We start from the raw sequence: 55666 nt of genomic DNA on the forward strand, positions 1-55666 counted from the left end.
GGCCGTATGCATTGCAGGGCGCCATCGCGGCCTGCCACGCACGCGCCCGGCAGGCGCAAGACACGGACTGGCCCCACATCGTGGCGCTGTACGACGCACTGCTGCAGGTGGCGCCCTCGCCCGTGGTGGCACTGAACCGCGCCGTGGCCGTGGGCATGGCCGAGGGGCCGGAGGCCGCGCTGGCGCTGGTCGATGCACTGGCCAGCGACCCCCTGCTGCGCCATTACCACTGGCTGCCCAGCGTGCGCGGCGACCTGTTGGCCAAGCTGGGCCGGGGAGATGAAGCGCGAGCCGAGTTCGAGCGCGCAGCCAGCCTCACCCGCAACGCGCAGGAAAAGGCGCTGCTGCTGGCCCGCGCCTGCGGCTGACGGCCGGTGTTGTGCCCACCCTCACCCCGCTGCAAGGACACCACCCTCATGCCCCACCCTGCCCCTGAATACCCGCTGGAAGGCGGCTGCACTTGCCGCCATGTGCGCTACCGCCTGTTGGCTCCCCCACTGTTTGTGCACTGCTGCCACTGCCGCTGGTGCCAGCGCGAAAGTGGCGCTGCTTTTGCGCTGAACGCGATGATCGAGGCCGACCGTGTGGAACTGCTCGCAGGCACCCCGGCGATGGTGCACACCCCGTCAGAAAGTGGCCTGGGCCAGCAGATCGCGCGTTGCCCGCATTGCCAGGTGGCGGTCTGGAGTCACTACGCAGGCGCGGGTCCCGTGATGGCGTTTGTGCGCGTGGGCACGCTGGATGCGCCTGACCACCTGCCGCCCGACATCCATATCTTCACGGCCTCCAAACAGCCCTGGGTGGTGTTGCCGCCGGGGATACCCGCCGTGGCGGAATATTACGAACGCGAGGGGTTGTGGCCTGCGCAAAGCATCGCCCGTCGCCAGGCGGTGCTGCCGCGCATCCAGGCCTACCGTGCGGCTGCAGGGCTCGACCCGGCCTGATGGCCTGTGCCCGGCGGGGGGCTCAGCGCCGGCGGCGCTTTTTGATGGTCTGGCCTTGCGGCGTGGCGGCATTGGGTGCCAGCCCCAGGGCAGCGCGGGCCAGCGTATCGGCCGCGCCATTGCGGTGGCGGGGAATCCACTGGACCTGGGCTTGTGGGAACTGCCGCAGTGCCTGGCGTGCTTCTTCAAACAGCGTTGCCAGCCGCGCGATCGGCGCCGTGGGATGGCCGCCCAGCTGCTCCACCAGCACGCTGTTATCGCTGAACACGTGCACTTGGGTTGATGTGGCAATGCCCTGCTGCGCGAGCCACTGCAGCGCCAACATCAGCGCGCGCAACTCGGCCTCGTTGTTGCAGCCGGTGAAGGTGGTGGCTTCGGAGATCTGGTGCCGCACGGTCCCGTCGGGGCCCGTCAGCACGGCCCCCAGGCCCATGCGCCCCGGGTTGGGCCAGGCACTGCCGTCGCAGTGGATCACCCAGGCACCAGGGGCGAGCGGCGCGGCCGCCCGTGCAGCGGTCACTTGTAAAAAGCTTCGACCGTGCCCTTGATCTTGATGAGCAGCGGCTGGCCCTTGCGGTCCACCGTCTTGCCGGCGGGAACCTTCACCCAGCCTTCGCTGATGCAGTATTCCTCCACATCAAAACGCTCCTTGCCGTTCAGGCGGATGCCGATGTCGTGCTCGAACACGGCGGCCACATGGTGCGGGCTGCGGGGGTTGACCGACAGGTGGTCGGGCAGGGGCGGCAGGGCGGGGGTGTTGGGGGTGGTGGCTTCGGTCATAGAGGTCTCAGCGAGAAAGGAGAAAACGCAAAGCGCGGATTCTCCGGCATTTGGGGTGCTGGCCTTCCCAGCGTTCGATCATCGCCCCAGCGGCGCCACGCCGATCAGCCACGCATGGCCCCAGAACGCAAAGCCCGCCCAGGCCACTGCACCCACCACCACAGCCGCCGCCGTGCCTGCAGCGCTGCCTGCCGCGTACACGGTGCCCTGCGCCCGGTCGCGCAGGCGCGCGGCGCGAAAGCTCAGCACCGCCCACAGCAAGAAGCTGCCAAACAGCAGCACGTCGGCCAGGTTGCCGTTGGACAGCAAATGCGCCAGCGCCCACACCTTCACGCCCAGCACCATGGGGTGGTGCAGCCGGGCCTTGAGGGCATTGCGCGGCACATAGGTGGCGGCCAGCAGCACAAAGGCGATCAGCGTCAGCAGGGCTGCGGCGTGCCGCATGCCGATGGGCGGCACCCACAGCACCACCGGCTGCTGCCGCGCCAGGCCGTAGCCCCAGACGATGAATGCCAGGCCCACGGCCGACACCAGCGAATACAGCCCTTTCCACGGCATCTCGCCCAGGCGCGCCCGCGTCTGCGTGCGCCAGCCATCGGCCACGATGCGCACCGAGTGCACGCCCAGAAACAACACCAGTCCCAGTACCAGATACCCCATGGCCAAGCCTTTCATGTCGTCGTGAATCAACAGGGGCTGGCGCGTCGCCATCTGGCGGCGTGGCCCCTCGGTCTTGCTTGGGCGGATTATCGGCAGTGCGTGCCTGTGCCCTCGTCGTGTGGGGGCTTGCCGTGCTGGCTGCGCGCCGCCATCATGCCGCCCATGTCTGTCCGCCCGCTGCCCGACGCCTCTGAGCTACGCGCCCTGCCCAACCTGGGTCCGGCGTCCGAACGCATGCTGCACGCGACGGGCATCCACACACCCGCAGCGTTGCGTGCACTGGGCTCCGTGCCCGCTTTTGTGGCTGTGCGTCAGGCGGGGCAGCAACCCAGCCTCAACCTGCTGTGGGCGCTGGAGGGCGCGCTGAGCGGCCGGGACTGGAAAAGTGTGGCCCAGCAGGAGCGCACCGCGCTGCTGATGCAGCTGGACGATCTGGAGAGCGGTCGCCGGCCCTGATTTTGAGCGAAAACTGCCCCAAGCGCTAGTGAATCAAGCGCTGGTAGCTATCAATTTGGTAGTCGTTTTGCTGCCGCATTGCCTGCACGCAGGTGGGGTCAGATCCCCGCATGCTGCGCCAGCAGCGCCCCCACCTTGGGCTTGGCGCAGCGCTGCAGCGTTTGCAGCAAGGCGTAGCTGGGCTCGGCCACCCGCCAGCGGGTGCGCAGGTCGTGCTGCATGCGGGCCAGCAGCGCAGCGGCCATCTCGGCATCGGCCAGCGCCCGGTGGGCCTGGCCTGTGCGCGGCAGGCCGTGGTAGTCCACCAGCGTGCCCAGCTTGTGGCTGGGCGCCTCGGGGTACAGGCGCCGCGACAGCAGCACCGTGCACGCAAACGGCTGCGGCGCGGGCATCCCGGCCAGTGCCAGTTCGGCCTGCCAGAACTTGCTGTCGAACGATGCGTTGTGCGCCACCATGGGCGCATCGCCCACAAAGCGCGCGGCATCCTGCATCACCTGCGCCGCGTCGGGCGCGGCGTTCACCATCGCGTTGGTGATGCCGGTGAGCTGGGTGATGAAGGACGGAATCCACACCCCGGTTTTCATCAGGCTCTGGAACCGGTCCACCACCTGGCCGCCTTCCAGCAGCACGATGGCCACCTCGGTCGCGCGCGCGCCCTGGCCGGGCGAGACGCCGGTGGTTTCAAAGTCGATGACGGCGATGGGGGGCATGGGCTTGCGTGCGAAAAGGAAGGATTGTGCCGCCGCACCTGCCCGCCATCCTGTGCGTCCTGCGGGCCTGTGTGTCCAACTGCCTATCCAGGAGTGTGGCCTACACTGCCCCACCCCCTTTCTGGATGCATGGAGCCGAGCAACCCATGAAGAACCACACCACCCAACCCGCCTGGCTCCATGCCGCCCTGGACTACCTGCCGCCGTGGCTGGGCCTGCAACTGGAGCGCTACCGCCAGCCCGGGTGTTCCGTGGCCATTGCACGCGGCGGCGAGACCGTGGCCGAGCTGGCCCTGGGCGTGGCCGACATGCGCACCCACCAACCCCTCACGCCCCGGCACCGCCTGCGCATCGCGTCGCACTCCAAGAGCTTTACGGCAGCGGGCGTCATGCTGCTGCGCGAGCAGGGAAAGGTCGGGCTGGACGACCCCATTGGCCGCTATGTCGATGGCCTGCACAAGGACCTGGCCCGGGCGCGCATTGGCGAGCTGCTCTCGCACAGCGCGGGCGTGACGCGCGACGGGCCCGATGCCGGCCAGTTCCTCGACCGGCGGCCGTATCTCTCCCGCGCCGAGCTGCTGGCGGATCTGCGCCACAAGCCGCCGCTGGAGACGGGGGTGCAGCTGAAGTACTCGAACCACGGTTACGGCTTGCTGGGGCTGATGATGGAGCAGGTCACCGGCACGGAGTACGCCAGCTGGATGGTGCGCCACGTGATCGATGCTGCGGGCCTGCAGGAAACCGCGCCCGACATGCCGCGCCTGGCCCGGGGCGCCCCGATGGCCGTGGGCCACAGCAGCGAGTTTCCGTTCGGCCAGCGCCTCATCGTGCCGGGCGACAACCGGTGCGACGCCATGGCCCCGGCGGCCGGGTTTGTGTCCACCGCGTCGGATGTGGCCCGCTTCTTTTCGCAGCTGGCGCCAGACAGCCAGCGCAGCATCCTGTCGCCCGCCAGCCGCCGCGAGATGGCGCAGCGCCGCTGGCGCGACCCCTGCAACCTGTTCGAGTCCCACTACGGCCTGGGCACCATGCTCAGCGCGCCGGGCCCGCGTGAATGGATGGGCCACACCGGCAGCCTGCAAGGGTTCCTGTCACGCACCGCGCGCTACCCCGCGCTGGATCTGACGGTGACGGTGCTCACCAACGCGCAGGACGGCCTGTCCACCGAGTGGGTGGAAGGCATTGCCAGCATCCTGTTTGCGTTCCAGCAGCATGGTGCGCCGGGCAAAAAGGAAGCCGCCTGGGCGGGGCGCTGGTGGAGCCTGTGGGGCGCCAGCGACCTAGTGCCCATGGGCAAGGTGGTGTGCCAGGTGGTGCCCGCCATGTTCGTGCCGTTCAACGCCGCCACCACGGAGCTGGCCATCACCGGGCGCGACACCGGCGTGGTCCAGAAAGCCTCGGCCTATGCCAGCCCCGGCCAGCCGGTGCGCCGCGTGCGCGATGCCAGCGGCACCGCCACCGAGCTGTGGGTGGGCGGCACCCAGCTGTTGCCCAAGGACGCCATGGTGGCCGAGGCCACCCGTCGCTATCGCAAGGCGCGCCGCACTCCGCGCTGATCCCGGCAGCCCGGGCCTCAGCCCTTGGGGTGCGCTAAAAAGAACCGCAGCATCTCCGCCGTGGCATCGACCCCGGCAGGGTCGGTGTGGCTGCCGCCCGCGTGCCCACCAGCCCACGCGTGCCCTGCGCCGTGCAGCACCCAGTGTTCTGCCACCACCGTGCCAGTCAGTGCGCTGGCCGACGGGGCGCCACCCGCCACGGTGTACACCTTGCGGGTGTAGCTCTGGCCACCACGGGACTGGCCCTGGTGCACGGTCTCCACCGTCGTCTGGCCGTCACCTGGGGTCGTGGCCAGTGCTGACAGCGTTGCCTCGATGAGCTGCTCACCGTTGTGTGCATGTACGGTGGTGTCGGCGTCGCCGTGGAACACGATCACCGGTGGGAGTGGCAGTGCTGGGGCGTCAGCGGCATGGTGGGTCGCCGCACCGGGTTTGGCCCCGTTCTTCATCGCCGACAGTGCGCCCATCACGTTGTGCGCGGCACCCGCCTGTAGGCCGGAGTGCACGCCCACGGCCGCAAACAGGTCGGGGTATTCGCGGCCCAGCAGTGCTGCCATGGCGCCGCCGGCGGACAGGCCCGCCACGTAGACGCGTTGCGCATCCACCGGGTGGCGCGCCATCACATCCCGCAGCATGGCCACGATCAGCGCGGGCTCGCCGCTGCCCCGATGCTGGTCGCCGGGGCGAAACCAGTTCCAGCAGCCGTTGGGGTTGGCGCTGTGGGGTTGCTCGGGGTACAGCACCAGGGCGTTGGCGGGCGCTGCTGCGTCGTTCATGCCCGTGCCAGTCGCAAAGTCCACCGGGTTCTGCGTGCAGCCGTGCAGCATCAGCACCAGGGGCATGGGGGTGCCTGCCGTGGCGCCCGGGGGCACGTACAGGTGGTAGTGGTGCGGGTTGTGCCGAGCGCCCGGGTGGGTGAAGGCCACGCGGGTGAAGCCCCCAGGGGGCTCCGCCAGCGGGTGGTGGCTGGCGGCGGGGCGTGGTGTGGTCGAGGGCTGTGCCTCTGCAGGCGGAGCGTGGGTGCTGCGGTCGATGACCACGGCGTCTTCCACCTCTTGCGCGGTGTGGGCACTGCGCCAGCGGGGGGCGTTCCCTGCCGTGGGTTCGGGCTCGGGCGCGTGCAGCGGGGGGGCGTTTGTGCTGGCGGGTGCGGGAGGGGGGCCATGGCGTGCCACGGCCTCGCCCAGGGTTTGCTGGATGGCCCGCGTGGCGTCGGCCAGTTGGCCGCTGCGCACCAGCTGGGTGGCTTCGCCCATCAGGCGCTTGAGGTTCAGGTTCCAGTCCATGGGGACTCCTTGGTGGTGGGTGCGGGCACGGGCGGGCACTGGCGACGCGCTGCGGTCTGTGTACGGGGATTCAATGCATGCGCCCGGCCAGCGCGGCCTTGACGGCTGCACTGGCGTGGAACGCGCCCAAGACCGTCACCGAGGCGATCGTGGCCTGCGCCAGTGCGGGCGGCACGTCGTCGTCGATGCTGGCCAGGCCCAGCACACGGATCTCCAGCGCCTGGCCTGCCGCCAACACGGCCTCCAGCTCGGCCCGGCCAAAACGCTGCAGTCCCAGCACAAGCATCTTGCGGGCCACCACCTGGCGCACCGCGTCGTTCTGGGCGGTCAGCTGGTTGCGGATGGCGGTGCGGATGAAGTCGGTGCGGTTGGCGTAAAAGCCTTCGGACACCAGCAGGTCAATGTGGCCCAGGTCCACAAAACCGAGGTTGATGGTGACCTTCTCGGACTCGGGCACCTTGCTGCGTGCGGGGGCGGTGGGAACCAGGTTGCTCATCAAGCACACTCCAAAGAACATCCAGACAGATGGTGTATGGATGGAATATGGATGGTGTTTGGCTGCTTTGCAAGAGCTGCCCAAAAAGAATGGGGCCTACGGGCCCCAGGAGGTACTGCATGCGCTCACTACCAAAATGGTAGCAAACAAGCCATGTTTCTGTAGCGCTAGCGCCCGGTTTTGCCTGAAATTTGCCCCGGAGACCCGCAGGATGGCGGTGCAGATGCTGCACCGCCCTGGGGAAAGGGGCTCCACTCACACCCTGCAGGCCGATCCCGAGGGATCGTCCACAGGCGCTCAGAACAGCGTGAGTTCCTTGTGTTCACCCAGGCTGCGCGGCGGCTCGCCAGTGAAGGCCGCCTTGGCCATCTGGAACAGTTGCACCATCTTGCTCTCGTCCACGTTCCAGTATTCGGCGTGGCGAACGCGCACCACCAGCAGTGCCAGGTCCGGGTCGGTCGCTCCGCCAGGGAACCACGCCTTGGCCATGGGCGACCACAGGGCTTCCTTGAGCGCGCGGTCGTCCACAAAACGCGCCTGGCCTGACACGGACACATAGCGGTCCTCGCCCGGGTCGGCGTACGACACATTCACCTCACCATCGGTCAAAAGGCGTTCGTACAGCTCGCCCGACTGGGAGATGAAGAAGTAGAGCTCGGCCTGTTCATCGAGCTGCCGGTTTTGCGTGGTGAGCGGGTGCGCGTGCAGCATGCCTGTGGACGTGCGGTGCGTGAGCATGCCAAAACGGATGTCCTTGATGAGCTTCCACAAGGTGTCGTGGGCGGGGGAGTTGGGGTGCATGGGGCCTCCAGCAGGCGGTAGGGAATCAATCGAAGAGTGCGGGCACTGCAATCGATTGACTCTAGGCACCATGGGGCGGCCAGGGCGTCGGCGGGGAACGCCGATGCCTGTGGGCGGTTGTCTGACACAGGGGCGCCGCCCTCCTCCATCAGGCCTTCTTCAAGAACTCCGACTTCAGCAGCATGCTGCCCAGGTCCGTCTTGCAGTCCACGTTGTGGCCATCGGCACCATCCACCAGGCGGATGCTCTTGATCTTGGTGCCCTTCTTGAGCGTGGACGACGAACCCTTGACCTTGAGGTCTTTCACCAGGATCACCGCGTCGCCGTCGGCCAGCGGGTTGCCGTTGGCATCCCGGACGATGCCGTCGCCTGCATCGGCGTCGGCGTCCGCTGCATCGGCCACCTGCGGCCATTCAAAGGCGCAGTCGGGGCACACATAGTTGCTGCCATCCGGGTAGGTGTTCTCCTGGCCGCACTGGGGGCAGGCGGGAACGGTGTGGGGCATGGTGGGGTCCTCTCTGTCGTTGTTGTAGTGGTTGTGAAATGGGTGCGCAAAGTGTCGCCGCTTCACAGCGGCGCGCGTTGCTCCAGCGCAAACGGCGGCAGCCCTTTGAGCAGCCGCTGGCCGTAGCTCGTGCGCGTCAGGCGCTTGTCGTAGCAGTACACATGCGCCATGTCTTCTTCGGTGCGGATCGCGCGGCCCACCCATTGCGCCAGGCGGATGGCGGTGGCGGGCACCACCAGCTCGCTGAAGGGGTCGCGCCCCACGGCGCGCAGCCATTCGGCGCGGGCCTCGCCCACGGGGTCGTCGGGCGGGGCAAAGGGCAGCTTGGTGATGAAGACCGATTCGCACAGCCGCCCGGGCAAATCCAGCCCCTCGCCAAACGACTGCATGCCGAAGATGACCGAGGGCTCGCCGTTCTCCACCCGCTCGCGGTGGCGGCGCAGCAGCTGTGTGCGCGGCAGCGCGTTCTGCACCAGCACCACGCTGCGCATGGCGGTGGGCAATGCATCCACGGCCTGGCGCATCTGCTCGCGCGAGGTGAACAACACCAGTGCGCCGTATTCCACGCGGGCAATGTCGTGCAGCAGCGCATCGACCATCTCGGTGGTGAACTGCGCGGCGTTCTTGGGGTCGGCGCGGGTCTCGGCGGCAATCAGCGTGCCCTGCGCGGCGTAGTTGAAGGGGCTGGGCACCTCCAGCGTGGTGGTGGCTTCATCGCCATGCAGGCCCGCCTCGCGCAAGAAGAAGTCAAAGTGCCCGCAGCTGGTGAGCGTGGCCGAGGTCAGCACCGCACCGCGCACCGCGCTCCACAGGTGGTTGCGCAGCGTGGTGCCGGGCAGGATGGGGCTGGCATGCGCCTTGACCACGATGAAGTCGCCATCCACCTCCAGCGTGAACCATTTGGCGGCGGGCACCGCGCCTTCGGGCGCATCCTGCAGCAGCAGTTGCGCGGTGGCATGCAGCTCTTCCAGGCGCGGGGCCAGCATGCCAATCTGCGCATACAGCGTGGACAGCCGCTTGGCCTCGTCGGGCTTGTCGCGCATCTCGGCGCGCAGGGCTTTGCTGATGGCGCGCAGGGCGTCGAGGAAGCCCTCAGCGCTGGCGGCCAGCAGGCCCAGCGGCGCAATGAGCTGTTCGGGCAATTCGCCGCGTGGCACGCGCACGCGCGCCGGACCCCAGGCGCTGGGCTGGCTCTTGAGCTGGGCGCCGTACACATCCATCACGATGCGCGCCAGGTCCTGCAGCGTCTGCCGCAGCAGGGCCGAATGTTTGGGGATGTCGGCAATCTCTTCGACCTCCAACAGTGCCCCAATGCGCAGGCCCCGGCTGGCAAGCCGCTCGATCCAGGTGATGCGCGACAGGTCCATGCTGCACGCAAACTGGTCGAGCGCCGTGGCGGGCAGGTGGTGGGCTTCGTCCAGCACCAGGAGGCAGTTGTCCAGCTCGGGCAACACGCGCGCGCCCAGCGATGACAGCAGCAGGTCGTGGTTGGCCACGATCACCTGCGCGCCCACCAGCTCCTTGCGCTTGTCGTAGTAGGTGCACTGGCTGAAAGCCGGGCAGTGTTTGCCGGTGCACGATGCGCCCTCGGCCGCCACGGGGCTCCACACCTCGGGCTCGGGCGGCATGTCCAGGCTGTCGCGGTCACCATCCCAGGCGCCTTTCGACAGCGTCTGCGCCATCGTCGAATAGAACTGGATGCGCGCCTCGGTTTCGTGCCGGGGGCGCTTGGCGCGGGCGGCCGCTTCCTCCTCGGCAAACAGGTCGTCTTCGCCCTCTTCCTCCGCCTCGCCCGTGCCCGCCAGGCGGTCGAGCTTGAGCTTGCACACATAGCGCCCGCGCCCCTTGGCCAGCGCAAACTTGAAGGGCTGGGGCAGCAGTGCGGCCAGCGCGGGCAGGTCCTTGTTGACCAGCTGCTCTTGCAACGCCACCGTGGCGGTAGAGATCAACACCCGCGTGCCGCGCGATAGCGCCAGCGCAATGGCGGGTGCGCAGTACGCCAGCGACTTGCCCACACCCGTGCCCGCCTGGATGACGGCAATTGAGCGCGTGGGCGCGGCCTCGCCACTTTCTTCATCCACCTTGCCCAGCGTGGCGCTGCTGAACGTGCGTGCTACCTGCTGCGCCATCAGCCGCTGGCCAGCGCGGCTGCGAAAACCCTCGGTGGCCGACACCACCGCATCGAAAGATTCAAGGGCCTGTGCGGCCCACACCTGTTGAGACATACAGTAGTGTCGCATGGCTTGGGGGGCCCGCCGCGCCAAGGGTGTGTGTGCGCCGTCTCCATCGCCCGTCGGGTAGATGGCCTCTGGGCCTACACGGCGACGAGGGGGGCGTTTTTATGATCCACAGGACGGGACCCGCTGCGGTCCCCACCCAGGAGACCCCATGCCCCGCAACACCCACCCCGACGAAACCACCCCCGCCCCCACCGGCCCAGAACCGTCCATCGACACCACCAAACGCCAAGCCCCCGGCCCCGACACGGAGGGACCGCTGAAGGCGGGGCAGTCTGCTGCGAAGGAAGAAAAGCCCAAGCTGCCCCACGAGCGTGACGAGTCGGTGGACATGACCCATGGCAAGCCCGACGCGCAAATCGAGCAGGCCTACCGTGATGTGCAGCGTGGGTTGCAAGACACCGATCGGGGGCCACCGGCCGACAAGGCTTACCAGAAGCAAAAGCGTTGATAGCCTTGTGAATGCTTCGCTATTGATAGCTATCAGCGCTTATACAGAAAGCGCTAGCGGCCATTTTCTTTGAAGGTGGTAGCTGTATCGCCTGTTGCATTCACCCCCGCTCGCGCAGCGCGCGCTCGATCCGGTCACGTCGCACCGTCGTCTTGGGCACCTTGAACGGGAACCACGTGCGTACGTCTTCTTCCAGACCGATGCCGTGCATGTAGTTGTAGATGGCCTTCTTGAGCGCGCCGCCCAGCGCGTCGTGGTCGACGCCCGTGGGGTCGATGAAGGCCACGTCGTTCTTGGCGAAGTCGCCCGGGGGCAGGGGCGCCAGGGTCACACCGTACTCCTCGGGGTTCTTGCCGACGGGCGAGTGCACGGTGCAGGCAAAGCGGTGGAAGAACCCGCTCTGAATGCAGCCGTTGGCGAACAGCTGGCGCACGTACTCCAGCGCGTCCACCGTATCCTGCACGGTCTGGGTGGGAAAGCCGTACATCAGGTACGCATGCACCAGGATGCCCGCGTCGGTGAAGGCCCGGGTCACGCGCGCCACTTGGTCGACCGATACGCCTTTTTTCATCAGCGTGAGCAGCCTGTCCGATGCAACCTCCAGCCCGCCCGAGATCGCAATGCAGCCGCTGTCGGCCAGCAGCTCGGCCAGGTCGGGGGTGAAGGTTTTTTCAAACCGCACATTGCCCCACCAGCTGATGCCTGCGTTGCGCGCGATCAGCTCGGTAGCCAGCGCCTTGAGCGCCTTGGGCGGCGCGGCTTCGTCCACAAAATGAAAGCCGGTCTGCCCCGTCTCGTGCACGATCTGCTCGATGCGGTCGGCCAGCACGGCGGCGCTGGCGCCTTCGTAGCGGCTGATGTAGTCCAAGCTCACGTCGCAGAAGCTGCACTTCTTCCAGTAGCAGCCGTGCGCCACGGTGAGCTTGTTCCAGCGCCCGTCGCTCCACAGGCGGTGCATGGGGTTGAGCATGTCCAGGAGCGATAGATAGCGGTCCAGCGGCAGGCCGTCCCAGGTGGGCGTTCCCACCTCGGCAAAGGCGATGTCGGCTTCCATCATGTTGATGTACTGCACCGCGCCATCCTCACCGCGCACGAAGGTGCGCACCAAGCGCTGGCGGCCGCGCTCGCCGCGCAGGTGTTCCAGCAGCGCCAGCAATGGGCGTTCGCCCGCGTCCAGCGTCACATAGTCAAAAAAGTCGAACACACGTGGGTCGGCCAGTTCGCGCAGCTCGGTGTTCACAAATCCGCCGCCCAGCACGGTGGCGATGTGCGGGTGCCGCGCCTTGATGGCCTGGGCAATGCGGAACGCCGCATACACGGACCCCGGGAACGGCACGGACAGCAGCACCACGCTGGGCTGGTGCTTGGCAATCGCTTCGTGCGTGAGCTGCTCCAGCAACTCGTCCACCAGCGTGGGCGGCGCAGCGAGTGCTTGGGCCAGCGGGTCAAACGTGGGCTGGCTGCCCGCCAGCGATTCGGCATAGCGCACAAACTCAAAACGCTCGTCCACCGCGTCGCGCAGCACATCGGCCACGTCGTTCAGGTACAGCGTGGCCAGGTGCTTGGCCTTGTCCGTCAGGCCGAGCGCGCCAAAGGCCCAGCCCAGCGGGTCGCCGCCTTCGTCATCCACATACACATCCAGTGTGGCAAAGCGCGGGCCCTCGGGCAGGTAGTTCCTTCCCACGATGCGGTGCGCCAGCGTGCTGTCGCGGCCTTGCAAGAAGGCAATGGCGGGGCCGATGGTGGCGAGGTAGCGGTCCTTTTGCGCCGCAAAACTTTGCACGGCGGGGCTCTGCTTTTTGGCGGGCAGCGCATCCACCTGGGCCGCCACCGCACGCAGCCCTTCGGGCGAGAGCAGGCGCAGCACCAGCGCCAATGCCAGGTCTTCCTGGAACGCCGTCACCCCCCGCGAACGCAGAAAGCCCGTGAGGTAGGCGGTGGAGGGGTATGGCGTGTTCAGCTGCGTCATCGGGGGGATGACGGAGAGGACGCGTTGAGTCATAAGGGAGCCTTCTGCTGCATGGCGCGCAATACGAATTTGCTCAATTCGCGTTCAAACCAAACACGCGCGTGCCCAGCTTTTGCTTAAAGAAGGATTCGATGCGAATGGCCTCGTCACGCACCAAACTTCGCGAGAACGTTTCCAGTATGGAGAAGTTGAAATGTTGCGTTCGCTCTCCTGGTTCGAGACAGATTTTTTCGAGACGCTGATTGCCCCCGTGCCCCGTTTTTGCATAGTCACACCAGCGTTGCCAGATGCCGCCTGCCCCTGTCGCGGAACCTACATACTGCGCACCGGTCAACCCATCGACAATCAGGTAAATCCCACCGACAGCCGAGAGAGCTGCCATCCAGTCCGCATGGGCGCCAGGGTTCTGTGTGAGCAGCTTCAGTTCCGCAAACGATATATGAACTCGCAGAAAGTCCTTGAACGGCGGCAGTACCCTCCCTTGTCGCCGTATCTCAAGCACTGGGCGATCTGTGAACCATTGGTGCCAAGCGAGTGCGCCTTTCCCCCAATCAATCACAACACGGTCCTCCAGATCTTCAAATCCAGAGCATTTGGAAAGTGTGTAGTGCACCCGCTCTTGTGCTGCCCATTCTGGGTAAGGGCACTCAGGCGCAAGCAGCGCTGCAGCTGCAGTAGCGCGGCTTCCAACGCTATACACGCCAACGAAGCGGCTAGCGCTGCCTTCTTCTCCAATCGTCGCGACTATGTGAGAACAGCCATCAAAAACTGGGCGACCTTGAAATTGTTGGTAGGTTTCAAACCAACCTGAGCGTCGCAGCGCATCCATATCCAAATCGTCGCCCTTATGGCGCACAAGCTTTACTTTCCCGGGGTCTGCCTGAAAGCCCTTGGTACGCAGCAACTCAAAAAAGCTAATCACGATTTGTCGCTCCCCAGATAGTTGTTCTTGACCCGCACATAGTGCTCGGCCGAATACTTGAGGTACGCAATCTCTGCATCGGTGAGCGCGCGCTGGCGCACCGCAGGGCGGCCGATGTAGAGGTACCCGCTCTCCAGCACCTTGCCGGGCGAGACCAGGCTGCCTGCGCCCAGCATCACGCGGTCTTCGATGATGGCGTCATCCATCACGATGGAGCCCATGCCGATGAGGCATTCGTTGCCGATGCGGCAGCCGTGCAGGATCACCGAGTGGCCCACCGTGACGTAGTCGCCGATGACCAGCGGCGAGCCTTCGGGCTTGCTGGCGTTGCGGTGCGACACATGGCCCATGGTCAGGTCCTGCACGTTGCTGCACACACCCACGGTGATACGGTTCACATCGCCGCGCAGCACGGCGTTGCACCACACCGAGCTGTCGCGGCCTAGCGTGACGTCGCCGATGACTTGGGCAGAGTCGTGGATGAAAACGCCGGTGTCCAGGACCGGGGCGGTGTCGAGGTAGGGAGCGAGGGGCATCTTGGTGTCAGGCTGCGTGGAAAGAACGGGCGAGCGTAGTGCAAATCGCACCTCACGCTGGTTTGCTGGCCAGGGTGGTGGCGTGGGTCAGCGCGCTGGGGCGCGGCGAGGGGCAGGTTTCGCAGAGGTGGCAACAGGGGCTGCCGCTGCCTTGCCCGTGCTTCCAGCCGGGGCCTTTTTTACGGGGAACTTGGCCTCCTGGGTGGGCGCGGCGTAGAACCCCAGAAACATGTCCACCGCATCCCCTACCACTTGCGCTTGCTGTGCGGCGCTCAAGGGCGGCTGGCCCATGGCCAGCTGGGGCCAGAACGCGAAGGCCTTGACCATGCCCTGCAGTTGCTGCGCGGCGTAGGGAACATCCATGGTGGCGCGCAGGCGGCCATCCTGCTGGGCCGCGCGCAGCCAGCGCGGCAGGCCCTCTTCCTTGGCCGAGAGCTTGGCGGTGATGCCGCGCGCGCGCTCGGGGGTGTGCATCATGTCGGCCATGGCCACGCGGCTCAGGTCGATGAAGCTCGCGTCGTTGAGCAGGCGCATCTTTTGCGCCAGCTGCTCCAGCAGCTGGTCGCGCAGCGGGCGCGTGGGGGTGTAGGCCAGTTCGTCGGGTGACTGGCTGCGCTCCCACATCAGCAGCAGGATGGCTTCGAACAGTTCTTCCTTGCTTGGGAAGTGGTTGTACACCGTGCGTTTGGACACATCCGCCGCTGCGGCCACGCGGTCCATGCTGGTGCCGTTGAAGCCGTGTTCGCGGAACTCGCCGATGGCGGCCTGCACGATGGCATCGCGCTTGCGGTCGGTCAGGCGAGGGGTGGGCTGGGAGGCGTTCATGCGCAAATTTTACACCGGGTAGTTTACTTTTCTAAAAAGTGAACTACACTGTGCAGTGTAATTTCTATGTCGCAGATCCGGTGTCACTCTCCATCGCCCGCCGCCGCCGTCTGCTCCCGGCACTTTGTGTCGTCTTCGTTGTACTGATCGCCATGGCCTACAGCCTCTTTTCCCGCGCCGCCCAGCCGGTGGCCGCTTATGAACAGTCGCCGCAGTTCGCGGGTGGCAAGTTTCGCAACGCGGCACCGCGCCATGCGCTGGGCGCCCTCAAGACGTTACAGGTGATGTGGCGCTTTGCTACGGGCAAGCCCGACGACTCGGTGCCGCGAGAGCCCGTGCCGGTGTATGCCGTGATGCGGTCGGATTTGCTCGCCGCGCCCGACCTGAGCCTTTGGCGCCTGGGGCACTCCACCCTGCTCTTCAAGATCAACGGCCAGTTCTGGCTGACCGACCCGGTGTTTTCCGAGCGCGCCTCGCCGTTCCAGTTCCTGGGCCCCAAGCGCTTTCACGCGCCGCCCATCACGATTGACGAGCTGCCGCCCATCACTGGCGTGATCCTGTCGCACGACCATTACGACCATCTGGACTACGCAGCCATCCAGAAACTCGCGCCCAAGGTGGAGCACTTCATCACACCGCTGGGCGTGGGCGACCGGCTCATCGCCTGGGGCGTGCCGGCGGCCAAGGTGCAGCAGTTTGACTGGTGGCAGGGCACCACCATCGGCGGGCTGCAGCTGGTGGTCACGCCTGCGCAGCATTTCTCGGGCCGGGGCCTGTCGGACGGCAACAGCACGCTGTGGGCCTCGTGGGTGCTGATCGCGGGTCAAGGCGCTGACCAAGTCCGCGTCTTCTTCAGTGGCGACACGGGCTACTTCGACGGCTTCAAGGCCGTTGGCGAGCGGTTCGGCCCGTTCGATCTGACGCTGATCGAAACGGGCGCCTACAACGCCGACTGGCCCGACATCCACATGCACCCCGAGGAGAGCCTGCAGGCCCATCTGGACGTGAAGGGGCGCCATCTGTTCCCCATCCACAACGGCACGTTCGACCTGTCGCTGCACCCGTGGGTGGAGCCGTTCGAGCGCATCACCGCGCTCGCGGCAGCAGCGCAGGTGTCGCTGGTGGCGCCCATCATGGGCGAGCGGCTGGACATCCGCGCGCCCGCACTGTCCACGCACTGGTGGCGCAAGGTGGAGCCGCAGGCTGTGGTTCAGCCGGAGCGCCTTGGCACGGCCCTGGCCCCTCAGCCCGGCGCGTGGTGAAGCACCAGCGCCCGCATCACCGCTGACGCACGAGGCCGCCCACCACGCGAGCGGCCGCGCGGATCTCTGCATCATCAAACCCCGCATAGCCCAGCAGCCAGCCCCGGCGCGCCGACCGCATCGCATAGCGCGACAGCGGCGCCAGCATCACGCCCGCCGCCAGCGCCTGGCGGCTCAGGGTTTCGTCGTCGGTGCCGGGTGCCACCTCGTGCAGCAGGTGCATGCCGCGATCGCTGGTGGCCAGTTGCCAGGCGCCGTTGCTGGCCTCGGCCAGTGCGGCGCGCAGCGTGTGTTGCCGCTGCAGGTACAGCTCGCGCATCTGCCGCAGGTGGCGCAGCAGGTGGCCTTCGGCAATGAAACGTGCCAGCACCGCCTGGGTGTCGCCCGGTGCATGCCGGTCGGTGATGGCGCGGGCCATGGCAAAGGCCTCCACCAGCGCGGGCGGCACCACCACAAAGCCCAGGCGCATGCCGGGGTGCAGCGTCTTGCTGAAGGTGCCCACGTACAACACGCGCTCCGAGCCCGGCAGGCTGCACAGCGCGGGCACGCGCTGGGCCTTGCCATCGTTCTTGCCGTACTGGAACTCGCCGTCGTAGTCGTCCTCGACCACCCAGGCGTCGTACGTGCGCGCCCACTGCAGCAGCGCCTGCCGTCGCGCCAGGCCCATGCACACGCCGGTGGGGAACTGGTGCGTGGGTGTGACGACGGCCATGCGCGCGTTCGGCCATTGCGCCGCAGCGGTGTCGATGCGCAGGCCGTCTCCATCCATGTCCACTGGCCGCGCCAGCGCGCCGTGGCCCAGCAGGCTGGCGCGGATGCCGGGGTAGCCGGGGTCTTCCACGAGCACCTCGTCGCCCACGTCCAGCAGCAGCCGCGCAATCAGGTCAATGCCCTGCTGCGAGCCCGAGCACACCACCACCTGCGCCGCATCGCAGCGGATGCCGCGCGAAGCCCACAGCCATTGCGCCACGGCCTGGCGCAGGTCGGGGTCGCCAGCCGGGTCCAGGTATTGCGCGCGGTTACTGCGCTGGCCTGAACTGGCCTGGCGTGTCAGGCGGTCCCACAGCGCAAACGGAAAGGTGGCGACTTCGGGCGCGCCAATGCGAAACGCCTTGGCCGCCGCCAGGGGCGGGCGCCAGCGCGCCGCCGTGTCGGCTATCAACTGCCCCCGGCGCGACAGGCCCCGGGGCGGCGCCACCAGGCCTTGCGGGGCAGGCAATGTGGCGGCCACGGCCTGCGACACATAGGTGCCGTCGCCCACGCGGGCTTCCACATAACCCTCGGCCTGCAGGCGCTGCACGGCCCACAGCACGGTGTTGCGCGACACGCCCAGGCTGGCCGCATGCTCGCGCGAGGGTGGCAGGCGGGTGCCTGCGCGCAGGCTGCCCTGCTCGATGGCGCGGCGCAGTTGCGCATACACCTGCTGGCGCAGGGTGGCAGTGGTTCGATTGGTTCCGGGGCTGGGCACAAATTGGCCCTTTCAATGGGGTGACGTACTCATAAACTGAAGAACCATTGTAGAAACCCGGGTCCCCTAACGGGTCCGATCCTCTTGAAAGCACCCCATGGCCGAGCACACCGCCACCATCACCTGGTCCCGTGGCACCGACGACTTTCTGGACAAGCGCTACCACCGTGCCCACACCTGGCAGTTTGACGGCGGCGCCACCGTGGCCGCGTCGTCGTCGCCCCATGTGGTGCCGCTGCCGTACTCCGACGCGGCGGCGGTGGACCCGGAAGAAGCCTATGTCGCCGCGCTGTCGAGCTGCCACATGCTGTGGTTCATGGACTTCGCCAGCCGCGCGGGCTATCGGCTCAACCGCTACACCGACGCGGCCGTGGGCACCATGGCCAAGAACGCAGAGGGCCAGCTGGTCGTCACCCACGTGCACTTGCGCCCCGTCACATGTTTTGACGCGGCGCACGCGCCCAGCGCTGCCCAGCTGGACGACCTGCACCACCGCGCCCACACATCGTGTTTTCTGGCCAACTCGGTCAAGACGCAGATCGACTGCGCCCCGGTGCTTGAAGTGGAAAGGGGCTGACATGGCCAACCCCAACCGGCAGTTTCAGGTGGCCGATGCCGCTGCCCAGCAAGCCCTGGTACGTGCCCAGCCTTTGGCCACGCTGGTCATTGCGCACGAAGGCGCGCAACACGTCAATCACATCCCGCTGTACCTGGACCCTGCGCGCGGCCCGCAGGGCACGCTCATCGGCCATGTGGCGCGCGCCAACGCGCTGTGGCCGCTGTTGCCCCAGCAGGCGGTGGCGGTGTTCCACGGCCCGCAGGCCTATGTGTCGCCCTCGTGGTATCCGTCCAAGGCCCTGGATGGCAAGCAGGTGCCCACCTGGAACTACGCCACCGTGCACGCCCACGGCGCACTGAGCGCGTTTGACGACCCCGCACGCCTGCGCGGCATCCTGCACACCCTGAGCGAGCAGCACGAGGCCCACCGCGCCGACCCCTGGCGCATCGACGACGCGCCGCCCGACTACATCGACAAGCTGCTGCGCGCCATCGTGGGCATCGAGCTGGCGGTGGAGCGCTGGGAGGGCATCTGGAAGGTGAGCCAGAACCGCACCGACACCGATCGCGCCGGTGTGGTGCAGGGCCTGATGGCGGAGGGCACCAGCGCGGCCGAGGACATGGCGGCGCTCGTGCTGGGCCGGTTGATGGCGTGATGGCTGCGACCGGAAGGGACTATCAAAATTGATAGCATCTCAGGCATGATGCACTAGCGCCACAGCCCGTTTTGGCGCCAAAACCTCGTGCTAAAGCGTTTTCAGGCGCCCTTCACCCTTCCAGCGTCTCCACCCGCAGCGTGACCACCGGCCCCGCCACCGCAGGGTGCGCCGCCAGTGCAAACACGGCCAGGTCCACCGTGGACTGCGCCACGGCATCGGTCAGCACCAGCACCTGGGGGCCGCTGCCGGAGGGCAAGGCCTTGTCATGCGCCAGTGCCACCTGCAGCACGGGCACGTGCTGCGCAGCCAGCCAGGCGCCCACGGCCTCGATCTGCTGCGCGCTGTGCACCGGCACGCGGAGGTAGTGGCGGGTGTGCACGGCCGCGCGGGGCAGTACTGCCAGTTGCTCGTCCACGGCCTGGGGGTGGAAGCCCAGGTGCGGCACGCGCTGCGCCGCATGGGTGCCATCGAGCCGCGCCACATCCACCAGGTCCGCAATCACGGCCGACGCGGTCTGCTCCGACCCCGCACCCGCGCCGTAGTACATCGTCACGCCCGACGCATCGCCCTTGACCATCACGGCGTTCATCGACCCGTTCACATGCGCCAGCAAATGTGTGGCGGGCACCAGTGCGGGCTGCACGCGCAGCTCCACGCCGTCCACCTCGCCATCATTGCGCCGCTTGGCCACGCCCAGCAGCTTGATGCGAAAGCCCAGTTGCTCGGCGCAGGCCACGTCCAGGCCCTGCAACGCGGTGATGCCTTCCACCTGCGCATCGGCAAAACGCACCGGCATGCCAAACGCATTGGCCGCCAGCAGCGAGATCTTGTGCGCCGCGTCGATGCCCTCGATGTCAAACGTCGGGTCGGCCTCGGCGTAGCCCAGCGCCTGGGCCTGGGCCAGCGCTTCGGCAAAGCCCACGCCTTCATCGCGCATCTTGCTCAGGATGAAGTTGGTGGTGCCGTTGATGATGCCCGCCACCCACTCGATGCGGTTGGCCGTGAGGCCCTCGCGCAGCGCCTTCACGATGGGGATGCTGACCGCCACCGCGCCTTCGTAGGCTACGGCCACGCCGTGCTGGCGTGCTGCGGCAAAGATCTCGTTGCCATGCTCGGCCAGCAGCGCCTTGTTGGCCGTGACCACATGCTTGCCCGCACGGATGGCGGCCAGCACCCAGTCGCGTGCGGGGCCGGTGCCGCCCGCGGCCTCCACCAGCACATCCACGTCGGGGTGGGTGGCGACCTGCATGGGGTCGTTGGTCAGCGCCACGTCCTTGCCCACCACGCTCATGGCGCGGGCCAGGCTGCGGGCGCAGACCACCACCAGCTTGATGCCGCGGCCCGCCCGGCCCGCAATCAGCGCCTGGTTGCGCGCCAGCACGCGGAAGGTGCCTGCGCCCACAGTGCCAATGCCAATCATGCCCACGCGCAGGGGGCGCATGGCCGTGGCGGACGACGGCAACAACGGGGCTTCGAGGGACTGGACGGGATCGCGGTACATGGACTTCTCCGGCTAACGAACAAACAAAAAAACCCAGCTGCCAGAGCTGGGTTTCGTGCATTCGTCTTGGGGGAGAAGAGAGCGATCACCAGGTGGCTGCCGAAACGGCCACCTGCGCGTGCTCAGGTGGCCGCGGTGGTAATGGTGGTAATCATTCGTGCACCCAGTGCCCGCTGTTCACCATTGGCCCGCGTGAGTGCGGGCGGCATCATGCCCATGCCTTGGAAGGCAGCGGCGCGTGCGGTGGTGATGGGGAGAGAGGTGAACAACATGAAGAGCGCAGTGTAACGCAGCCGATTGCAGACCTGTCAAGTACGCGGGAGGGTGCACGAATGTTCCAGGTCCCAGCCCGCGCATTAACAACCTCTGATTGCCACTGATTTGATCGCTTTCTGCTCTTCACCACGCGTGTAGCTTTGCCGAGGCGTGCAATGCACGCCAAAGCCCACAAGCGTTACTGCACGGTGAATTGGAGGCCTGCCAGCACGTAGCTGATCGGCATGAAAAGTCCTGCGCCGACTTACTGCAGTTGCAACGCATCTTCTTGCCCACCAGAGAGGGATCCTGTTACACCTAGCGTCGTGAAGGATCTGCGAGAACCTGTGTATAGAGCGCTGCCAGAGTTGCCCGCCAGCAGCGTCAAACCGTCGCTGCTACTCGCAATGGGGTTCCAGCTTCCAGTGCTGGCAGTGGATCTCCAGGTTGCACCAAAGTCCGACGATTCATACAGGGTTCCCCCGGAGGTGGCCGCCACAACAAAACGGCCGTCCGAAGAGGTGGCAATCCCACGCCAGTCTCGGTTGGCTCCCACCGATTCCCAAGTAGTACCGGAGTCACTGGAGGTCCAGATGGCACCCGTGTCAACGCTTGCATATAGACGCTGACCGTCGGCTGACGAGGCCACGCTCCACCAAAACTGAGCCGTGGCTCTGGCCACCCATGTCACGCCATAGTCGGTAGACACATACAGCTGCGCGCCATTGGTGGCGGCTACCAAAACGCGCCCATCGGAAGATGAGCTCACTGCGCGCCACGCGCGATTGCTCTCGCGCGATGTCCAGCTGGTGCCTCCATCGGAGGAGGTCCATATGGTCCCCAGGTACGCCGTTGCGACAAGGCGCGAACCATCGGCCGAACTGGCAACCGCACTCCATGCACGTGAGCTGCCGTCATTCGACCATGTAGCCCCCCCATCTGTTGAACGGTAGATGGAGCCTCCATTGGTGACTGCCGTGATTTTGGTTCCATCGGACGACGTGGCTGCGCCGCTCCATGTCTGGCCCGTAAGACGCAGTATCCAGTTGGTACCTGAATTGGTGCTTGTATAGAGCTCGCCGGACGAGGAGGCAGCGACTTGCCGGGTGCCATCGGCAGATACAGCGACTGCAGTCCAACTCCCCGTCAAAGCCTGTGGCGTCCACGTAATGTTCATGCCGCCCGCCAAGCTGCGGGTGGCAATGCGTTGGCCTGCATTCTGCGCAATGGTCCAACCACCGGAACCCACTCCAGTGACCTTGATCCAGTCTCCGATGGCGGGAGCGGTGGGCAGTGTGATGACGACCCGGGCGCTGGGGTTGTTGGCCAGGTAGCCGGTGTTGGAGACAGCTTGCACCGCAGTGCCCGTCACGTTGACCCACTGGGTGTCTGCGGGCGCGGCGCTGCACAGGTAGGACGTTGAGGTCACTTCCCCGACGCTGAGCACCCCATTGTTGTCCCTGTCCAGGCCAGACTGCACTCGTTGACCGCCATAAGCGCAGTTGGCGCCGGGCGACTCGGGAGTCAGCGAGAGCAGGCTGTCGTGACCCGCGCTGCCGGCAGGTCCCGAGCCTCCGGGCGCACCCGCCGCTCCGTTACAGACGTAGCTTGTGCTCGTGACTTCAGCGTCTTCCAGTACTCCGTTGCGATTTGCGTCCAGTCCCGCGAGGACCGCTGACCCGCCTTGGGCACACTGCGCACCCGCAGGTTCCGGACGCAAGCGCACCAGTGTGGACAGTCCATTCGTACCGCCAGTGCCTGGCCCGGCATTGGAGCCCCCCGTGCCATTGCATACGTACTGCGTTGATGAAACCTCTGAATCGGCCAGAACACCGTTGGCATCGATATCCATGCCCGACTGAATACGGACACCTCCAGCCGCACAGTTGCTACCCGGAGCTTCAGCCGCAATGCGCAGCAATGTTCCGGAGCCGGTGGCTGGCGAGGACGGATTCGTCCCCGTGTCCGAAGAACCCCCGCCACAGCCGCTCAGCAAGACGGCAGAAAAAAGCGCCGTAGCGCAGAGCCGACGCTTGGTCTGGCGGGCCATGGGGAGGGGAGTGCGCGAGGTTTTATCAGAGGGACTGCATAGATGCATGGCAGAGCGGTATGAAAGAATGTAAGAACGTATATGTCATGACCCGTGGAGCGTTGCCTGACGGCCACAACAGCGGTCGTCCTATGCAAGACACGACATCTTCAAGCCAAAGCCGCAACGTCGTAGCAATCCAACGGACGTAACAATTTGCCTGGCTTATGGCAAACCAGATCTTCCGAATCTTCTGGCGGCTTACATAGACCCGGCTACGAGCACACGGCGCGTCAACTATATCGACTGGACCTCCTTTGTCCATTCAAAATTTTTGCCTCGCCCGGGCGGTGTTGCTGTGTTTAGTCGGGCGCGAGTATGCGTAGCATCGTGATCGCATCAAACGGGCAGCGCACCGCACACAGAGCGCACCCGGTGCAGCCGGGCGCATCGTGCAGGGTGGAGCACTTGGGGCCCCAGGGCCCCGTGCCCAACACCTGCAGCGACAGCACATGCGGCGGGCACACCGCAATGCACCAGCCGCAGCCGGTGCAGCGCTGGGGGTCGATGGTGGGCAGGGCCTTGGGGGTGGTGGTCATGGGGTGCGGTGGTGCTGTCAGTGTGCCCCTGGAGCGGGCTCCCCACAAGGAGCGCGCTACAGTGCCCCCCATGAACGCAGAACCCCACTCCACCATCACCCGCCATCTGTTGATCACCGGCCAGGTGCAGGGCGTGGGCTACCGCTGGTCCATGGCGCAGGCCGCCAATCGACTGGGCGTGACGGGCTGGGTGCGCAACCGCCAGGATGGCCGCGTGGAGGCCTGCGCCTGGGGCCCGGAACCCGCCGTGCTGGCGCTGATCGACTGGGCGCACCAGGGGCCAGCACATGCGCGGGTGGACCGCGTGGTGGTAGGCAATGTGCCCGATGGCGGCGAGGCGCCGCAGGGCTTCACGCAGCGCGAGACGGTGTAGCGCCCAGCTGCCTGAGCAACTCCATCGCCCCTGCCGGCGCCCGCTCTTTGGCGCCATTGATGAAGTACACAAACACATCGCGTGGCCGCTCGCCGCTGGTCCAGGTGCGTACGCCCTGTGCCCATTGCGCAATCGCATCGGCGGTGTAGCCCGTGGGCACATCGGCCTGGCCACGCATCAGCCGCAGGTAGGCAAAGTTGGCCTCTGCATCCGCGATGGCCGGAAATTGGTCGGAGTCGGTGTACACAGGCACGCAGCCATACCGGCGCGCCAGCGCCACAAACGCTGTCGTCGCGAAACTCGGGTGGCGCACATCCAGCGCGTGGCGCAGCTGCAGGCCCTCCACCTGCTGTGGCAGCAGCGCCAGAAAAGCCTCGAAGTCGCCCGGCTCAAAGACCTTGGTAGGCATGAACTGCCACACGATGGGCCCGAGCTTGCCCTTCAGTTCCGAGATGCCACTGTCGACAAACCGCGCGATCGAATCGCCCGCGTCCGCCAGCACGCGCCGGTGCGTGGCAAAGCGGTTGGCCTTGAGTGAGAACACAAAGCCTTCGGGCGTTTCATCGCGCCATTTGGCAAAGGTGGGTGGTTTGAAGGTGCTGTAGTAGGTGCCGTTGACCTCAATCGCGGTGAGCTGTCGGCTGGCGTATTGCAGCTCCTTGCTGTGCGCCAGTCCTGCGGGGTAGAAGTTGCCGCGCCAGGGCTCGAAGGTCCAGCCGCCGATGCCGACGCGGATGCGCGGGTTGCTGGCGTTGATCTCGCTCTGCGGGGTGCTGACAGGTGTGTCCACGGCGTTGCCCTTTTTGAGAGTCCACGGAGCGGCCACTGTAGCAGCGGCGCTGGTGCGCATGCCTATGCCGGGAGCGCTTCTGGCAGCTCTACCCGCGCCTCCAGCCCCTGCGCGCCGTCCGCGCGTGGCCCCAGCACCAGGCGGCCGCCCAGGGCCTTGGCCAGCTCGCTGGCAATGGCCAGGCCCAGACCGGTGCCACCGGTGCCCCGGTTGCGCGAATCTTCCAGCCGCACATAGGGCTGCAGCACGGCGGCGAGGTCCGCCGGGGGGATGCCGGGCCCATGATCGATGACACGCACCAGGCACTGGCCTGGCCTTTCTGCCTCCAGCGTCAGCTCGGCGGCGCCTGCAAACTTGAGCGCGTTGTCCACCAGGTTGCACAGCAGGCGGCGCAGGGCCTGGGGGCGGGTGTCGCAGGTCACATCTACTGCCTGCAGCACTTGTACCGGCAGGCCGGCATCGGCGTAGTCGCGCGCAATGCTCTCCACCAGCGCGCGCAGGTCCACGCGCTGCGGGGGCTCGCGCACGGCCTGCGATGAGCGCGCGTAGGCAATGCCCTCTTCTACCAGCGACTGCATTTCGGCCAGGTCGGCGTGCAGTTTGTCGCGCAGCGTGGTGTCGTCCAGCAGATCCGCGCGCAGGCGCAGCCGGGTGATGGGTGTTTGCAGGTCGTGCGAGACGGCGGCCAGGATCTGCATGCGTTCCTGAAGATGCGCCTGGATGCGCTGCTGCATATGGTTGAAGGCAACGGCGGCGCGCACCACTTCGCGCGGGCCGTCTTCAGCCAGCGGCACGGTGGGGCGGTCGGCGCCCAGCGCATCGGCCGCATCGGCCAGCGTGCTCAGGGGTCGCGTGGCTGCACGCACGGCCCACGCGCACAGGCCCACCAGCAGCGCCAGCTGCAGTGCCAGCGCGCCCAGCACCCAGGGCGATATCTGCAGCCGGGGCTCGTCCATGTCCACGGCCAGGGGCGTACCGTCGGCCAGGCGCAGTTGCAGCCGCAGCTCGATGCCCGGCACATGGGGGTCGATCACCTGCACCGGGCGGTCAGTGGGCAGTGTGGCCGCCACAGCGCTGGCAACGAGGCGGGCCAGCTGGGACGGGTCGGCAGGTGCGTCCAGGGGTTCGGCCAGTGCAAAGCGGTAGTTGCGGCGCGCCAGCCGGTCCACCCACTGTGCGCGCTCGGTGGCAGGCAGGCGTTCCAGCATGGCGACCGAGCTGGCCACGTCGCTGGCGAAATACGACACCATGGCCCGCCGCATGGTCATGCTGCGCTCGGTGAACGCCAGCACAAACGTCAGCGCATGCGCCAGCGCCAGGCCCAGTGCCATCACCAGCAGGATGCGCCCGAACAGTGAGCGCGGCCACCAGCGCAGCGTCATGGCGCAGCTCCTGCGGCGGCTGCCGCAGTTTGCACATCGGCGCAGAACACATAGCCCTCGTTGCGCACCGTCTTGATGTAGCGCGAGCCGCGCGCGCCATCGCCCAGCCGCTGGCGCACACGGCTCACCAGCAGGTCGATGGAGCGGTCGAACACATCGGCATCGCGCCCCTGTGTGAGCTGCAGCAGCTGGTCGCGTGTGAGGATGCGCTGCGGGTGGTCCAGCAGCACACGCAGCAGACGGTATTCGGCGCCCGACAGCGCCACCACTGCGCCCGTGGCATCGAGCAGGTGGCGTGCGGTGGTGTCCAGCCGCCAGTCCCCAAACGTGAGGTGGCGCGCGGGCTCGGCCTTGGCCAGATTGGGCGGCAGCATGCGCGTGCGCCGCAGCACCGCGTGGATGCGTGCCAGCAGCTCGCGCGCGGCGAAGGGTTTGGTCAGGTAGTCGTCCGCACCCAGCTCCAGGCCCAGGATGCGGTCCGCCTCGTCGCTGCGTGCGGTGAGCATGATGATGGGCAGCGGCGGCGCGCCCGGGCTGCGCAGCTCGCGGCACAGTGCGATGCCGTCGGTGCCCGGCAGCATCAGGTCCAGCACCAGCAGGTCGATGCGCTGCGTGGCCAGTACCTCGCGCATTTGCCGCCCGTCGGCGGCCACACTCACCTGCAAGCCCTGGCGCTGCAGGTACTCGGCAGCCAGTTCGCGGATGCCGGCGTCGTCATCGACGATCAGGATGTGGTCGGGAGCGGGCGTCGTCGTCATGGCGGCCATTGTCCGGGCTTTGGTGGTGCAGCGGTACGGGCTGGGTGGGCAGATATGTATCTCAACTTGTCTGCCCGGTGCATCGACAAGCGCGCATACCAAAAGCCCCTGGCCAGACAAATCGCCGATACCTGCGCTGGCTTCAATGAGGTCTTCCTGAACTTCACGAGGACCTTGCCATGAAACCATCCATCGCCGTGGCCGCCCTGCTGACCCTGGGCCTGGCGCAGGCAGTCAGCGCGCAAGAGGCTGCGGCAGCGCCGCCAGCCGCTGTGGCACCAGCGCCGGGCACCGCTCACCCCAAAGCCCCCCTGGGCCGCTGGATCACCGAGAGCGGCAATCTGGAAGTGAACATCGCTCCTTGCAACCCCGCTGGCGGCAACGCCCTGTGTGGCAAGGTAGTGCGCGTGCTGGCCAACCGCTCCATGAGCGCGCCGGGCGCCGACATGGCGGCGGCCGACGCGCGGCCTGCGCTGGGCATGACCCTGCTGTCGGGCCTGCGCCCGGCGGAGGGCGGCAGCAGCGAGTACCAGGGAGAAATCTACAACCGCGAGAACGCCAAGACGTACCGCGTCAACCTGACGCCGGCCGAGCCGGAACAACTGCTGGTGCACGCGTACGTGGGCATTCCGCTGTTCGGCAAAACCCAGGTGTGGCGCCGTCCGGCGGCCGAGCAGGGGAGCGGGCAATGACCATGGCCACCACCTCGCCATGGTTGGCCGTGGCCGCCGGCATGCTCACTGTGGGGGCGCCCTGCGTGTTGCCCATGCTGCCCGTGGTGCTGGGCGCCTCGGTGAGCGGTGCCGACTCAGCCCGGCGCACACGCCCACTGTTCATTGCCCTGGGCTTTGCGCTGTCGTTCGCGGCCGTGGCGCTGTTGTTCAGCAGCTTCACGCAGGTGCTGGGTGTGTCTCAGGAAGGCCTGCGCCGGTTTGCCGCTGTGATGCTGCTGGTGTTTGGCGTGCTCACGGTGTGGCCCCGGCCGTTCCAGTGGCTCAGCCAACATGCAGGCGGCGTGCTCAACCGCATGGCCAGCCTGGGCATGGGCAGCGGGGGCGGCAACTGGGGCGGACTGCTGCTGGGCCTGAGCCTGGGCGCGGTCTGGACACCCTGCGCCGGGCCGGTGCTCGCCTCCATCCTCACCCTCATCGCTACCGAGCCACCGGGGGTGGGCACCGCCGTACTGCTGCTCGCGTATTCCACCGGCGCCGCGCTGCCCATGCTGGCCATTGCCTACGGCGGCCAGGCTGCTGCCACCCACGTGCGCCGCATTGCGCGCCACGCACACCGCGTGCAGCAGGTGTTTGGCGTGGTGGTCATTGCCATCGCGCTGGCCATGCTGTGGGAGGTGGATGGGCAGATCACCGTCTGGCTTACGCAGTTTTACCCCTCGGGCTGGGGCGGCCTGTAAGGGGCGACACCCCACCGATTGCAAGGAGCTTTCACCATGACATTGCACCCCTCTTCCCCGCGCTTTTCCGAGCGCCGCGCTTTCCTGGCGTCGATGGCCGCTGCACTGGCGACCCCTGGCTTGGCGTACGCGGCGGGCCCCGCCAGCCCCGCCGCAGTGTTGCCCGACTTGGGCGCTGCGCCCGAGTTCACCGGCATCGAGCGCTGGCTCAACTCCGAACCGCTGAGCCTGGCGCAGTTGCGGGGCCGCGTGGTGCTGGTGGATTTCTGGACGTACGCCTGCATCAACTGCATCCGCACCCTGCCCCATGTGAACCGCTGGGCCGAGCAGTACACGCCCCAGGGGCTCACCGTGGTGGGCGTGCACACGCCAGAGTTTCCGTTTGAGCGCCCGACCGCCAACGTGGAAGCCGCCATGCGCCGCCATGGCGTGAAGCACCCCGTGGCACAGGACAACCGCTACGGCACCTGGAAGGCCTACAGCAACCAGTACTGGCCCGCCACCTACCTCATCGATGCGCAAGGCCGCATTCGCTACAAGCACTTTGGCGAAGGCGAGTACGAGCGCACCGAGGGCGTGATCCGCACCTTGCTGGCCGCGAGGGGCTGATCGGCCCGACCGATTCCGTTTTCTTTTTTGTTCTTCCCCATCCCACGTTTCTTGACCGAGGCCTTCTCACCATGCGTTCTTTTCATCGCCACCTCACCCCTTCCGTCACCGCCGTCGCCTTGGCCTGCACCCTGCTGGGGGCCGCTCCTGACACCCAGGCCCAGGCGCCGCAGCTGCCACCGCCGGACGCCACCAACCCTGTGACCCTGCAGCTGATGCAGGGCTTCCCTCCGGCGCCTGACAAGGTGGTGCGCCTGGCCAACATCCTCAAGTACCCCAACGTGCGCTGGGCCGCGCAGCACCTGCGCGAACTGGGGCCCACGGCCACCGTCTGGCGCGGTGTAGCAGCGCCCGGCGCACTGCCCGCCGCGCCGCGTGCCTTGCCCGACACGCTGGCGTTTGCCGACGACAAGGGCGCGCCCACCACGCTGGCCGACTGGCAGAAGGCCACCTACACCGACGCCCTGCTGGTGCTGCACCGGGGCCGTGTGGTGTATGAGTGTTATCACATCGGCATGCAGCCGCAGCAGCCGCATGTGCTGTGGTCCATGAGCAAATCGCTGGTGGGGCTGCTGGTGACGGAGCTCATCCAGGAAGGCGCCATCGACCCCAGTGCGCGCATCGTGCGTTACCTGCCCGAGCTGGCCAACAGCGCCTGGGCCGATGCCACCGTGCAGCAGACCCTGGACATGACCACCGGGGTCAAATACGCCGAAGACTTTGCGGACCCCACCTCCGGTGTCTTTCAGTACCTGGCCGCTGCGGGCCTGCAGCCTGCGCGCCCCGGCAGCAATGGGGCCAAAAGCATGGCCGAGCACCTGCCCACCGTGCAGAAGGACGGCGAGCACGGCACCGCGTTTGCCTACAAGTCGGTGGACACGGAAGTGCTGGGCTGGCTGCTGCAGCGCGTCACTGGCAAGAGCTACGCCACGCTGTTGTCCGAGCGCATCTGGTCCAAGCTGGGCACGCAGGAGGACGCGTATGTGTTTGCCGACGCCAACGGCGGCCAGGCCACCAGCGTGGGCGTGAACGCCACCTTGCGTGACCTGGGCCGTCTGGGCGAGATGCTGCGATCCAACGGCCGCTTCAACGGCCAGCAGATCGTCTCGCCCGCCACCATTGCCGAGCTGCGCAAAGGGGCCGACCCCGCCCAGTTCAGCAAGGCCCCCGGCACGGCCATGCGCGCGGGCTACTCGTACCACAACCAGTGGTGGATACCCCACGATGCCGATGGCACCTTTGAAGCCAAGGGCCTGATGGGCCAGCACATCCACATCAACCCGGCGGCCGAGCTGGTGGTGGTGAAGTTCTCCACGCACCCCGTGCCCAACACCGCCTTCACCCACGCGCTGGACCGGCAGGCCTTTGCCGCACTGGCCAAGGCCGTGCGCTGAGCCTGCCCGCACGCTGTTGCTCCACCCCCCACGAGGACCGTTTCACCATGTCCCCCCAACCCTGGCTGGCCAGCTATGGCGCCATCCCTGCACACATCGATCCCGACAGCCATCCCAGCATCGTGCACCTGCTGTGTACCGCCATGCAGCGTTATGCGCACCGGCCCGCATTCACCTGCCTGGGCCAGACGCTGACCTATGCACATGTGGACCAGCAATCCCGCGCGTTTGCGGCGTACCTGCAAAACGTGCTGCGCGTGCGCAAGGGCGACCGCATTGCCGTGATGTGCCCCAACCTGATGGCGTTTCCCATCGCCATGCTCGGCATTGCGCGCGCGGGCTGTGTGCAGGTGAACGTGAATCCGCTGTACACCCCGCGGGAGCTTGAGCATCAGCTACAGGACGCAGGAGCGAGGGTGATGGTGATCTATGCAGGGTCTACTGCGACCCTGGCTGCCATCCAGGACCGGGTGGAACTGCACAGCATCATCACCGTGGCGCCCGGCGACGGCACCGCAGCCGACCTGCCTGGGCCGCCGGTGGATGCCCACCTGCACACCACCACCTCGTTTGCGCGCGCCCTGGCCGAGGGCGCCACCCTGCCTTTTGCGCCACCTGTGCTGGAGGGGGGCGACCTGCTGTTCCTGCAATATACCGGGGGCACCACGGGCCTGTCCAAGGGCGCCATGCTCACGCACCGCAACCTCGTGGCCAACGTGGAGCAGTTCAAGGCCTTCGTGCCCGATGCCCTGCGCCCCGCACAGGAGGTCGTCGTCACGGCCATTCCGCTGTATCACATCTTCGCGCTCATGGTGAACCTGATCAGCTACTTTGCGGTGGGTGCGCGCAACTGGCTCGTGCCCAACCCGCGCGACCTGGACGCGCTGATCGAAGTGCTGAACGCTGCGCGCCCCAGCGTGTTCATGGGGGTCAACACGCTGTACGCCGGGCTGGCGGCGCACCCCGGCACGCAGGGCGTGGATTTCTCCAACCTGCGGCTGGCGGGCGGCGGCGGCGCTGCCATCCTGCCCTCGGTCTCTGCCCGCTGGCAGGCCATCACCGGCCAGTTCATCCGCGAAGGCTACGGCCTGAGCGAGACCAGCCCTGTGGTGGCCTTCAACCCCGCATCGGTCACTGCTTTCAGCGGCAGCACCGGCCTGCCCCTGCCTTCCACCGACGTGCTGCTGCTGGACGACCAGGGCCACCCCGCGCCCCTGGGCCAGCCCGGCGAGGTCTGCGTGAAAGGCCCCCAGGTCATGGGCGGCTACTGGCAGCAGCCCGAGGCCAACGCAGCCGCCTTCACGCCCGACGGCTACTTCCGCACCGGCGACATTGGCCAGCTGGACGAGCGTGGTTTTCTCAAGATCGTGGACCGCAAAAAGGACATGGTCATCGTCTCAGGCTTCAACGTCTTTCCCAACGAAGTCGAAGCCGTAGCCACCGCGTGTCCCGGCGTGCTGGAATGCGCCTGCATCGGCGTGCCGGACGAGAAAACGGGCGAGGCGTTGCGGCTGTATGTGGTGCGCGCGGCGGGCACTGTGCCGCAGGTGGATGCAGACCACATCGCCGCCCATTGCCGCGCAGCGCTCACTGCCTACAAGGTGCCCCGGCAGATCGTGTTTGTGGAGGCCTTGCCCAAGTCCAGCGTCGGCAAGATCCTGCGCCGCGAGCTGCGCGACATGGCGTGAGTGTGCGGGGTGGCGGTTTCAGAAGACGGCGGGCTTGCGCAGACATGGCGCGCAGACGCCTCTGCGCTTTTCAGCCCCGTCGCTGCAGATCCCGCGCCCCATAAGCGCAGTAACCCGGCTTGGGGCTCTTCTTTTGCGGGTGCAGGCGGCAGGTCTCGGGCCGCTTGTCATACACCGTGCACAGCCGCGTCTTGGGGTCGAGAAAATTGCAGTCCCCACTGGCCCGCCGCGCCATCGTGAAGACCGCGTTCTTGTGGTTGAAGTGGTCAATCAGCCGCGCCTTTTGCAGCCGCTTGGCAATGTGGCGGATTTCTTCATGCTCGGCCTCGAACGGGTCCACCAGTTCGAGCCGCACCAGGTCCGAGAGCTGCACTTCCAGCGGCATGGTGCAGCAGTTGGCCGCGCAGGTGTCGCACAGGCCAGCGCGGTAGCGGGTCCAGGTGTCGAGGCGGTCTACGTCAACGATGGCGATGGGGGAGCGCATGGGATGGGATTGTGCCTGCGTGCAATATGGGGCGCTGCACTTGGTAACACTTGGGCCATACTCGCAAGGCAGCCAACCCCCTGCTGTCCACCCATCCCACCACAAGGTCCGACGAGTGAGCGCATCGCCCAAAAGCCATCTCAGCGAAACCGACATCTGCGACCGTTTCATTACACCCGCCTTGGAGCAAGCGGGCTGGACGCTGGAACAATGATTGACTTCTGGAACGCAGGAGACAGTACGTTGATCATGGGCCTCGACGTGCTCGGGGTTCGACAGGTCGATCAATTGATCGAACGTCACTGGGTGTCGAACATTACGACGATTTCGGCACGGGCGCGCTACTTGTCTTTGCTGTCGTGGGTGGTCACCGAGCACTACCTGCGGCTCGGTCTGGGCGACGATACCGACCCTACGCTACGCGTGGACCCTCACCGGACTGATCTCAAGACGGCCATTGAGCGGCTCGAGTTCATCGTGATGGCAGCGACGGTCCTTGCCGATCCTCAACCCGACGCCGACAAGTCCCAACTCATCGGAACCAACAAGTATCAGCAGGCACGAACCTCTCTCGCCGCTAGCGAGAGTGTGGAGCTCCCATCGACCGGACGCAGTTCGATGCTTGGCACCTACTTCATGCCGTCAGTCGGATTCGGCCTCCTTGAAATGGCGCAGGACGGTTCCTCCGTGCGCGTTATGCCATTCGGGCGCGAAATGCATCGCATCAAGCATGCCGCGCTGCAGGATTCCCCGCTCGCTGCGAAAGTGTTCGAAGGCGGAAGCATCTCGCTTCCTGAACTGCAGGAGGAGTGGACAGAGTTCTCCGTCAATGCGTTGACCCTGTGTCCCGGGGAGCACGAATTCCTGCTGTCCCGCATGCGGACGCCTTTCTCAGTTCATCCCGACGTGGTCGGTACGTACGCCCGGTTGTGGCAGACCATCGACCTTGTGTTTCGATCAGTCAACGAGCTTCCGGTTTCGTCGTCCGAACTGATCACGAATGTATTCGTTGCCAGCGGCAAACCGACCGAATTGTCTGCAGTGCAGATCGCGTGGGCCACGTACGATCTGCACCGCCGCACGCATCACGCATTGGAGCTGCTATTCAGTTGCCTAGTGGAAACATTGCGGATGCAACCAGCAGCCTCTGTCGCAGAGGTTGTCGCGTCGTGGCACTCAGAGGAGACCGTCCCAGCTGAGGTCGTTGACCGGTTGTCGGAATGGCCCGTACGGCCTTTCGATGCGCCGATTGCCAGCCTCCGGTCACCGTCACACCTCTTCCTTCGTGAACGTCTCGATCGCAGTCCGGCGCGTGCATTGCCACTGATCTCGCGCTCGCTCTACGCGGTCTGCATGCTTGTCGCTGACGCATCACATACGAGATCGCTGCGAGATCGCACGGGGTCTACGGGAATGGCTGCACTTACCTGGCGAATCCTCGACCACGCGCAACACTGCACCGTCCGCGACGTTGTCGAGCAATTGCTGAACGAGGTCGTCGTCCCTGCGCATCTCTCCACAAGTCTTCGCAAGATGGGGCAAGGCGGCAAACCGACGCTACGTTTCCACAAGGAGGGTCGGTCTCTGCGCAGCACCGGCATCGGCGTTCTTGCTGGGTTCAGCGGCGACCGCCTGGGCAATGTGATGGGCATCTTTGCGGATCTTGGTGCGCTGCAACGTCACGGGGGTCGTCGATACACGCTCACACCCGCTGGGCGCGCGCTTGTTGAACAGGTTACAACATGAGAGACAGCCTTCTGGAGGCGATCTCGAAGGCATCGGGGATCGACGAAATCATCATCGTCACGCACAACATCGACTTCCTTTTTTTGCAGGCCTTCGTGTTTGAGAAGCTCAAAAGTCGCGGCTCGCTCAAACTCACCGTCTTCGCGGACGCGGGGTGCGCACTGGAGTCCTACGCCGCACAGGCCGAGCTTCTCGAAGGTCTGGGCGTGCGGTATCGCGTGGTACCCGTAGCCATGCAGCCCGGGTTCCGCTTTCACCCCAAGGCGCTCTTGCTGGCGGGCCGCAAGTCGGCGCAGCTCTTCATTGGTAGCGGCAATCTCACCTATGGTGGTTGGATCGACAACGCGGAGGTCTGGACGCGCCTCGAAGCGTCGACGGAAGGCATTACCCCCTTCAAAGCGTTCGTCGACTTCCTGCGTGAGTGCGTGACCGATCTGCCACTGGCCGACCGACTGGGCGAAGACCTCGCGCGCGCGCTGGCGCTGGCCGCGCTCTCTGCCAACCCAAACGTACCGTTTCGAGAGGCGATCGTCGTGGGGCGTGCTGGCAATGGCCAGCCCATGCTCGAGGCAATCCGCAACGCCGCGAAGGTACAGCCCGGCGGTGAGCTGTTTGTTTGCAGTCCCTACTACGATCACGATGGAGAAGCACTGCGTGCGCTGCAGGAAGCCTTTGCGCCTGCGCGAACGAACGTTCTCTTCCATCCGCTCGGCTCGACGTTCAGCCGACAGACGCTCGCGCGCAACTCCGGAGTGGAGGTTCACTCGATAGCTGTACAGCGGGTGAACGACAAAGGAGTGGTGCGGGACGCCTTCTGCCACGCCAAGTTCTACGCGATCGTTCAAGGTGATGAAGCGGTCGTGTTTTCTGGCAGTGCGAACTGCTCGGCGGCCGCGCTTCTCGTCGCGGGCGCTCGTGGGAACGCCGAACTTCTCGTCGCCCGGCGCATGCCTGCCGCAGAGTTTCGCGCTGAGTGGCTGGGTGAGCTTCCGCAAGCCGAATTCGAGGCGCCTATCCCCGAACTTCCGCCGGCCGCAGATGCTGTGGATCGGGAGCCACTACTGCGGATCGTCGGGGCGCGAGTGGAGGACGGTCGACTGCACATCGCGTACACCCCCGCCGACACGCCTGTCGCAGCGTGCGAGACGAACCAGGGCATATTGCAGGTCGGAGAACTTGGCGCCAACGGTGCCATCGAGGTTGCGGCACCCACGCTGCTTCGATGGGTGAAGCTGCGCGGCGTCTCGCCTGACAAGGATAGCGCGACCTGCTGGGTGGATATTGAAGAGAAGCTTCGGTTCTCGCCGCGGCGCAATCCTGTCGTTGACGAGCTTCGCAAGAAGGTGCGCCCGGGCGCCTGGGATCGCGCAGCTTGGGAAGACGTCCTCAACGTGTTTTTGAAGCACGCGAGCGAGCGGTTCGCCGATTCGGGACGGCATCGCCCGGGACGCGAGATGAACCCTAAAAGGGGCGTGCTTCCAGGCGATCTCTTCGCGGCCGCTTACTCGATTCCTCATGTCCGTCACGCCAACGCTGACGGCCTGGTAACGCTCTTAGCGACTGAGCGGTCCATACAAGTCTTGCTAGAGGGCTGGTTCGCCATCCCGGCTGATCCGGCCGAAGACGATCCACAGAAAGACGAGGATGCTGACGACCCGCCAGGTTCAGAGGAGCCGTCCACTGAAAACGATGAAGCTGTTGATCGCCCGACGAAGTTCAACAAGCAGAAGAAGTCGAAGGCAGCGAGCAACGGAAGCAGGAAGGAGGATAGTGCCAGCGACAGCAAGCGCATCCGCAAGGTGCTCGGAAAGCTCCGCGACACTTTGCGGTCTGAGGCGTTCTATCTTCAGCGGTCCGCTTCGTTTGTGTCCGCCGACCTGCAGCTCGCCTCCATCCTGCTCGCGACTGGGCGCCGCGAAGGTTGGATCACGCCTCAAGAAATGGCGGATCTCACCGCCGAGATATGGGGGGCTATGTTCCTTCAGCACGACACGACGCATGGCGGTTGGCTTGCTATTCGGGAGCGCGCGGATCCGCAGTATGTCTCGGAGCTTCTGTCGCCATCGCTTTCGGCCGCGTTGCTAGGTTGGGCGTTCAGAGCACAGGACTGCGGCGGCACATTGGCAACAAGACTCCAGCTGATTGCGGCGTTAGCCGCGGCACGGCACCCGAAAGTATGGTGGGGTGGCACGCCGGGCGAGGTTGCGCAGGAACTTTCGCTGTACCTTGAGGCTACCCGTCGGCGCGAGCAGCAGACGGAGGCCGACATTGTGCGAGCCGAACAGCTCTGGCAGGAGATGATGGTCTTTGGAGAGGCACTGGCCGCGCTTCAGCGGGAAATATCCCAGGAGGATTGGCGTGTGCTGCGGGACAACCTCGAATCGAGGTTTCTAGTTGCTGGTGATCTGCTTTGGCAGAACCGCGCCGGATGGTGCATCAACCTGGCAACTGCCAAGCGTGAGGACAAGACACCACTCAGGGTTCTGTGGCTAAACGACCCGCTCAACCGAAGTGACATCGTTGCTGGGTCCGCCGTGCCATTGCGCTGTGTTCTGGAGGAGCGCTGGATTACGCGGGATCAAATGCAAACGGAAGTTCTAGGCACGTTAAACGCGATAGTTCGCAAAACGCAAGAAGCCTTCAAGGAAATTGACTCCTGGCATGGCCCTCCGTGAAATTCGCTCTCGGGCAAGTACGTTGACTCAGATCGGCATCCCATGCCAGATTTTTGGATTGAGCTGACTCCCAGAAGATCACACGTCGATATTCCCCGCCCGCAGCGCATTCGTCTCAATGAAATCCCGACGCGGCTCGACCTCATCGCCCATCAGCATCGTGAACACGCGATCCGCCTCGATCGCATCGTCGATCTGCACGCGCAGCAGGCGGCGCACGTTGGGGTCCATCGTCGTTTCCCACAGCTGCTCGGGGTTCATTTCGCCCAGGCCCTTGTAGCGCTGGCGGCTGGTGGTGCGTTCGGCTTCGGCAATCAGCCACTTCATGGCTTGGCGGAAGTCGCTGACCTTTTCTTCCTTTTGCTTCTCACCCTCGCCGCGCATCGCTTTAGCGCCTTCGGCCAGCAGGCCGCGGAAGGTTTCGGCGGCTTCGGCCAGGGCGGCGTAGTCGGCGCCGTGCACAAAGTCTTGCGTGATGACGCTGCTCTTGATGTTGCCGTGGTGGCGGCGGCTGATGCGCAGCAGGGGCTTGTCGGTGCGGGCGTCAAATTCGCCGGCCACTTCGGCGGGGGCGCCGGTGGTGTTCAGTTCGCGCAGCTTGGCCTGCAGGGCCACGGCGCTGGCTTCCGCTTCGGCCACGGTGTCCAGCTTCAGGCTCACGCCGTCGGCAATGGCGCGCAGGGCTTCGGCGTCCATGAAGTTGCCCAGGCGGGCGATCACGCTTTCAGCGATCTGGTGCTTGCGCGCCAGTTCGGCCAGGGTCTCGCCCGTCAGGGTTTGCGGGTTGGCGCCGCCGGTGGTCACGCTGGCGTGGTTCAGCGCAATGCGCAGCAAGAAGCCGTCGAGCGCGGGGGCGTCCTTCAGGTACAGCTCTTCCTTGCCGGCCTTGACCTTGTACAGCGGCGGCTGCGCGATGTAGATGTGGCCGCGCTCCACCAGTTCGGGCATCTGGCGGTAGAAGAAGGTGAGCAGCAGGGTGCGGATGTGGGCGCCGTCGACGTCGGCGTCGGTCATGATGATGATGCGGTGGTAGCGCAGCTTGGCCACGTCAAAGTCGTCGCCCCCGGTGGTGCCGCCCGCCTTGCCGATGCCGGTGCCCAGGGCGGTGATCAGCGTGAGGATTTCGTTGCTGGTCAGCAGCTTTTCGTAGCGGGCTTTTTCCACGTTCAGGATCTTGCCGCGCAGGGGCAGGATGGCCTGGAACTTGCGGTCGCGGCCCTGCTTGGCTGAGCCGCCGGCGGAGTCACCCTCCACGATGTAGATCTCGCACAGGGCGGGGTCTTTTTCCTGGCAGTCGGCCAGCTTGCCGGGCAGGCCCATGCCGTCCAGCACGCCCTTGCGGCGGGTCATTTCGCGGGCCTTGCGGGCGGCTTCGCGGGCACGGGCGGCCTCCACGATCTTGCCGCAGATGATCTTGGCGTCGTTGGGCTTTTCTTGCAGGTAGTCGGTGAGCAGCTTGCCCACGATGTCTTCCACCGGCGCGCGCACTTCGCTCGATACCAGCTTGTCCTTAGTCTGGCTGCTGAACTTGGGCTCGGGCACCTTCACGCTGAGCACGCAGCACAGGCCTTCGCGCATGTCGTCGCCGGTGACTTCGACCTTGGCCTTCTTGGCCAGCTCGTTTTCTTCGATGTACTTGTTGATGACGCGGGTCATCGCGGCGCGCAGGCCGGTCAGGTGGGTGCCGCCGTCGCGCTGGGGGATGTTGTTGGTGAAGCACAGCACTTGCTCGGTGTACGCGCTGTTCCACTGCATGGCCACTTCCACGCCAATGTGCGTGCCGGGGATGCCACCGTACGTTTCTGCCGGGCGCTCGCCTGCGGCGTAGAACGAGGTGGGGTGCAGCACCGTCTTGCCCTTGTTGATGAACTCGACAAAACCGCGCACGCCACCGGCGCCCGAGAAGTCGTCTTCCTTGCCGCTGCGCTCGTCCTTGAGGCGAATGCGCACGCCGTTGTTCAAAAACGAGAGTTCGCGCAGGCGCTTGGCCAGGATCTCGTAGTGAAAGTCGTTGTTCTCTTTGAAGATCTCGGTGTCGGGCAAAAAGTGCACTTCGGTGCCGCGCTTTTCGGTCTCGCCGGTCACCTTCATGGGGCTGACTTCAAAGCCGTCCACGGTGGACAGCAGGCGGTCTTGCACAAAGCCGCGTGCAAATTCGATCTGGTGCACCTTGCCTTCGCGGCGAACGGTCAGGCGCAGCCATTTGCTCAATGCGTTCACGCAGCTCACGCCCACGCCGTGCAGGCCGCCCGAGACCTTGTAGCTGTTCTGGTTGAACTTGCCGCCTGCGTGCAGCTCGGTCAGGGCGATTTCTGCGGCACTGCGCTTGGGCTCGTGCTTGTCGTCCATCTTCACGCCGGTGGGAATGCCACGGCCGTTGTCGGTCACGCTGATGGAGTTGTCGGTGTGGATGGTGACCACGATGTCATCGCAGTGGCCGGCCAGGGCCTCGTCGATGGAGTTGTCGACCACCTCGAACACCAGGTGGTGCAGGCCGGTGCCGTCACTGGTGTCGCCGATGTACATGCCGGGGCGCTTGCGCACGGCTTCCAGGCCTTCGAGGATGGTGATGGCGCCTTCGCCATAGCTTTCGCTGGCGCCGGCCTGGTTGGTGTCGATCTTGTTGACGGTGGGCTCCACATGGCCGGAGACGCCGGAGGATTCGGGCTCGGAGGGAATGTTGTTGTCAACGGTCATGGTGGGCCTTGGGATCCGTGGAAACCGTGGTTTCCAATATGTTCAATGGTCTAATTGGGCGCAAGCGCATATTGAATATGCGCTTGCAGCTATCAATAAAGTAGCGTTCGCGGTGTGGCGCTGCGACTGTGGTGCACGGCGGGTGTCACGCAGCCTCAGATGCGCATGGGCATCACGACGTACTTGAAGCTGTCGTTGTCGGGGATGGTCAGCAGCGCAGAGCTGTTGCCGTCCGAAAGCTCCACCTTCACCATGTCCTGGCCCATGTTGGCCAGGGCGTCGATGAGGTAGGTCACGTTGAAGCCGATCTCGATGGTGTCGCCACCGTAGTCGATGTCGAGCTCGTCCACGGCCTCTTCCTGCTCGGCGTTGTTGGACGCCACGCGCAGGGTGCCGGGCTCCAGGTTCAGGCGCACGCCCTTGAACTTGTCGCTGGTCATGATGGCCGTGCGCTGCAGGCTGGCCAGCAGCGGGGCGCGACCCAGGGTGATGCTGTTCTTGTGGTTCTTGGGGATCACGCGGTTGTAGTCGGGGAACTTGCCCTCGACCAGCTTGGTCACGAACTCCATGCCGCCAAAGGTGAACTTGGCTTGGTTGTTGGCGAACTGCATCTCGATGTGCGGCTGGTTCTCGCCACCCGCATCAGACAACAGGCGCTGCAGCTCGATCACGGTCTTGCGCGGCAGGATGACTTCCTGCTTGGGCACTTCGACGTCCAGCGTAGCGCTGGCAAAGGCCAGGCGGTGGCCGTCGGTGGCGACCAGGCTCAGGGTCTTGCCCTCGGCCACGAACAGGATGCCGTTGAGGTAGTAGCGGATGTCCTGCACCGCCATGGCGAACGACACCTGGCCGAGCAGGTCCTTCAGCGTCTTTTGGGGCACGGCGAACACGGGGCCAAAGGCGGCGGACTCCTGCACCAGCGGGAAGTCTTCGGCCGGCAGGCTTTGCAGCGTGAAGCGGCTCTTGCCGCCCTTGAGGATGAGCTTGGACTGGGCCGATTCGAGGCTGACCGTCTGGTCGCCCGGCATGGTGCGCAGGATGTCGATGAGCTTGCGCGCCCCCACGGTGGTGGTGAAGTCGCCGGTGTCGCCACCCAGTTCGGCCGTGGTGCGGATCTGGATTTCGAGGTCGCTGGTCGTCAGCTGCAGGGCATTGCCCGTCTTGCGGATCAGCACATTGGCCAGGATGGGCAGCGTGTGGCGGCGCTCCACGATGCCAGCCACGGACTGCAGAACCGCGAGAACCTTGTCTTGTGTTGCCTTCAGGACGATCATGTCATCAACCTCTTGTGGTTTTGGGACGGTGCGTGGACAGCGGCACAGGTCATGCCTCCCCCTGCTATCTATAACCCGCCATTTTGCCCCTTAACGGGGTCGCTTCTTCGTGGGGCTGCCCGACGGGCGTTTCCCGCTGGTTATCTACCCTTGGCGCTACCCTTTGAGCGTCTGCTCCAGCACGTGCAGCTGCTGGTTCAACTCGGTCAGCTGCTGGCGTTCGCCCGCAATCTTGCGCACAGCATGCAAAACCGTGGTGTGGTCGCGCCCGCCAAACAATTCTCCGATCTCGGGAAGACTCTTTTGCGTCAGCTCCTTGGCCAGGTACATCGCAATCTGGCGCGGGCGGGCAATACTGGCCGGGCGCTTCTTGCTGTACATGTCGGCGACCTTGATCTTGTAGTAGTCGGCCACCGTCTTCTGGATGTTTTCCACAGAAATCTGCCGGTTCTGGATGGACAGCAGATCACGCAGCGCCTCGCGGGCGAGCTGGATCGAAATCTCTTTCTGGTTGAAACGCGAGTACGCCAGGATCTTGCGCAGCGCGCCTTCGAGCTCGCGCACGTTGGAGCGCACGTTTTTGGCCACGAAAAAGGCGACTTCCTCGGGCATCTCGGTGCCTTCGACGCGCGCCTTGTTGATCAGAATGGCCACGCGCATTTCGAGTTCGGGCGGCTCGATGGCCACCGTCAGGCCCGAGTCGAAGCGCGACACCAGCCGCTCGTGGATGTTGGCCAGGCCCTTGGGGTAGGTGTCCGACGTCATCACGATGTGCGACTTCTTGGCCAGCAGGGCCTCGAACGCGTTGAAGAATTCTTCCTGCGTGCGGTCCTTGTTGGCGAAGAACTGCACATCGTCGATGAGCAGCAGGTCGAGCGAGTGGTAGCGCTCCTTGAACTCATCGAAGGTGCGGCGCTGGTAGGCCTTAACCACATCCGATACGAACTGCTCGGCATGGATGTAGAGAACTTTGGCGTCGGGCTTGTCCTGCAGCAGGCGGTTGCCCACAGCGTGCACCAGGTGGGTCTTGCCCAGGCCGACACCGCCGTAGATGAACAGCGGGTTGTACAGATGGCCGGGCATGCCGGCCACGTGCATGGCCGCAGAGCGCGCCATGCGGTTGGCCGTGCCTTCCACCAGGGTCTCGAACGTGAGGGCGGCGTTGAGGCGGTTGCGGAACGCGCCCGCTGAGGCCTCATCGTTGCTACTGGAGGGGGTTTCGGCTGGCGCTGCGGGGCTGGAGGGCTCCTGCGATGTGGGCCGTACATAAGTCCTGGCAACGGATTCGCGCTGAGCGAGTGCTAACTCCAGTGTGACCGGTTGGCCATACAGGCCTTCGAGCAGCGCGGCAATGCGGCCGGCGTACTGGGCGCGGATCCAGTCGAGCTTGAAGCGGTTGCCCACGAGCAGCGTGACTTTGGAGAAGTCTTCGGCCACTTGGGCAATCAGGGGCTTGATCCAGGTGTTGAATTGTTGTTCTGGCAGGTCTTGTGCCAGTTGCTCAACGCAGGCTTGCCACAGGCCCTGACCGGCATCTGAGCCGGGCGAATTGATAGGGCTGCGGGTGGGTTCCTCGGTCATTTCTGGGGAATTCTTATTGTGGATAGGAGGAACGGGGTAAGGCGGTGGATTGTAGCTTGTCAAGGAGTTATCCACAATTTGAAGGTGGCTGTCATCCGGGGGAATCCGGGGTTGCCATGCGGGGAAGACGTGGCCTGAAAGGGGCGGGCGCTGCAGCCTCCGCGACCCGCTGGTAAAGGCCTGCCCATCGAAAGGCATTGCCAGTCGGCCACAAGCCTGCGATAATTTTGGGTTTCCCTGAATGTGTTCAGGGTGATTTGACCCGGCGCGCCGTTATTTCTGCCCCGTGGGTCTGCCTCCAGGCGATGTTTCATACATAGCGTGGGTGTGCAGATTGCAGGGGGTTCAAGAGCAGCAGTCCGGAACTGAACCTCAAGGAATAGCACCATGAAACGTACTTACCAGCCCTCCAAGACGCGCCGCGCGCGCACCCACGGTTTCCTCGTCCGCATGAAGACCCGCGGCGGCCGTGCCGTTATCAACGCACGCCGCGCCAAGGGCCGCAAGCGCCTGGCCGTCTAAGGCCGATACGGTCTACGGCCTGCTCCCCGCCTGTTCCCGGTTTGTACCGCCAGGTTCCAAACGGGGCGCTTGCATGCACAGGCTAAAAACCCGGCCGCAGTTCCAGGCTGCCATGGCGGGGGGCACTGTCTCCCGCACGGCGCATTTTGCGTTGCACCGTTTGGCACTAGACGCCAACAGCACCGCAGTTGCCAGCCAAGCCGCCACTGTTGCACCTACAGGGCCCGGCTCCTTGCCGCACACGCAAGGGCCGCAGGCCCTGTTTGTCGTTCAGGGCGTCTGGATGGGTGCCATGGTGCCCAAGCGCTGGGCGCGCCGCGCCGTGACGCGCAACACCATCAAGCGGCAGATCTACACCGTGGGCGCCACGTTTGAGGCGCGTTTGCCGCAGGCCGCCCATGTGGTGCGCCTGCGCTCGGCGTTTGATCGCAAGCAGTTCGTGAGCGCCACGTCCGACCAACTCAAGCAGGCGGTACGCGCGGAGCTGCTGCAGCTGTTCGGATATGCCACCCGGCATTCGGGCGCAGCGGTTGCTGCGCCTGTGCCGCCGGTGGCAGAGCCGGTGACTGCCCCATGATGCAGCGCCTGCTGATCGGCGTGGTCAAAGGCTATCGGCTGTTTCTCAGCCCATGGCTGGGTTCGGCCTGCCGCTTTGAGCCGACCTGCTCGGTCTATTCGCTGCAGGCGCTGGAGCAGCACGGCGCTGCGGCAGGCAGTTATCTGACGGTGCGCAGGCTGGTACGCTGCCACCCCTGGTGTGACGGGGGCCATGATCCGGTCCCGCAAGATCTGCCGCGCAGCCTGCGGCTTTTCTCCAGGCTCACCCCTTCCACCACTCCCCCATCCTCACCAAAGAAGTCTTCATGAACGACATTCGCCGCACCATCCTGTGGGTGATTTTTGGCTTTTCCATGGTTCTGCTGTGGGACAAGTGGCAGCTGCACAATGGCAACAAGGCCACCTTTTTCCCGACCACGCCCGCTGTGACAGCCCCTGCTGCTGCCGCAGGCGCGGCCTCCGGTGCGACCGGGGCTGCCAGCGTGCCCGCCACCAGCGTGCCCGCAGCCACAACGGCCGCGCAAGGCGCGGCAGCCGTGCCCGGGCAGCCTGCTGCAGCGGCTGCGCCGGCCAAACGCGAACGCATTGAGGTCAAGACCGACCTGTATCGCCTGGTGTTCGACAGCGAAGGCGGCTCGCTCACGCAGGCCGAGCTGCTCAAGCACGCCGACATGACCGACAAGGCCCGCAACTTCCTGTTGCTGGATGAAAGCGCGCAGCGCGTCTACGTGGCGCAGACCGGCCTGGTGGGCGGCACTTTCCCCACGCACAAGACGGTGATGACGGCCGTTCCCGGCCCGCGCGAACTCAAGGACGGTGAAGACTCCATGAGCATCCGCTTCGAGTCGCCCGACCAGGGCGGCGTGAAGCTGGTCAAGACCTGGACCATCAAACGCGGTGCTTATGACATCGCCGTCAAGCACGACATCGTCAACACCGGCAGCGCCGCTGTATCGCCCCAGCTGTATCTGCAACTGGTGCGTGACGGCAACAAGCCGCCAGGCGAGTCGTCGTTCTACTCCACCTTCACCGGCCCGGCGGTTTTCACCGAAGCCAAGAAGTACCAGAAGATCGAGTTCAAGGACATCGAAAGCGGCAAGGTCGACATTCCCAAGGACTCGGCCAATGGCTATGTCGCCATGGTGCAGCACTATTTCGCCACCGCATGGCTGCTGGCCGACGGCGTGCAGCGCGAGCCCTTCACCCGCAAGGTGGACACCAACCTGTACTCCGTGGGCATGCTGACCTCCCTCGGCACCATCGAGCCGGGCGCCACCAAGACCATCGACGCGCGCCTGTTCGCCGGCCCGCAGGTCGAGACCATGATGGAAAAGCTGTACCCCGGCCTGGAACTGGTCAAGGACTACGGCTGGCTGACCATCCTGTCCAAGCCGCTGTACTGGCTGCTCGACAACCTGCACAAGCTCCTGAACAACTGGGGCTGGTCCATCGTTGCGCTGGTCCTGCTGCTCAAGATCGCGTTCTACTGGCTCAATGCCAAGGCCTACGCCAGCATGGCCAAGATGAAGGCCATCAATCCCAAGATCATGGAGATGCGCGAGCGCCTGAAGGACAAGCCGCAGCAGATGCAGCAGGAGATGATGCGCATCTACCGCGAGGAAAAGGTCAACCCGATGGGCGGCTGCTTCCCCATCATGATCCAGATCCCGGTGTTCATTGCGCTGTACTGGGTGCTGCTGTCCAGCGTCGAGATGCGCAACGCGCCCTGGATCGGCTGGATCCACGACCTCTCCGCGCCTGACCCATTCTTCATCCTGCCCTTGCTGATGACGGCCAGCTCGCTGCTGCAGACCGCCCTGAACCCCGCGCCACCAGACCCGATGCAGGCCAAGATGATGTGGTTCATGCCGCTGATCTTCAGCGTGATGTTCTTCTTCTTCCCAGCTGGCCTCGTGCTGTACTGGCTGACGAACAACATCCTGTCGATTGCGCAGCAGTGGATCATCAACACCCGCATGGGCGTGCCACCGCAGTTCAATCTGCCCAAGTTCAAGTGATGCGGCAGCGGCAACGCTGACATCCACGAACTGACCCCCGAAGGCCGCGCAAGCGGCCTTTTTTCTGTCACCTTGTAAAGTCTCTGCCCATGCTTGCCCGCCACCACGACCCCATCGTTGCCATCGCCACTGCCCCCGGGCGCGGGGCCGTCGGCATCGTGCGGGTGTCGGGCAAAGGGCTGGAGGGCCTGGTGCAGGCGCTGTGCGACCGCACTCTCAAGCCCCGCGAAGCGACGTACCTGCCCTTTCGGGATGCACAGGGCCAGGCCATCGACCAGGGGCTCGCGCTGTACTTCCCCGGCCCGCACAGCTACACCGGCGAAGACGTGCTGGAGCTGCAGGCGCATGGGGGCCCGGTGGTGCTGCAGCTGCTGCTGGCGCGCTGCCTGGAGGCGGGGGCTGCCACCCAACCGGCCACCGGCCAGCCCTGTCTGCCGGGCCTGCGCGTGGCTCAACCCGGGGAGTTCACCGAACGGGCTTTCCTGAACGACAAGATCGACCTGGCCCAGGCCGAGGCGATTGCCGACCTGATCGACGCCAGCACGGAAGCCGCAGCCCGCAGCGCCAGCCGCTCGCTGACCGGCGCGTTTTCTGCAGAAATCCACCGCCTGCGCGACGCACTCATCCATCTGCGCATGCTGGTGGAGGCCACGCTGGACTTTCCTGAAGAAGAAATTGACTTCTTGCGCAAGGCCGATGCGCATGGCCAGCTATCGAACTTGCAGCAAACGTTGGCCTCGGTGATGCAGCGCGCGCGCCAGGGCGCTTTGCTGCGCGAGGGCATCAAGGTGGTCATCGCCGGGCAGCCCAATGCCGGCAAAAGCTCGCTGCTCAATGCGCTGGCAGGGGCCGAGCTGGCCATCGTCACGCCCATTGCCGGCACCACGCGCGACAAGGTCCAGCAGACCATCCAGATCGAAGGGGTGCCGCTGCACATCATCGACACCGCCGGCCTGCGCGACAGCAGTGATGAGGTCGAGCGCATCGGCATCGCCCGCGCCTGGGACGAGATTGCCGGGGCAGACGCCGTGCTGTTCCTGCACGACCTGTCGCGGCAAAGCGCTCCTGAATATGTAGCTGCCGACGCAGATATCGAAAGCGCCTTGGGGCAAAAATTGCCAAAAAACATCCCCGTGATCGATGTCTGGAACAAGCTGGACTGCGCGGCCGGTGTTGCCCCTACGGCCAACCCCGGGCGCCCTACTGTGCATCTGTCGGCCCGCACCGGTCAGGGACTGGACGACTTGCGACGGCTGCTGCTGGACGTGGCGGGCTGGCAGTCGGCGCCCGAGGGCATCTACATTGCCCGGGCGCGGCATGTGCAGGCGCTGCAGGCCGTGTCGTTGCACCTGCAGGAAGCTGCTGACCAACTGCAGGCCCAGGGGCCGGCGCTGGACCTGCTGGCCGAGGAGCTGCGGCTGGCGCAGAACGCCCTGAGCGCCATCACCGGCGAGTTCACCTCCGACGACCTGCTTGGCGTGATCTTCTCCAGCTTCTGCATCGGTAAATAGCGACCGTTGGTCGCCCTATCTTGTAAACGGACGTAAACAGCGCTTGTGTCTGATCTGTAACAGGGTTACTTTCGGCGGACCATGAATGTTCCCATGCCCGTTGCCTCCAAGGTGGACCTCAAAGGTCTGATCGACGCCATTGCCCAGACCACGGCGGAGGACAGCATGACCAACCCGCTGACGGCCGCCCAGTGGGAGGTGCTGTCGTCCTACCTGCTCCCGGTGGTGTTGCCCGCGGGCCAGGTGCTTTTCAGCCAGGGTGCCACGGACCGCACCCTGTACCTGGTCGAAAGCGGCAGCCTGAGCGTGCACTACCAGGACGAAAAGGAACGCCTGCGTCTGGCCATTGTGGGCGCGGGGTCGGTGGTGGGTGAAGGCGCTTTCTTCTCGCACCGTGCGCGCAGCGCCACCGTGCAGGCCAGCGCGCCGTGCAAACTGTGGAGCCTCACGGCCATCCGCTTCACCGAGCTGACCAACCGCCAGCCCGCCATTGCCCTGGGTCTGGCCATGGCGGCAGGGGCTGTGCTGGCCAAGCGCCTGGGCAACCGCCGCCGCCGCGTTGCGGCCACCTGACAGGCGGGGCCTGTCGGGGGTTTCCCTCGGGCTTCTTCCGCCTTCTGCGGGGGGATGGCGCGTTACACTCGATTTGGATTTTGTCCAGGCACCATCCGAAGAAAGCAAGCCATGTCCCTGTTCAGTTGGTTCAGCCGTAAACCCGCTCCCGCCAAGCCCCGCGCAGCGGCCGAGCCCTCCGGCCTGTTCAACGCCGACGCCACCGTGCCCCTGCAACCTGGGCGCCAGGGCAAGCCGCTCGTGGAGCCCCAGCCCCCAGAGCACGCCGCCAACCGCAAGAACGAGCGCATGGAGCGCCGTGAGCTGCTCTATACCGTGGTGCGCGACGCCATGGTGCGCGCTGGCGTGCTGTCGGCCAGCTACAAGTTCAAGGTGCTGTCGCTCGACCAGCGCGGCCGCCAGTTCCTGGTGATGATGGACCTGGCCCGGGAATACGGCGGCGAGACGGTGCGCCTGAGCGAGATCGAGGCGCTTATCGCCCAGACCGCCAAAACCCGTTACGACATCCTGGTGACGGCCGTGTACTGGCGCATCAACGACCATGTGGCGGTGGGCATTCCGCAAAAGGGCGTGGCGCCCCAGGGCGCTGCGCTGCCGTTGCAGGCGGCTTCTACGGCGGTGCGCCGTCCGCCAGCAGCAGCGGCCACTGCCCCGGCACCCCTGGCCCCGTCGCCTGCACCGCTGGCGGGCGCACGCCCCGCCGCGGCTGCCGCGGCACCTGTTTCTCCTGCTCCTTTGGCGCCCGCTGCGGCCCCGCTGGCTGCGCGCCGCCCGCTCGGTGCGGTGTCGGCCCCCGCACCCCTTGTGTCTGCACCCGCACCGCTGGCTGCCACGCGGCCTGCCTCTTCTGCCCGCTTCGAACCCATCGAGGCCGACGAGGTGGCCGCGTTCAAGCGCGCGCTGGCCAACGCCGCAGGGTCATCGGCTGCCACGGCTGCGGCCGCCAAGCCAGGCGTGCCGGTGCGCTCCGGTCCGCTGCTGCCACCGTCCCAGCCCACAGGGTTTGAGGACACCGAAATGCCCGGTGCCGACGGTCCCGCTCCCGACCTCAGCAGCACCCAGTACGGCGAACTCAACTGATCCAGGGGTCATGTGGTGCACGCCCACAGGGGGCTGTGCACCCAGGCCACGGCCCTCGGGTCAGTGCCCTGCAAAGTCCACCAGGGTGTACAGCGGCAGGCCCGCATCGCGCAGGCGCTGCGATCCGCCCAGCTCGGGCAAATCGACAATGGCGGCGCCTTCGGTGACGGTGGCCCCCAGTTTTTCCAACAGCTTCTTGCCGGCCATCATGGTGCCGCCGGTGGCGATCAGGTCGTCGATCAGCAGCACGCGGTCGCCGGCCTTCACGGCGTCGGTGTGCAGCTCCACGGTGGCGCTGCCGTATTCGAGTTCGTAGGTTTCCTCCACTGTGGTGAAGGGCAACTTGCCTTTCTTGCGGATGGGCACGAAGCCCACGTTCAGCTCGTAGGCCACCACGGCGCCCAGGATGAAGCCCCGCGCATCCAGGCCCGCCACCACGTCGGGGCGCAGCGCCTTGTCCATGTAGCGGTGCACAAACGCATCGATCAGCACACGGAACACTTTCGGGTCCTGCAGCAGTGGCGTGATGTCGCGGAACTGCACGCCGGGCGCGGGCCAGTCGGGGACGGTGCGGATGTGCTGGCGAAGGTACTGGTTGACGCTGAGGGGCTGCATGGGCGGGTGGGGAGTGATGACGCGGGGGAGGCCCGGGCAGGGCCAATGCCTGGGTGTGCGCCAGGGGCTGGCCAGTGGCGCGAGGCACGGAAAGTGCGAGAGTGTAAACAGCCCGGCGGTCCCCGCGCGCGCCTGCACCAGACGCCATAATGTGTTTCACTGGCGTTACAAACTCGCGCCGCCTGCGGCGGACGGTGCCCCAACCCCCACGACGATCGGCCCATGCCCATCTCCGTCCTGCTGATCGAGAGTGATCACCCCCACGCACAGGCTGTGGCGGGGGCGCTGGCCGATCCCTGGTCGGGCTGGCGCGTGGACGTGGTGGATTCGATCGCACAGGCGCGCGACCACCTGCTGCGCCACCGCCCCGACATCGTGCTGGCCGCCCAGCGCACCCTGGACGGTTCGGCCTTTGACCTGCTGCAGCTGCTCGACGGCGTTCCGGCCATCATCATCGTGCGCATGGGGGCAGAAACCCACGCGGCGCAGGCCATGCGCCACGGGTTTGACGATTTCACCGTGCAGGACCCGGCGTTGGACTACCTGCTCACCCTGCCCGCGCAGATCGAAGCCGTGCTGGAGCGCACCTCCAGCGCCCGTGCCCGCCGCGCGGCCGAGGCCATGCTGGCGCGCCAGCACCGGCTGCTGCAGGCCATCTCGCGGGCCCAGGGCATGTTCATTGCCAGCTCGGGCCCCCGGGCGGCGTTCGAGGCGCTGCTGGGCGAGTTGATGACGCTGACCCAGAGCGCGTTCGGCCTCGTGGGCCAGGTGCAGCTGGCCGATGACGGGCACCCTTACCTGCGCGTGCACGCGATGACCGACATCAGCTGGGACGAGGCCTCGCGCCAGCGCTACGCCCAGCATGCCGAGGATGGCATGGTGTTCGACAACCTGCACTCGCTGGTGGGCGCTGCGCTGGTGACGGGCGAGCCGGTCCTCAGCAACGATGCCAACCACGATGCCCGCAGCGCGGGCACGCCGTCAGGCCACCCCACGCTGCGCACCTACCTGGGCCTGCCCATCCATGCGGCGGGAGAGCTGGTGGCCATGGTGGGGCTGGCCAACCGCAGCGGTGGTTACACCAACGCCGATGTGCAGTTTCTGCAGCCCTTGCTGAACACCATTGGCCAGCTGGAGACCGCCCGCCGCGCCGAGCTGGCCCGCAGCCATGTGGAGGCCGAACTGGCCCGCACCAGCGCCCTGCTGGCCGAGAAGACCCGGGCCCTCGAAGGCACCCTGGACAACATCTCGCAGGGCATCACCAACGTGGACGCCGAGGGCCGCATCCGCGTCTACAACCAGCGCTACCTGGAGCTGCTGGACCTGCCCGAGTCCCTGCTGGCCACGCAGCCGCTGGTGGAAGAGGTGGTGCGTTTTCAGACCGAGCGGGGCGACTTCGGGCCCGAGTTCCAGCTCATCGAGCCCATGGCCCGCAACTACGTGGCGTCGGAATACGCGGCGCATGGCGGCCGCATGAACATGCCGCAGAGCTACGTGCGGCGCACCCGGCAGGGCCGCTACATCGAGGTGCGCACCCGTGCCCTGGAGCCCGGCGGGCGCGTGCGCACGTTCACCGATGTCACCGACTACCTGAGCACGCTGGAGGCCCTGCGCCAGAGCGAGGCGCGCTGGCGCAGCCTGACGGACCTGTCGTCCGACTGGTACTGGGAGCAGGACGACCAGTTTCGTTTTGTGCGGCTGGACGGTAACCCGTACCACACGGAGGGCGTGCCCGATGAGATGCACTACGGCCTGACCCGCTGGGAGTTGCCCGACACCTTCGTCAACGAAGGGCAATGGCGCGAGCACCGCGAGCAGCTGGAGGCGCACCAGGTCTTTCACGACTTCGAGATGCAGCGCCTGTCCCAGGACGGCAAGCCCGTGTGGGTGTCGATCAGTGGCGAGCCCATCTTTGACGAAGAGGGCCGCTTTACCGGCTACCGGGGCGTGGCCCGCGACATCACCGAGCGCAAGCTGGCCGAGGCCGAGATCCAGCGCCTGGCGTTCTACGACGAACTCACCGGCCTGCCCAACCGCCGGCTGCTGATGGACCGGCTGGAGCGCGCGGTGGCCGCCACCCAGCGCGACGGCCGCCATGGCGCCCTGCTGTTCCTCGACCTGGACAACTTCAAGGGCATCAACGACACCATGGGCCACGAGTGGGGCGACCGCCTGCTGGTGCAGGTGGCCGCGCGCATCGGGGCCAGCGTGCGGGCCACCGACACCGTGGCGCGGCTGGGTGGCGATGAGTTTGTGGTCGTGGTGCAGGGCCTGCACGGCCATGAGGTCGAAGCTGCGGCCGAGGCTGAGGCCGTGGCCCAGAAGGTGTTGCTGGCGCTGAACCAGCCCTATGTCGTGGATGGCTGCGACATGCACAGCACCCCCAGCATCGGCATTGCGCTGTTCCAGGACGCGCAGCAGCCCGTGCAAGAGCTGCTCAAGCGCGCCGACCTGGCCATGTACCAGGCCAAGGCGCAGGGGCGCAACACCCTGTGCTTTTTCGACCCCGCCATGCAGGCTGCCGCGTCGGCGCGTTCGGCGCTGGAGGGCGACATCCGCCAGGGCCTGGCGCGCAACGAGTTCCTGCTGCACTACCAGCCGGTGGTGGACGCCAGCGGCCACCTGCTGGGGGCCGAGGCGCTGGTGCGCTGGCAACACCCACAGCGCGGCATGGTCTCGCCCGCCGATTTCATCCCGCTGGCCGAGCAGACGGGGCTCATCCTGCCCCTGGGGCGCCAGGTGCTGGCCCTGGCCTGCCGCCAGCTGGCCCAGTGGGCCACCGCCCCGGCGAAAGCCGCGTGGACGCTGGCCGTGAACGTGAGTGCACAGGAGTTCCGCCAGCCCGATTTTGTGGAGCAGGTGCTGGCAGCGCTGCGCGATGCGGCCGCCAACCCGCGCCTGCTCAAGCTCGAACTCACCGAAAGCCTGCTGCTGCACGACGTGGAGGACAGCATCCTCAAGATGCAGGCGCTGCGCACGCTGGGGGTGGGCTTTTCGCTCGACGACTTTGGCACGGGTTACTCATCGCTCAGCTACCTCAAGCGCCTGCCGCTGGACCAGCTCAAGATCGACCAGAGCTTTGTGCGCGACGTGCTCACCGACCCCAACGACGCCACCATCGCCTGCACCATCATCACGCTGGCCCGCAGCCTGGGCCTGGACGTGGTGGCCGAGGGCGTGGAAACCGAAGGGCAGCGCAGCTTCCTGCTGCGCAACGGCTGCCGCCAGTTCCAGGGCTACCTGTTCGGACGGCCTGGGCCTGAAGAGTTGCTGTAGTTTGCTATTAATTATGTAGCTGTCAGTGCATATTGCACTAGCGCTACAGGCCGATTTCATTCAAATGAGGTGCCCAACCACCCGCTGAGCTGCCAGCGGCGGGCCCTGGGCCGGTCAGCCTTTCAGCAGCTTGTCTTCCGCCAGCGCCAGCGCGGCCGGATGGCCCGACAGCACCAGCGTGTCGCCTTCGGCCAGCAGGGCCTCGTCCACTGCCGCGCTCACATGGCCATTGCCGCGCCGCAGGTTGACCACGCGCACACCCATGGCGGGCAGGGCCAGCTGGCCCAGGCTGCGGCCCAGGGCGGTGGAGCCCGGGGGCAGGTTGATGGTGGACAGGCGCTCCTGGTCGCGTTCGTTCACCGTGTCGTCGTCCGCGCCATGGAAGTAGCCGCGCAGCAGGTTGTAGCGCGCATCGCGCTGGTCCTGCACCAGCCGCAGCACGCGGCGCATGGGCACGCCCACCAGGGCCAGGGCGTGGCTGGCGAGCATGAGCGAGCCTTCGATGGCCTCGGGCACCACCTCGGTCGCACCGGCTTCCTGCAGCTTGTCCAGGTACAGGTCGTCCTGCGTGCGCACCACCACCGGCACCTGCGGCGCGTGTGACCGGGCATTGGCCAGCACCTTCAGCGCGGCGGGCACATCGATGTAGGTCACGGCCACAGCGCTGGCGCGCACCAGGCCCGCCGCCATCAGCGCCTGCAGACGGGTGGCGTCGCCATACACCACCGAGTCGCCCGCCGCCGCTGCCTGGCGCACGCGGTCCGGGTCCAGGTCCAGCGCCATGTAGGGGATGCCCTCGTGCTCCAGCATGCGCGCCAGGTTCTGCCCGCAGCGGCCGTAGCCGCAGATGATCACGTGCTTGCTGGTGTTGATGGACTTGCGCGCAATCGATGTCATCTGCAGCGACTGCTGCAGCCAGTCGCTGGCCACCAGCTTCATCACGATGCGGTTGCTGTACATGATGAGGAAGGGCGTGGCCAGCATCGACAGCACCATGGCCGCGAGGATGGGGTTCATCAGCGCTGGCTGCACCAGCCCGTTGTTCTGCGTGAGCGACAGCAGCACAAAGCCGAACTCGCCGGCCTGCGCCAGGTACAGCCCGGTGCGCAGCGCCACACCGGTGGTCGCGCCCATGCCCCGCGCCAGCACCAGGATGATCCCCAGCTTGAGCACCAGCGGCACCGTGAGCAGCATCAACACCAGCGCCCAGCGGTCCACCAGGATGTGCCAGTCCAGCATCATGCCGATGGTGATGAAGAACAGGCCCAGCAGCACATCGTGAAAGGGCCGGATGTCCGTGCCCACCTGGTGGCGATACTCGGTCTCGGACACCAGCACGCCCGCAATAAAGGCGCCCAGCGCCAGGCTCAGGCCCGCCAGCTCGGTCAGCCAGGCCAGGCCCAGCGTGATCAGCAGCAGGTTCAGCATGAACAGCTCGTCGCTCTTGCGCCGCGCGACCAGCGTGAGCCACCAGCGCATCAGCCGCTGGCCGCCCGTGAGCAGCAGGCCCACCAGCACCGTGGCCTTGATCAGCGCCCAGCCCAGCGAGGTCAGCAGCTGGTCGGGCGACGATCCCAGCGCCGGAATCAGCACCAGCAGCGGCACCACCGCCAGGTCCTGGAACAGCAGGATGCCCATCACCCGCCGGCCGTGTTCACTCTCCAGCTCGGCCCGCTCGGCCATCAGCTTGACCACAATCGCCGTGCTGCTCATGGCCATCACGCCCGACAGCGCCAGCGCCGTCTGCCAGCCCATGTCCCACACCCCACCCGCCCAGCGCGACAACGCCAGTGCCATGCCGGACACGACCGCCATCGTCAGCACCACCTGCATCAGCCCCAGGCCAAATACCTGCTTGCGCATGGCACGCAGCTTGGGCAGGCTGAACTCCAGCCCGATGGCGAACATCAGGAACACCACGCCAAACTCGCCCAGGTGGCGCACCCCTTCGGAGTTTTGCGCCAGTGCCAGCGCGTGCGGGCCAATGAGCACCCCGGCGGCCAGGTAGCCCAGCATGGGCGGCAGCTTGAGGCTGCGGCAGGTCACCACGCCCAGCACCGCGGCCAGCAGGTAAAGCAGTGTGAGGGCGAGTGAAGACATGGGTTCGATGCTATCCGAGGCTTGCGTTGTGTAACACAGGATTCAAGCAAGCCATTGGCCGGGGCTGCAGGCCGCTGCTGCCTCCCTGTTTGTGCGAGTCTGGCAAGCCTTGTGGGCTGGGCAAGGGCTTTTCTACCCGGATGCACGGACCGTGCCAGTGGACTTGGCCCATGCGACGGCCCGGCAGGCATGCCCGGTCGATAGAATCCTTGCATGACTCCCGCCCCCGCCGCGCTGCCCCCTTTTGATGCCGACCAGGCCCTGCGCCTGGCCCGCGAGACCTTCCACATCGAGGTGGAGGCCCTGAATGGCCTGGCGGCCCGTGTGGATGGTGTGTTTGCCCAGGCGGTGTTGATGGTGCTGCAGGCCCGGGGCCGCGTGGTGGTGATGGGCATGGGCAAAAGCGGCCATGTGGGGCGCAAGATCGCCGCCACACTGGCCTCCACCGGCACCCCCGCGTTTTTTGTGCACCCTGCCGAGGCCAGCCACGGCGACCTGGGCATGGTCACCGGCGACGATCTGGTGCTGGCCATCTCCAACAGCGGCGAAAGTGGCGAACTCACGGCCATCCTGCCCGTGCTGCGGCGCCTGGGCGCGCCCATGATCGCCATGACGGGCGGCCTGCAGTCCACCTTGGCGCGTTATGCCGATCTGGTGCTCGACTGCAGCGTAGCGCGCGAAGCCTGCCCGCTGAACCTGGCCCCCACCGCCAGCACCACGGCCCAGCTGGCCATGGGCGACGCGCTGGCTGTGGCCCTGCTGGACGCCCGGGGCTTCCGCCCCGAAGATTTTGCTCGCTCGCACCCTGGCGGTGCGCTGGGCCGCAAGCTGCTCACCCATGTGAGCGACGTGATGCGCTCGGGCACCGAGGTGCCGCGCGTGGCCCCCGATGCCTCGTTCAGTGACCTCATGCGCGAGATGAGCGCCAAGGGTCTGGGCGCCTCGGCCATCGTCGATGCCGACGGGCAGCTGTTGGGCATCTTCACCGACGGCGACCTGCGCCGCCGCATCGAGGCCGGGGCGGACCTGCGGTCCACCACCGCAGCCCAGGTCATGCACGCCAACCCGCGCCGCATTGCCCCCGAC

General features: G+C 66.1%; 50 protein-coding genes and 1 pseudogene (2 of these 51 running past the window's edge). 25 read left to right on the forward strand and 26 right to left on the reverse strand.

All coding sequences use genetic code 11. The features are described from left to right. Both CLU87_RS20795 and CLU87_RS20800 read left to right on the forward strand, forming a co-directional pair. Window positions 1-368, forward strand: the 3' portion of a protein-coding gene (locus tag CLU87_RS20795) for an RNA polymerase sigma factor (protein WP_199170857.1). 925 nt of this gene lie to the left of the window's left edge; the window shows 368 of its 1293 coding nt (coding positions 926-1293); its start codon lies beyond the left edge, outside the window; its stop codon occupies window positions 366-368. A 48-nt stretch (window positions 369-416) separates the two neighbouring features. Beyond that, window positions 417-944 (forward strand): GFA family protein, encoded by a 528-nt coding sequence (locus CLU87_RS20800; RefSeq protein WP_056056887.1) that lies wholly within the window; start codon window positions 417-419, stop codon window positions 942-944. A gap of 22 nt (window positions 945-966) precedes the next feature. Here the strand turns inward: CLU87_RS20800 and CLU87_RS20805 are convergent, their stop codons facing one another. The 3 genes from CLU87_RS20805 to CLU87_RS20815 form a co-directional block, all read right to left on the reverse strand. Next, window positions 967-1464: a ribonuclease HI family protein gene (locus CLU87_RS20805; protein WP_099731660.1), complete on the reverse strand. Its 498-nt coding sequence runs from the start codon at window positions 1462-1464 to the stop codon at window positions 967-969. Next, complete coding sequence (locus tag CLU87_RS20810) at window positions 1461-1724, reverse strand: DUF3297 family protein (protein ID WP_015011863.1); 264 nt, start codon at window positions 1722-1724, stop codon at window positions 1461-1463. The genes CLU87_RS20805 and CLU87_RS20810 overlap by 4 nt, the downstream gene beginning before the upstream one ends. Before the next feature lie 78 nt (window positions 1725-1802). Then, window positions 1803-2384: an NnrU family protein gene (locus tag CLU87_RS20815; protein ID WP_099732288.1), complete on the reverse strand. Its 582-nt coding sequence runs from the start codon at window positions 2382-2384 to the stop codon at window positions 1803-1805. A gap of 162 nt (window positions 2385-2546) precedes the next feature. On the opposite strand from CLU87_RS20815, the gene CLU87_RS20820 reads away from it, so the two are divergent. Further along, on the forward strand, window positions 2547-2840 hold the full coding sequence (locus CLU87_RS20820) for a TfoX/Sxy family protein (protein ID WP_099732289.1): 294 nt from the start codon (window positions 2547-2549) through the stop codon (window positions 2838-2840). Window positions 2841-2938: 98 nt separating this feature from the next. Here the strand turns inward: CLU87_RS20820 and CLU87_RS20825 are convergent, their stop codons facing one another. Then, on the reverse strand, window positions 2939-3550 hold the full coding sequence (locus tag CLU87_RS20825) for a PolC-type DNA polymerase III (protein WP_099731661.1): 612 nt from the start codon (window positions 3548-3550) through the stop codon (window positions 2939-2941). Between the two features lie 146 nt (window positions 3551-3696). On the opposite strand from CLU87_RS20825, the gene CLU87_RS20830 reads away from it, so the two are divergent. Further along, window positions 3697-5106 (forward strand): serine hydrolase, encoded by a 1410-nt coding sequence (locus tag CLU87_RS20830; RefSeq protein WP_099731662.1) that lies wholly within the window; start codon window positions 3697-3699, stop codon window positions 5104-5106. Between the two features lie 17 nt (window positions 5107-5123). Here the strand turns inward: CLU87_RS20830 and CLU87_RS20835 are convergent, their stop codons facing one another. From CLU87_RS20835 to dinG, 5 genes are all read right to left on the reverse strand, one after another. Beyond that, complete coding sequence (locus tag CLU87_RS20835; RefSeq protein WP_099731663.1) at window positions 5124-6392, reverse strand: PHB depolymerase family esterase; 1269 nt, start codon at window positions 6390-6392, stop codon at window positions 5124-5126. A 70-nt stretch (window positions 6393-6462) separates the two neighbouring features. Next, window positions 6463-6888: a hypothetical protein gene (locus tag CLU87_RS20840; RefSeq protein ID WP_056057652.1), complete on the reverse strand. Its 426-nt coding sequence runs from the start codon at window positions 6886-6888 to the stop codon at window positions 6463-6465. A 297-nt stretch (window positions 6889-7185) separates the two neighbouring features. Then, window positions 7186-7689: a pyridoxamine 5'-phosphate oxidase family protein gene (locus tag CLU87_RS20845; RefSeq protein WP_099731664.1), complete on the reverse strand. Its 504-nt coding sequence runs from the start codon at window positions 7687-7689 to the stop codon at window positions 7186-7188. A 148-nt stretch (window positions 7690-7837) separates the two neighbouring features. Beyond that, window positions 7838-8194, reverse strand: coding sequence for a zinc ribbon domain-containing protein YjdM (locus tag CLU87_RS20850; protein ID WP_056743179.1), 357 nt, complete (start codon window positions 8192-8194; stop codon window positions 7838-7840). Between the two features lie 62 nt (window positions 8195-8256). After that, window positions 8257-10419, reverse strand: a complete 2163-nt coding sequence (dinG, locus tag CLU87_RS20855) for an ATP-dependent DNA helicase DinG (protein WP_099731665.1) — start codon at window positions 10417-10419, stop codon at window positions 8257-8259. 163 nt (window positions 10420-10582) lie between these two features. On the opposite strand from dinG, the gene CLU87_RS20860 reads away from it, so the two are divergent. Further along, the gene (locus CLU87_RS20860) at window positions 10583-10882 is read left to right on the forward strand and encodes a hypothetical protein (RefSeq protein ID WP_099731666.1); all 300 of its coding nucleotides are present in this window, start codon (window positions 10583-10585) and stop codon (window positions 10880-10882) included. A gap of 100 nt (window positions 10883-10982) precedes the next feature. Here CLU87_RS20860 and CLU87_RS20865 read toward each other — a convergent pair whose 3' ends face one another. From CLU87_RS20865 to CLU87_RS20875, 4 genes and pseudogenes are all read right to left on the reverse strand, one after another. Beyond that, entirely contained in the window at window positions 10983-12851 is a 1869-nt protein-coding gene (locus CLU87_RS20865; protein WP_099731667.1) for a radical SAM protein, read from the reverse strand. 73 nt (window positions 12852-12924) lie between these two features. Next, a complete protein-coding gene (locus tag CLU87_RS23220; protein WP_143227309.1) occupies window positions 12925-13773 on the reverse strand; it encodes a GIY-YIG nuclease family protein in 849 nt (282 codons plus the stop codon). Then, window positions 13770-14309: a gamma carbonic anhydrase family protein gene (locus CLU87_RS20870; RefSeq protein WP_099731668.1), complete on the reverse strand. Its 540-nt coding sequence runs from the start codon at window positions 14307-14309 to the stop codon at window positions 13770-13772. The genes CLU87_RS23220 and CLU87_RS20870 overlap by 4 nt, the downstream gene beginning before the upstream one ends. Window positions 14310-14519: 210 nt before the next feature. Continuing rightward, window positions 14520-15134, reverse strand: a pseudogene (locus CLU87_RS20875) (TetR/AcrR family transcriptional regulator); the annotation flags it as partial. A 152-nt stretch (window positions 15135-15286) separates the two neighbouring features. Between CLU87_RS20875 and CLU87_RS20880 the strand changes: the two are divergent. Beyond that, on the forward strand, window positions 15287-16396 hold the full coding sequence (locus tag CLU87_RS20880) for an MBL fold metallo-hydrolase (protein WP_099731670.1): 1110 nt from the start codon (window positions 15287-15289) through the stop codon (window positions 16394-16396). Window positions 16397-16412: 16 nt separating this feature from the next. Here the strand turns inward: CLU87_RS20880 and CLU87_RS20885 are convergent, their stop codons facing one another. Continuing rightward, a complete protein-coding gene (locus CLU87_RS20885; protein WP_099731671.1) occupies window positions 16413-17864 on the reverse strand; it encodes a PLP-dependent aminotransferase family protein in 1452 nt (483 codons plus the stop codon). Between the two features lie 97 nt (window positions 17865-17961). On the opposite strand from CLU87_RS20885, the gene CLU87_RS20890 reads away from it, so the two are divergent. Beyond that, window positions 17962-18441: an OsmC family protein gene (locus tag CLU87_RS20890; RefSeq protein WP_056056850.1), complete on the forward strand. Its 480-nt coding sequence runs from the start codon at window positions 17962-17964 to the stop codon at window positions 18439-18441. 1 nt (window position 18442) lies between these two features. Then, window positions 18443-19078, forward strand: coding sequence for an FMN-binding negative transcriptional regulator (locus CLU87_RS20895; protein WP_056742577.1), 636 nt, complete (start codon window positions 18443-18445; stop codon window positions 19076-19078). A gap of 112 nt (window positions 19079-19190) precedes the next feature. Here CLU87_RS20895 and CLU87_RS20900 read toward each other — a convergent pair whose 3' ends face one another. The 3 genes from CLU87_RS20900 to CLU87_RS20905 form a co-directional block, all read right to left on the reverse strand. After that, the gene (locus tag CLU87_RS20900) at window positions 19191-20582 is read right to left on the reverse strand and encodes a homoserine dehydrogenase (protein WP_099731672.1); all 1392 of its coding nucleotides are present in this window, start codon (window positions 20580-20582) and stop codon (window positions 19191-19193) included. A 122-nt stretch (window positions 20583-20704) separates the two neighbouring features. Beyond that, complete coding sequence (locus tag CLU87_RS23285; protein WP_158236092.1) at window positions 20705-20854, reverse strand: hypothetical protein; 150 nt, start codon at window positions 20852-20854, stop codon at window positions 20705-20707. A 2374-nt stretch (window positions 20855-23228) separates the two neighbouring features. Beyond that, window positions 23229-23465 (reverse strand): ATP-binding protein, encoded by a 237-nt coding sequence (locus CLU87_RS20905; protein ID WP_099731673.1) that lies wholly within the window; start codon window positions 23463-23465, stop codon window positions 23229-23231. A 70-nt stretch (window positions 23466-23535) separates the two neighbouring features. Between CLU87_RS20905 and CLU87_RS20910 the strand changes: the two genes are divergently transcribed. Next, window positions 23536-23838 carry an acylphosphatase gene (locus CLU87_RS20910; protein ID WP_015011840.1) on the forward strand — a complete coding sequence of 101 codons (303 nt, stop codon included), beginning with the start codon at window positions 23536-23538 and terminating at the stop codon, window positions 23836-23838. On the opposite strand, the gene CLU87_RS20915 is transcribed toward CLU87_RS20910, so the two are convergent. The 3 genes from CLU87_RS20915 to CLU87_RS20925 are packed head-to-tail and all read right to left on the reverse strand — an operon-like array spanning window position 23816 to window position 26768. Further along, the gene (locus CLU87_RS20915; RefSeq protein WP_099731674.1) at window positions 23816-24688 is read right to left on the reverse strand and encodes a DUF72 domain-containing protein; all 873 of its coding nucleotides are present in this window, start codon (window positions 24686-24688) and stop codon (window positions 23816-23818) included. The two genes, CLU87_RS20910 and CLU87_RS20915, sit on opposite strands and share 23 nt — an antisense overlap. Before the next feature lie 2 nt (window positions 24689-24690). Then, entirely contained in the window at window positions 24691-26010 is a 1320-nt protein-coding gene (locus CLU87_RS20920) for a HAMP domain-containing sensor histidine kinase (protein ID WP_099731675.1), read from the reverse strand. After that, entirely contained in the window at window positions 26007-26768 is a 762-nt protein-coding gene (locus tag CLU87_RS20925) for a response regulator (RefSeq protein ID WP_099732290.1), read from the reverse strand. Before CLU87_RS20925 ends, CLU87_RS20920 begins: the two co-directional genes overlap by 4 nt. A gap of 179 nt (window positions 26769-26947) precedes the next feature. Here CLU87_RS20925 and CLU87_RS20930 point away from each other — a divergent pair, with 179 nt between their 5' ends. The 5 genes from CLU87_RS20930 to CLU87_RS20950 all read left to right on the forward strand — a co-directional run bounded on the left by CLU87_RS20930 (window position 26948) and on the right by CLU87_RS20950 (window position 31870). Continuing rightward, entirely contained in the window at window positions 26948-27460 is a 513-nt protein-coding gene (locus CLU87_RS20930) for a DUF2147 domain-containing protein (RefSeq protein ID WP_099731676.1), read from the forward strand. Beyond that, complete coding sequence (locus tag CLU87_RS20935) at window positions 27457-28179, forward strand: cytochrome c biogenesis CcdA family protein (protein WP_099731677.1); 723 nt, start codon at window positions 27457-27459, stop codon at window positions 28177-28179. Before CLU87_RS20930 ends, CLU87_RS20935 begins: the two co-directional genes overlap by 4 nt. A gap of 36 nt (window positions 28180-28215) precedes the next feature. Continuing rightward, window positions 28216-28788, forward strand: a complete 573-nt coding sequence (locus tag CLU87_RS20940; protein WP_099731678.1) for a thioredoxin family protein — start codon at window positions 28216-28218, stop codon at window positions 28786-28788. Window positions 28789-28859: 71 nt separating this feature from the next. Further along, window positions 28860-30182 (forward strand): serine hydrolase, encoded by a 1323-nt coding sequence (locus CLU87_RS20945; protein ID WP_099731679.1) that lies wholly within the window; start codon window positions 28860-28862, stop codon window positions 30180-30182. A gap of 47 nt (window positions 30183-30229) precedes the next feature. Beyond that, window positions 30230-31870, forward strand: coding sequence for an AMP-binding protein (locus CLU87_RS20950; protein WP_099731680.1), 1641 nt, complete (start codon window positions 30230-30232; stop codon window positions 31868-31870). 70 nt (window positions 31871-31940) lie between these two features. On the opposite strand, the gene CLU87_RS20955 is transcribed toward CLU87_RS20950, so the two are convergent. Continuing rightward, window positions 31941-32354 carry a YkgJ family cysteine cluster protein gene (locus CLU87_RS20955; protein ID WP_099731681.1) on the reverse strand — a complete coding sequence of 138 codons (414 nt, stop codon included), beginning with the start codon at window positions 32352-32354 and terminating at the stop codon, window positions 31941-31943. A 210-nt stretch (window positions 32355-32564) separates the two neighbouring features. On the opposite strand from CLU87_RS20955, the gene CLU87_RS20960 reads away from it, so the two are divergent. After that, a complete protein-coding gene (locus CLU87_RS20960; RefSeq protein ID WP_099731682.1) occupies window positions 32565-34100 on the forward strand; it encodes a hypothetical protein in 1536 nt (511 codons plus the stop codon). Continuing rightward, window positions 34097-36775 carry a hypothetical protein gene (locus CLU87_RS20965; RefSeq protein ID WP_099731683.1) on the forward strand — a complete coding sequence of 893 codons (2679 nt, stop codon included), beginning with the start codon at window positions 34097-34099 and terminating at the stop codon, window positions 36773-36775. The genes CLU87_RS20960 and CLU87_RS20965 overlap by 4 nt, the downstream gene beginning before the upstream one ends. Window positions 36776-36853: 78 nt before the next feature. On the opposite strand, the gene gyrB is transcribed toward CLU87_RS20965, so the two are convergent. The 3 genes from gyrB to dnaA form a co-directional block, all read right to left on the reverse strand. Next, on the reverse strand, window positions 36854-39472 hold the full coding sequence (gene gyrB, locus CLU87_RS20970) for a DNA topoisomerase (ATP-hydrolyzing) subunit B (protein WP_056742601.1): 2619 nt from the start codon (window positions 39470-39472) through the stop codon (window positions 36854-36856). A 155-nt stretch (window positions 39473-39627) separates the two neighbouring features. Continuing rightward, window positions 39628-40746, reverse strand: a complete 1119-nt coding sequence (gene dnaN / locus CLU87_RS20975; protein ID WP_056056813.1) for a DNA polymerase III subunit beta — start codon at window positions 40744-40746, stop codon at window positions 39628-39630. A gap of 156 nt (window positions 40747-40902) precedes the next feature. Beyond that, complete coding sequence (gene dnaA / locus CLU87_RS20980) at window positions 40903-42327, reverse strand: chromosomal replication initiator protein DnaA (protein WP_082522279.1); 1425 nt, start codon at window positions 42325-42327, stop codon at window positions 40903-40905. A 387-nt stretch (window positions 42328-42714) separates the two neighbouring features. Between dnaA and rpmH the strand changes: the two genes are divergently transcribed. The 7 genes from rpmH (at window position 42715) to CLU87_RS21015 (ending at window position 48589) form a co-directional block, all read left to right on the forward strand. Continuing rightward, complete coding sequence (rpmH, locus tag CLU87_RS20985; protein ID WP_005798102.1) at window positions 42715-42849, forward strand: 50S ribosomal protein L34; 135 nt, start codon at window positions 42715-42717, stop codon at window positions 42847-42849. A gap of 73 nt (window positions 42850-42922) precedes the next feature. Further along, window positions 42923-43426 (forward strand): ribonuclease P protein component, encoded by a 504-nt coding sequence (locus tag CLU87_RS20990; RefSeq protein WP_056742603.1) that lies wholly within the window; start codon window positions 42923-42925, stop codon window positions 43424-43426. Continuing rightward, a complete protein-coding gene (gene yidD, locus CLU87_RS20995; RefSeq protein WP_082522278.1) occupies window positions 43423-43716 on the forward strand; it encodes a membrane protein insertion efficiency factor YidD in 294 nt (97 codons plus the stop codon). Before CLU87_RS20990 ends, yidD begins: the two co-directional genes overlap by 4 nt. Then, window positions 43713-45425, forward strand: a complete 1713-nt coding sequence (gene yidC / locus CLU87_RS21000; protein WP_099731684.1) for a membrane protein insertase YidC — start codon at window positions 43713-43715, stop codon at window positions 45423-45425. The genes yidD and yidC overlap by 4 nt, the downstream gene beginning before the upstream one ends. Before the next feature lie 89 nt (window positions 45426-45514). Beyond that, entirely contained in the window at window positions 45515-46936 is a 1422-nt protein-coding gene (gene mnmE, locus CLU87_RS21005) for a tRNA uridine-5-carboxymethylaminomethyl(34) synthesis GTPase MnmE (protein WP_099731685.1), read from the forward strand. Window positions 46937-47017: 81 nt separating this feature from the next. Then, window positions 47018-47509: a Crp/Fnr family transcriptional regulator gene (locus CLU87_RS21010; RefSeq protein ID WP_043565827.1), complete on the forward strand. Its 492-nt coding sequence runs from the start codon at window positions 47018-47020 to the stop codon at window positions 47507-47509. A 111-nt stretch (window positions 47510-47620) separates the two neighbouring features. Beyond that, window positions 47621-48589 (forward strand): hypothetical protein, encoded by a 969-nt coding sequence (locus CLU87_RS21015; RefSeq protein ID WP_099731686.1) that lies wholly within the window; start codon window positions 47621-47623, stop codon window positions 48587-48589. Between the two features lie 60 nt (window positions 48590-48649). On the opposite strand, the gene CLU87_RS21020 is transcribed toward CLU87_RS21015, so the two are convergent. Next, complete coding sequence (locus CLU87_RS21020; protein ID WP_043565825.1) at window positions 48650-49204, reverse strand: adenine phosphoribosyltransferase; 555 nt, start codon at window positions 49202-49204, stop codon at window positions 48650-48652. A 222-nt stretch (window positions 49205-49426) separates the two neighbouring features. Here CLU87_RS21020 and CLU87_RS21025 point away from each other — a divergent pair, with 222 nt between their 5' ends. Further along, entirely contained in the window at window positions 49427-52480 is a 3054-nt protein-coding gene (locus tag CLU87_RS21025; protein WP_099731687.1) for an EAL domain-containing protein, read from the forward strand. 114 nt (window positions 52481-52594) lie between these two features. On the opposite strand, the gene CLU87_RS21030 is transcribed toward CLU87_RS21025, so the two are convergent. Continuing rightward, the gene (locus CLU87_RS21030) at window positions 52595-54580 is read right to left on the reverse strand and encodes a monovalent cation:proton antiporter family protein (protein ID WP_056056799.1); all 1986 of its coding nucleotides are present in this window, start codon (window positions 54578-54580) and stop codon (window positions 52595-52597) included. Window positions 54581-54793: 213 nt separating this feature from the next. Between CLU87_RS21030 and CLU87_RS21035 the strand changes: the two genes are divergently transcribed. Beyond that, window positions 54794-55666, forward strand: the 5' portion of a protein-coding gene (locus tag CLU87_RS21035) for an SIS domain-containing protein (RefSeq protein ID WP_056056797.1). It continues 129 nt past the right edge of the window; only the first 873 of its 1002 coding nucleotides appear in the window; the start codon lies at window positions 54794-54796; the stop codon falls past the right edge of the window.

This window comes from Acidovorax sp. 59, from assembly GCF_002754175.1.
Lineage (GTDB): Bacteria > Pseudomonadota > Gammaproteobacteria > Burkholderiales > Burkholderiaceae_C > Acidovorax > Acidovorax delafieldii.

Excerpts from the sequence above, each read along its gene's own strand:
- CLU87_RS20800 (WP_056056887.1), top strand. The coding sequence starts at position 417 with ATGCCCCACCCTGCCCCTGAATACCCGCTGGAAGGCGGCTGCACTTGC.
- CLU87_RS20810 (WP_015011863.1), bottom strand. The coding sequence starts at position 1,724 with ATGACCGAAGCCACCACCCCCAACACCCCCGCCCTGCCGCCCCTGCCC.
- CLU87_RS20815 (WP_099732288.1), bottom strand. The coding sequence starts at position 2,384 with ATGGGGTATCTGGTACTGGGACTGGTGTTGTTTCTGGGCGTGCACTCG.
- CLU87_RS20820 (WP_099732289.1), top strand. The coding sequence starts at position 2,547 with ATGTCTGTCCGCCCGCTGCCCGACGCCTCTGAGCTACGCGCCCTGCCC.
- CLU87_RS20825 (WP_099731661.1), bottom strand. The coding sequence starts at position 3,550 with ATGCCCCCCATCGCCGTCATCGACTTTGAAACCACCGGCGTCTCGCCC.
- CLU87_RS20830 (WP_099731662.1), top strand. The coding sequence starts at position 3,697 with ATGAAGAACCACACCACCCAACCCGCCTGGCTCCATGCCGCCCTGGAC.
- CLU87_RS20835 (WP_099731663.1), bottom strand. The coding sequence starts at position 6,392 with ATGGACTGGAACCTGAACCTCAAGCGCCTGATGGGCGAAGCCACCCAG.
- CLU87_RS20840 (WP_056057652.1), bottom strand. The coding sequence starts at position 6,888 with ATGAGCAACCTGGTTCCCACCGCCCCCGCACGCAGCAAGGTGCCCGAG.
- CLU87_RS20845 (WP_099731664.1), bottom strand. The coding sequence starts at position 7,689 with ATGCACCCCAACTCCCCCGCCCACGACACCTTGTGGAAGCTCATCAAG.
- CLU87_RS20850 (WP_056743179.1), bottom strand. The coding sequence starts at position 8,194 with ATGCCCCACACCGTTCCCGCCTGCCCCCAGTGCGGCCAGGAGAACACC.
- dinG (WP_099731665.1), bottom strand. The coding sequence starts at position 10,419 with ATGTCTCAACAGGTGTGGGCCGCACAGGCCCTTGAATCTTTCGATGCG.
- CLU87_RS20860 (WP_099731666.1), top strand. The coding sequence starts at position 10,583 with ATGCCCCGCAACACCCACCCCGACGAAACCACCCCCGCCCCCACCGGC.
- CLU87_RS20865 (WP_099731667.1), bottom strand. The coding sequence starts at position 12,851 with ATGACGCAGCTGAACACGCCATACCCCTCCACCGCCTACCTCACGGGC.
- CLU87_RS20870 (WP_099731668.1), bottom strand. The coding sequence starts at position 14,309 with ATGCCCCTCGCTCCCTACCTCGACACCGCCCCGGTCCTGGACACCGGC.
- CLU87_RS20880 (WP_099731670.1), top strand. The coding sequence starts at position 15,287 with ATGGCCTACAGCCTCTTTTCCCGCGCCGCCCAGCCGGTGGCCGCTTAT.
- CLU87_RS20890 (WP_056056850.1), top strand. The coding sequence starts at position 17,962 with ATGGCCGAGCACACCGCCACCATCACCTGGTCCCGTGGCACCGACGAC.
- CLU87_RS20895 (WP_056742577.1), top strand. The coding sequence starts at position 18,443 with ATGGCCAACCCCAACCGGCAGTTTCAGGTGGCCGATGCCGCTGCCCAG.
- CLU87_RS20900 (WP_099731672.1), bottom strand. The coding sequence starts at position 20,582 with ATGTACCGCGATCCCGTCCAGTCCCTCGAAGCCCCGTTGTTGCCGTCG.
- CLU87_RS23285 (WP_158236092.1), bottom strand. The coding sequence starts at position 20,854 with ATGTTGTTCACCTCTCTCCCCATCACCACCGCACGCGCCGCTGCCTTC.
- CLU87_RS20905 (WP_099731673.1), bottom strand. The coding sequence starts at position 23,465 with ATGACCACCACCCCCAAGGCCCTGCCCACCATCGACCCCCAGCGCTGC.
- CLU87_RS20910 (WP_015011840.1), top strand. The coding sequence starts at position 23,536 with ATGAACGCAGAACCCCACTCCACCATCACCCGCCATCTGTTGATCACC.
- CLU87_RS20915 (WP_099731674.1), bottom strand. The coding sequence starts at position 24,688 with ATGCGCACCAGCGCCGCTGCTACAGTGGCCGCTCCGTGGACTCTCAAA.
- CLU87_RS20920 (WP_099731675.1), bottom strand. The coding sequence starts at position 26,010 with ATGACGCTGCGCTGGTGGCCGCGCTCACTGTTCGGGCGCATCCTGCTG.
- CLU87_RS20925 (WP_099732290.1), bottom strand. The coding sequence starts at position 26,768 with ATGACGACGACGCCCGCTCCCGACCACATCCTGATCGTCGATGACGAC.
- CLU87_RS20930 (WP_099731676.1), top strand. The coding sequence starts at position 26,948 with ATGAAACCATCCATCGCCGTGGCCGCCCTGCTGACCCTGGGCCTGGCG.
- CLU87_RS20935 (WP_099731677.1), top strand. The coding sequence starts at position 27,457 with ATGACCATGGCCACCACCTCGCCATGGTTGGCCGTGGCCGCCGGCATG.
- CLU87_RS20940 (WP_099731678.1), top strand. The coding sequence starts at position 28,216 with ATGACATTGCACCCCTCTTCCCCGCGCTTTTCCGAGCGCCGCGCTTTC.
- CLU87_RS20945 (WP_099731679.1), top strand. The coding sequence starts at position 28,860 with ATGCGTTCTTTTCATCGCCACCTCACCCCTTCCGTCACCGCCGTCGCC.
- CLU87_RS20950 (WP_099731680.1), top strand. The coding sequence starts at position 30,230 with ATGTCCCCCCAACCCTGGCTGGCCAGCTATGGCGCCATCCCTGCACAC.
- CLU87_RS20955 (WP_099731681.1), bottom strand. The coding sequence starts at position 32,354 with ATGCGCTCCCCCATCGCCATCGTTGACGTAGACCGCCTCGACACCTGG.
- CLU87_RS20960 (WP_099731682.1), top strand. The coding sequence starts at position 32,565 with ATGATTGACTTCTGGAACGCAGGAGACAGTACGTTGATCATGGGCCTC.
- CLU87_RS20965 (WP_099731683.1), top strand. The coding sequence starts at position 34,097 with ATGAGAGACAGCCTTCTGGAGGCGATCTCGAAGGCATCGGGGATCGAC.
- gyrB (WP_056742601.1), bottom strand. The coding sequence starts at position 39,472 with ATGACCGTTGACAACAACATTCCCTCCGAGCCCGAATCCTCCGGCGTC.
- dnaN (WP_056056813.1), bottom strand. The coding sequence starts at position 40,746 with ATGATCGTCCTGAAGGCAACACAAGACAAGGTTCTCGCGGTTCTGCAG.
- dnaA (WP_082522279.1), bottom strand. The coding sequence starts at position 42,327 with ATGACCGAGGAACCCACCCGCAGCCCTATCAATTCGCCCGGCTCAGAT.
- rpmH (WP_005798102.1), top strand. The coding sequence starts at position 42,715 with ATGAAACGTACTTACCAGCCCTCCAAGACGCGCCGCGCGCGCACCCAC.
- CLU87_RS20990 (WP_056742603.1), top strand. The coding sequence starts at position 42,923 with ATGCACAGGCTAAAAACCCGGCCGCAGTTCCAGGCTGCCATGGCGGGG.
- yidD (WP_082522278.1), top strand. The coding sequence starts at position 43,423 with ATGATGCAGCGCCTGCTGATCGGCGTGGTCAAAGGCTATCGGCTGTTT.
- yidC (WP_099731684.1), top strand. The coding sequence starts at position 43,713 with ATGAACGACATTCGCCGCACCATCCTGTGGGTGATTTTTGGCTTTTCC.
- mnmE (WP_099731685.1), top strand. The coding sequence starts at position 45,515 with ATGCTTGCCCGCCACCACGACCCCATCGTTGCCATCGCCACTGCCCCC.
- CLU87_RS21010 (WP_043565827.1), top strand. The coding sequence starts at position 47,018 with ATGAATGTTCCCATGCCCGTTGCCTCCAAGGTGGACCTCAAAGGTCTG.
- CLU87_RS21015 (WP_099731686.1), top strand. The coding sequence starts at position 47,621 with ATGTCCCTGTTCAGTTGGTTCAGCCGTAAACCCGCTCCCGCCAAGCCC.
- CLU87_RS21020 (WP_043565825.1), bottom strand. The coding sequence starts at position 49,204 with ATGCAGCCCCTCAGCGTCAACCAGTACCTTCGCCAGCACATCCGCACC.
- CLU87_RS21025 (WP_099731687.1), top strand. The coding sequence starts at position 49,427 with ATGCCCATCTCCGTCCTGCTGATCGAGAGTGATCACCCCCACGCACAG.
- CLU87_RS21030 (WP_056056799.1), bottom strand. The coding sequence starts at position 54,580 with ATGTCTTCACTCGCCCTCACACTGCTTTACCTGCTGGCCGCGGTGCTG.